Source organism: Streptomyces chryseus (assembly GCF_014650755.1).
GTDB classification, from domain to species: domain Bacteria; phylum Actinomycetota; class Actinomycetes; order Streptomycetales; family Streptomycetaceae; genus Streptomyces; species Streptomyces chryseus.
In genome coordinates this window covers 1-57671 of sequence record NZ_BMVO01000029.1, presented here as the reverse complement: position 1 = coordinate 57671, position 57671 = coordinate 1, and the positions used below count along the sequence as shown (strand labels likewise).

At 71.6% G+C, this 57671-nt stretch carries 50 protein-coding genes (1 of these 50 running past the window's edge); 33 read left to right on the top strand and 17 right to left on the bottom strand.

The window, feature by feature from the left end; all coding sequences use genetic code 11:
• A protein-coding gene (locus tag IE185_RS29040) for a formimidoylglutamate deiminase (RefSeq protein ID WP_138897176.1) crosses the window boundary here: on the top strand, positions 1–99 show its 3' end. It extends 1236 nt beyond the left edge of the window; the window shows 99 of its 1335 coding nt (coding positions 1237–1335); its start codon lies beyond the left edge, outside the window; the stop codon is at positions 97–99.
• 74 nt (positions 100–173) lie between these two features.
• Positions 174–1373: an imidazolonepropionase gene (gene hutI / locus IE185_RS29035; protein ID WP_189716310.1), complete on the top strand. Its 1200-nt coding sequence runs from the start codon at positions 174–176 to the stop codon at positions 1371–1373.
• 91 nt (positions 1374–1464) lie between these two features.
• Here hutI and IE185_RS29030 read toward each other — a convergent pair whose 3' ends face one another.
• Entirely contained in the window at positions 1465–2382 is a 918-nt protein-coding gene (locus tag IE185_RS29030; protein WP_373303772.1) for an RNA polymerase sigma factor SigF, read from the bottom strand.
• Between the two features lie 251 nt (positions 2383–2633).
• Between IE185_RS29030 and IE185_RS29025 the strand changes: the two genes are divergently transcribed.
• The 6 genes from IE185_RS29025 (at position 2634) to IE185_RS29000 (ending at position 7994) form a co-directional block, all read left to right on the top strand.
• Positions 2634–3002 carry an STAS domain-containing protein gene (locus IE185_RS29025; protein WP_138895829.1) on the top strand — a complete coding sequence of 123 codons (369 nt, stop codon included), beginning with the start codon at positions 2634–2636 and terminating at the stop codon, positions 3000–3002.
• 196 nt (positions 3003–3198) lie between these two features.
• Positions 3199–3690 carry an ATP-binding protein gene (locus IE185_RS29020; RefSeq protein WP_138895828.1) on the top strand — a complete coding sequence of 164 codons (492 nt, stop codon included), beginning with the start codon at positions 3199–3201 and terminating at the stop codon, positions 3688–3690.
• A 199-nt stretch (positions 3691–3889) separates the two neighbouring features.
• Positions 3890–4588, top strand: a complete 699-nt coding sequence (locus tag IE185_RS29015; protein ID WP_138895827.1) for an LPXTG cell wall anchor domain-containing protein — start codon at positions 3890–3892, stop codon at positions 4586–4588.
• A gap of 9 nt (positions 4589–4597) precedes the next feature.
• Positions 4598–5530, top strand: coding sequence for a COG1470 family protein (locus tag IE185_RS29010; RefSeq protein WP_138895826.1), 933 nt, complete (start codon positions 4598–4600; stop codon positions 5528–5530).
• Entirely contained in the window at positions 5527–6603 is a 1077-nt protein-coding gene (locus IE185_RS29005; RefSeq protein ID WP_189716306.1) for a hypothetical protein, read from the top strand. Before IE185_RS29010 ends, IE185_RS29005 begins: the two co-directional genes overlap by 4 nt.
• A gap of 14 nt (positions 6604–6617) precedes the next feature.
• Entirely contained in the window at positions 6618–7994 is a 1377-nt protein-coding gene (locus tag IE185_RS29000; protein ID WP_138895830.1) for a hypothetical protein, read from the top strand.
• A gap of 94 nt (positions 7995–8088) precedes the next feature.
• Here the strand turns inward: IE185_RS29000 and IE185_RS28995 are convergent, their stop codons facing one another.
• A complete protein-coding gene (locus IE185_RS28995) occupies positions 8089–9609 on the bottom strand; it encodes a peptide MFS transporter (RefSeq protein WP_138895824.1) in 1521 nt (506 codons plus the stop codon).
• A gap of 388 nt (positions 9610–9997) precedes the next feature.
• Here IE185_RS28995 and IE185_RS28990 point away from each other — a divergent pair, with 388 nt between their 5' ends.
• Both IE185_RS28990 and IE185_RS28985 read left to right on the top strand, forming a co-directional pair.
• Positions 9998–10675: a response regulator transcription factor gene (locus IE185_RS28990; protein WP_138895823.1), complete on the top strand. Its 678-nt coding sequence runs from the start codon at positions 9998–10000 to the stop codon at positions 10673–10675.
• Positions 10676–10690: 15 nt separating this feature from the next.
• Positions 10691–11959: a sensor histidine kinase gene (locus IE185_RS28985; protein WP_138895822.1), complete on the top strand. Its 1269-nt coding sequence runs from the start codon at positions 10691–10693 to the stop codon at positions 11957–11959.
• On the opposite strand, the gene IE185_RS28980 is transcribed toward IE185_RS28985, so the two are convergent.
• Positions 11952–12545, bottom strand: coding sequence for a GtrA family protein (locus tag IE185_RS28980; protein WP_138895821.1), 594 nt, complete (start codon positions 12543–12545; stop codon positions 11952–11954). The genes IE185_RS28985 and IE185_RS28980 overlap by 8 nt on opposite strands.
• A 281-nt stretch (positions 12546–12826) precedes the next feature.
• On the opposite strand from IE185_RS28980, the gene IE185_RS28975 reads away from it, so the two are divergent.
• The 4 genes from IE185_RS28975 (at position 12827) to IE185_RS28960 (ending at position 17208) form a co-directional block, all read left to right on the top strand.
• The gene (locus tag IE185_RS28975; protein WP_229843756.1) at positions 12827–13945 is read left to right on the top strand and encodes a 5-(carboxyamino)imidazole ribonucleotide synthase; all 1119 of its coding nucleotides are present in this window, start codon (positions 12827–12829) and stop codon (positions 13943–13945) included.
• Positions 13942–14478: a 5-(carboxyamino)imidazole ribonucleotide mutase gene (purE, locus tag IE185_RS28970; protein WP_138895819.1), complete on the top strand. Its 537-nt coding sequence runs from the start codon at positions 13942–13944 to the stop codon at positions 14476–14478. The genes IE185_RS28975 and purE overlap by 4 nt, the downstream gene beginning before the upstream one ends.
• The gene (locus IE185_RS28965) at positions 14475–15674 is read left to right on the top strand and encodes a dipeptidase (RefSeq protein ID WP_138895818.1); all 1200 of its coding nucleotides are present in this window, start codon (positions 14475–14477) and stop codon (positions 15672–15674) included. The genes purE and IE185_RS28965 overlap by 4 nt, the downstream gene beginning before the upstream one ends.
• 337 nt (positions 15675–16011) lie before the next feature.
• On the top strand, positions 16012–17208 hold the full coding sequence (locus IE185_RS28960; RefSeq protein WP_138899451.1) for a dipeptidase: 1197 nt from the start codon (positions 16012–16014) through the stop codon (positions 17206–17208).
• Between the two features lie 10 nt (positions 17209–17218).
• Here IE185_RS28960 and IE185_RS28955 read toward each other — a convergent pair whose 3' ends face one another.
• A complete protein-coding gene (locus tag IE185_RS28955; protein WP_189716303.1) occupies positions 17219–17590 on the bottom strand; it encodes a VOC family protein in 372 nt (123 codons plus the stop codon).
• 90 nt (positions 17591–17680) lie between these two features.
• Here IE185_RS28955 and IE185_RS28950 point away from each other — a divergent pair, with 90 nt between their 5' ends.
• The gene (locus IE185_RS28950) at positions 17681–18184 is read left to right on the top strand and encodes a CGNR zinc finger domain-containing protein (protein ID WP_138898359.1); all 504 of its coding nucleotides are present in this window, start codon (positions 17681–17683) and stop codon (positions 18182–18184) included.
• 1 nt (position 18185) lies between these two features.
• Here the strand turns inward: IE185_RS28950 and IE185_RS28945 are convergent, their stop codons facing one another.
• Positions 18186–19532, bottom strand: a complete 1347-nt coding sequence (locus IE185_RS28945) for a UDP-glucose dehydrogenase family protein (RefSeq protein WP_138898360.1) — start codon at positions 19530–19532, stop codon at positions 18186–18188.
• Positions 19533–19708: 176 nt separating this feature from the next.
• Between IE185_RS28945 and IE185_RS28940 the strand changes: the two genes are divergently transcribed.
• Positions 19709–20881 (top strand): acyl-CoA dehydrogenase family protein, encoded by a 1173-nt coding sequence (locus tag IE185_RS28940; RefSeq protein WP_138898358.1) that lies wholly within the window; start codon positions 19709–19711, stop codon positions 20879–20881.
• A gap of 56 nt (positions 20882–20937) precedes the next feature.
• On the opposite strand, the gene IE185_RS28935 is transcribed toward IE185_RS28940, so the two are convergent.
• Positions 20938–22206, bottom strand: coding sequence for an LCP family protein (locus tag IE185_RS28935; RefSeq protein WP_138898357.1), 1269 nt, complete (start codon positions 22204–22206; stop codon positions 20938–20940).
• Positions 22207–22314: 108 nt separating this feature from the next.
• Here IE185_RS28935 and IE185_RS28930 point away from each other — a divergent pair, with 108 nt between their 5' ends.
• Entirely contained in the window at positions 22315–22869 is a 555-nt protein-coding gene (locus tag IE185_RS28930) for an acyl-CoA thioesterase (protein WP_167518324.1), read from the top strand.
• Between the two features lie 9 nt (positions 22870–22878).
• Here the strand turns inward: IE185_RS28930 and IE185_RS28925 are convergent, their stop codons facing one another.
• The gene (locus IE185_RS28925; RefSeq protein ID WP_229843755.1) at positions 22879–24306 is read right to left on the bottom strand and encodes an LCP family protein; all 1428 of its coding nucleotides are present in this window, start codon (positions 24304–24306) and stop codon (positions 22879–22881) included.
• Between the two features lie 124 nt (positions 24307–24430).
• Here IE185_RS28925 and IE185_RS28920 point away from each other — a divergent pair, with 124 nt between their 5' ends.
• Positions 24431–25447, top strand: a complete 1017-nt coding sequence (locus tag IE185_RS28920) for a glycosyltransferase family 2 protein (protein WP_138896862.1) — start codon at positions 24431–24433, stop codon at positions 25445–25447.
• Positions 25448–25501: 54 nt separating this feature from the next.
• Here the strand turns inward: IE185_RS28920 and IE185_RS28915 are convergent, their stop codons facing one another.
• The 4 genes from IE185_RS28915 to IE185_RS28900 form a co-directional block, all read right to left on the bottom strand.
• Positions 25502–27097, bottom strand: coding sequence for an LCP family protein (locus tag IE185_RS28915; protein ID WP_229843754.1), 1596 nt, complete (start codon positions 27095–27097; stop codon positions 25502–25504).
• Positions 27098–27436: 339 nt separating this feature from the next.
• Positions 27437–29164 carry an LCP family protein gene (locus IE185_RS28910; RefSeq protein ID WP_138896860.1) on the bottom strand — a complete coding sequence of 576 codons (1728 nt, stop codon included), beginning with the start codon at positions 29162–29164 and terminating at the stop codon, positions 27437–27439.
• Between the two features lie 218 nt (positions 29165–29382).
• Positions 29383–30657 (bottom strand): LCP family protein, encoded by a 1275-nt coding sequence (locus IE185_RS28905; protein WP_373303771.1) that lies wholly within the window; start codon positions 30655–30657, stop codon positions 29383–29385.
• 163 nt (positions 30658–30820) lie between these two features.
• Positions 30821–31585 carry a TIGR03089 family protein gene (locus IE185_RS28900; protein WP_138896858.1) on the bottom strand — a complete coding sequence of 255 codons (765 nt, stop codon included), beginning with the start codon at positions 31583–31585 and terminating at the stop codon, positions 30821–30823.
• Positions 31586–31713: 128 nt separating this feature from the next.
• Between IE185_RS28900 and IE185_RS28895 the strand changes: the two genes are divergently transcribed.
• The 3 genes from IE185_RS28895 (at position 31714) to IE185_RS28885 (ending at position 35289) form a co-directional block, all read left to right on the top strand.
• A complete protein-coding gene (locus IE185_RS28895) occupies positions 31714–33084 on the top strand; it encodes a peptidoglycan recognition protein family protein (RefSeq protein ID WP_189716301.1) in 1371 nt (456 codons plus the stop codon).
• A gap of 77 nt (positions 33085–33161) precedes the next feature.
• The gene (gene manB / locus IE185_RS28890; protein WP_138899230.1) at positions 33162–34244 is read left to right on the top strand and encodes a mannose-1-phosphate guanylyltransferase; all 1083 of its coding nucleotides are present in this window, start codon (positions 33162–33164) and stop codon (positions 34242–34244) included.
• A gap of 40 nt (positions 34245–34284) precedes the next feature.
• A complete protein-coding gene (locus IE185_RS28885; protein WP_373303770.1) occupies positions 34285–35289 on the top strand; it encodes a DNA-3-methyladenine glycosylase family protein in 1005 nt (334 codons plus the stop codon).
• 150 nt (positions 35290–35439) lie between these two features.
• Here the strand turns inward: IE185_RS28885 and IE185_RS28880 are convergent, their stop codons facing one another.
• The 3 genes from IE185_RS28880 to IE185_RS28870 form a co-directional block, all read right to left on the bottom strand.
• Entirely contained in the window at positions 35440–36765 is a 1326-nt protein-coding gene (locus tag IE185_RS28880) for a coenzyme F420-0:L-glutamate ligase (protein WP_373303769.1), read from the bottom strand.
• 95 nt (positions 36766–36860) lie between these two features.
• Positions 36861–37817 carry a 2-phospho-L-lactate transferase gene (gene cofD / locus IE185_RS28875; protein ID WP_138896488.1) on the bottom strand — a complete coding sequence of 319 codons (957 nt, stop codon included), beginning with the start codon at positions 37815–37817 and terminating at the stop codon, positions 36861–36863.
• Positions 37818–37830: 13 nt separating this feature from the next.
• Positions 37831–38340, bottom strand: a complete 510-nt coding sequence (locus tag IE185_RS28870) for a cysteine dioxygenase (RefSeq protein ID WP_138896487.1) — start codon at positions 38338–38340, stop codon at positions 37831–37833.
• A 751-nt stretch (positions 38341–39091) separates the two neighbouring features.
• Between IE185_RS28870 and IE185_RS28865 the strand changes: the two genes are divergently transcribed.
• From IE185_RS28865 to IE185_RS28855, 3 genes are all read left to right on the top strand, one after another.
• Positions 39092–39355, top strand: coding sequence for a WhiB family transcriptional regulator (locus IE185_RS28865; RefSeq protein WP_028810740.1), 264 nt, complete (start codon positions 39092–39094; stop codon positions 39353–39355).
• Positions 39356–39613: 258 nt separating this feature from the next.
• Positions 39614–43411 (top strand): glycosyltransferase family 2 protein, encoded by a 3798-nt coding sequence (locus IE185_RS28860; protein WP_138896486.1) that lies wholly within the window; start codon positions 39614–39616, stop codon positions 43409–43411.
• Complete coding sequence (locus IE185_RS28855; protein ID WP_138896485.1) at positions 43408–44952, top strand: DUF5719 family protein; 1545 nt, start codon at positions 43408–43410, stop codon at positions 44950–44952. Before IE185_RS28860 ends, IE185_RS28855 begins: the two co-directional genes overlap by 4 nt.
• 60 nt (positions 44953–45012) lie before the next feature.
• Here IE185_RS28855 and IE185_RS28850 read toward each other — a convergent pair whose 3' ends face one another.
• Entirely contained in the window at positions 45013–45477 is a 465-nt protein-coding gene (locus tag IE185_RS28850) for a metallopeptidase family protein (protein WP_138896490.1), read from the bottom strand.
• A 321-nt stretch (positions 45478–45798) separates the two neighbouring features.
• Here IE185_RS28850 and IE185_RS28845 point away from each other — a divergent pair, with 321 nt between their 5' ends.
• From IE185_RS28845 to IE185_RS28820, 6 genes are all read left to right on the top strand, one after another.
• Positions 45799–46170: a DUF3499 domain-containing protein gene (locus IE185_RS28845; protein ID WP_189716300.1), complete on the top strand. Its 372-nt coding sequence runs from the start codon at positions 45799–45801 to the stop codon at positions 46168–46170.
• Between the two features lie 74 nt (positions 46171–46244).
• Positions 46245–47618: a phosphomannomutase/phosphoglucomutase gene (locus IE185_RS28840; protein WP_373303768.1), complete on the top strand. Its 1374-nt coding sequence runs from the start codon at positions 46245–46247 to the stop codon at positions 47616–47618.
• Positions 47619–47967: 349 nt separating this feature from the next.
• Positions 47968–48150, top strand: coding sequence for a Trm112 family protein (locus IE185_RS28835; RefSeq protein ID WP_189716318.1), 183 nt, complete (start codon positions 47968–47970; stop codon positions 48148–48150).
• Positions 48151–48260: 110 nt separating this feature from the next.
• Positions 48261–49394, top strand: coding sequence for an SIS domain-containing protein (locus IE185_RS28830; RefSeq protein WP_138899524.1), 1134 nt, complete (start codon positions 48261–48263; stop codon positions 49392–49394).
• A gap of 150 nt (positions 49395–49544) precedes the next feature.
• Positions 49545–50717 (top strand): mannose-6-phosphate isomerase, class I, encoded by a 1173-nt coding sequence (gene manA, locus IE185_RS28825; protein WP_189716298.1) that lies wholly within the window; start codon positions 49545–49547, stop codon positions 50715–50717.
• Positions 50718–50814: 97 nt separating this feature from the next.
• Positions 50815–51783 (top strand): cation diffusion facilitator family transporter, encoded by a 969-nt coding sequence (locus tag IE185_RS28820; RefSeq protein ID WP_138899252.1) that lies wholly within the window; start codon positions 50815–50817, stop codon positions 51781–51783.
• A gap of 74 nt (positions 51784–51857) precedes the next feature.
• Here the strand turns inward: IE185_RS28820 and lepB are convergent, their stop codons facing one another.
• Positions 51858–52556 (bottom strand): signal peptidase I, encoded by a 699-nt coding sequence (gene lepB, locus IE185_RS28815; RefSeq protein ID WP_189716296.1) that lies wholly within the window; start codon positions 52554–52556, stop codon positions 51858–51860.
• 362 nt (positions 52557–52918) lie between these two features.
• Here lepB and ahcY point away from each other — a divergent pair, with 362 nt between their 5' ends.
• Together ahcY and IE185_RS28805 are read left to right on the top strand one after the other, a co-directional pair.
• Positions 52919–54376 carry an adenosylhomocysteinase gene (ahcY, locus tag IE185_RS28810; protein WP_138899398.1) on the top strand — a complete coding sequence of 486 codons (1458 nt, stop codon included), beginning with the start codon at positions 52919–52921 and terminating at the stop codon, positions 54374–54376.
• Positions 54377–54471: 95 nt separating this feature from the next.
• Positions 54472–55086: a hypothetical protein gene (locus IE185_RS28805; protein WP_189716316.1), complete on the top strand. Its 615-nt coding sequence runs from the start codon at positions 54472–54474 to the stop codon at positions 55084–55086.
• Between the two features lie 88 nt (positions 55087–55174).
• Here IE185_RS28805 and IE185_RS28800 read toward each other — a convergent pair whose 3' ends face one another.
• The gene (locus IE185_RS28800; RefSeq protein ID WP_189716314.1) at positions 55175–56140 is read right to left on the bottom strand and encodes an RDD family protein; all 966 of its coding nucleotides are present in this window, start codon (positions 56138–56140) and stop codon (positions 55175–55177) included.
• Between the two features lie 141 nt (positions 56141–56281).
• Between IE185_RS28800 and IE185_RS28795 the strand changes: the two genes are divergently transcribed.
• Positions 56282–57289: a stage II sporulation protein M gene (locus IE185_RS28795; RefSeq protein WP_138899505.1), complete on the top strand. Its 1008-nt coding sequence runs from the start codon at positions 56282–56284 to the stop codon at positions 57287–57289.
• Positions 57290–57671 lie beyond the last annotated feature (382 nt).

Below are 57671 nucleotides of genomic sequence, written 5' to 3'. Positions count from 1 at the left end.
ATCGTCGCGGGCCGCCACATCGTCCGCGACGGCGTCCACACCTCGATCCCGGACGTCCCCGGGGCCATGGCCAAGGCGATCACAGCCGTCTACAAGTAACAGGGGGCGGGCGGCGCCTGCGGCGGGCCTTTCCCCACCCCGCCGCGCCCCGTACGCAACCGCGAGAGGACCCAGTGAGCAGCAGCACCACCACCCTCGTCACCAACATCGGCAGCCTCGTCACCAACGACACCGCCCACGCCGAGAGCCCCACGGACAACCTCGGGCTGATCCACGACGCCGCCGTCCTGATCGACGGCGACCGCATCGCCTGGGCCGGCCGGGCCGCCGCCGCGCCCCCCGCCGACACCGCGTACGACGCGAAGGGCCGGGCGGTGATCCCCGGCTTCGTCGACTCGCACTCCCACCTCGTCTTCGCCGGCGACCGCACCCAGGAGTTCAACGCCCGGATGTCGGGCCGCGCCTACTCCGCCGGCGGCATCCGCACCACCGTCGCCGCCACCCGCGCGGCGACCGACGAGGCGCTCGAAGCGAACGTCACCCGCTACCTCCGGGAGGCCCTGCGCCAGGGCACGACCACCTTCGAGACCAAGTCGGGCTACGGCCTGACCACCCACGACGAGGCCCGCGCCCTGCGCATCGCCTCGCGCCACACCGACGAGGTCACCTACCTCGGCGCGCACATCGTGTCGCCCGACTACGCAGACGACCCGGCCGCGTACGTCGCACTCGTCACCGGCGAGATGCTCGACGCGTGCGCTCCGCACGCCCGCTGGATCGACGTCTTCTGCGAGAAGGGGGCCTTCGACGGCGACCAGGCCCGCGCGATCCTCACCGCAGGCAAGGCCAGGGGCCTGCACCCCCGCATCCACGCCAACCAGCTCAGCCACGGTCCCGGCGTCCAGCTCGCCGCCGAACTCGACGCGGCCAGCGCCGACCACTGCACGCACCTCACGGACGCCGACGTGGACGCGCTCGCGAACAGCCGCACCGTCGCCACGCTCCTGCCCGGCGCCGAGTTCTCGACCCGCGCCGCCTGGCCGGACGCGCGCAGGCTCCTCGACGCGGGCGCGACCGTCGCGCTGTCCACGGACTGCAACCCGGGCTCGTCCTTCACCAGTTCGATGCCGTTCTGCATCGCTCTCGCCGTACGCGACATGGGGATGACCCCGGACGAGGCGATCTGGTCGGCCACGGCGGGCGGCGCGGCGGCTCTGCGCCGCACCGACATCGGCCGCGTCACTCCAGGAGCCCGCGCCGACCTGGTCCTCCTGGACGCCCCCTCCCACGTACACCTCGCCTACCGCCCCGGGGTCCCCCTCGTCTCGGAGGTCTGGCGCGGGGGTGTGCGTACGACGGGGCACGCCGGGTAGGGGACATGATGTGGAGGAGGGCCTGCCCCGGATAGCGCCTGGGGCAGACCCTCACTCACACTCCTCACACTCTTCACAGAGCGGCGAGGTGTTACTCCTCCACCGTCAGGCCCTTGCGCAGCTTGCCCAGCGTGCGCGACAGGAGACGGGAGACGTGCATCTGCGAGATACCGAGCTCTTCGCCGATCTCCGACTGCGTCATGTTGGCGACGAAGCGCAGGGAGAGGATCTGCCGGTCCCGCGCGGGGAGTTCGGCGATCAGCGGCTTGAGCGACTCGACGTACTCGATGCCTTCGAGGCCGTGGTCCTCGTAACCGATCCGGTCGGCCAGCGCGCCCTCGGAGTCGTCGTCCTCGGGCTGGGCGTCGAGCGAGCTCGCGGTGTACGCGTTGCTCGCGGCCATGCCCTCGACGACCTCTTCGTTGGTGAGGTCGAGGCGCTGCGCGAGTTCGCCCACGGTCGGGGCGCGGTCGAGCTGCTGGGCGAGCTCGTCGCCGGCCTTCGCGAGGTCCAGGCGCAGTTCCTGGAGGCGGCGCGGAACGCGCACCGACCAGGACGTGTCACGGAAGAACCGCTTGATCTCGCCGACGATCGTCGGCATCGCGAAGGTGGGGAACTCGACGCCTCTGCTGAGCTCGAAGCGGTCGATCGCCTTGATCAGGCCGATGGTGCCGACCTGGATGATGTCCTCCATCGGTTCGCTGCGGGAGCGGAACCGGGAGGCGGCGAACTTGACCAGGGCCAGGTTCAGTTCGACGAGCGTGTTGCGTACGTACGCGTACTCGTGCGTTCCCTCTTCGAGGTTTTCGAGGCGTCCGAAGAGCGTCTTCGACAGCGCCCTGGCGTCCAGCGGCGCCACCTCGTCGTACGGCGGGATCTCGGGGAGGCCCTCAAGGCCTTCGAACCCGGCGGGTGCGGACTCGATGTGCTCGGGCGGGGCGGGCGGGGTTGCCGACGGCGCGGTCTGCCGCACGGGGCGCGTTCGCGCTTCGTCGAGCCGGGGTGACATGGTCTCCTCCATCGTTCTCGGCATATGGCTGCCGATGCCGATACGTCTGCGTACGATGTGCGGCGCCTCCATAGCCGGTCGTGTTGGTTGTGTCCCTACTAGGCCTACCCGGTCTCGACCGGCGGTTGCAAGTCCCGTATGTCCGAATTGGCGGGTATTGAAGGGTTCTTCGGCTACCGATCGGCGTGGAGAAGGCGTAGGGTTCTGGCACGTCATTGACAGGTACGACTGCGAAGAGAGACGAGACGGGCATGGAGCGCGGGACGGTCGGCAGCGCGAACCGGGGTCGGCTCCGGGTCGCAGTTCGGACCGAGGGACAGAGCGAGATTGTCACGCCGGCGGGTGAGCTCGATCACCACACCGCCGAGCTGCTCCGTGAGCCTTTGGACCATGCACTCGAAGCAGGACGTACGCGGCTGGTCATCGACTGCTCGGCGCTGGAGTTCTGCGATTCCACCGGGCTCAACGTGCTGCTCGGTGCTCGCCTCAAGGCCGAGGCGGCCGGGGGAGGGGTTCACCTGGCCGGCATGCAGCCGGTGGTGGCGAGAGTCTTCGAGATCACCGGGGCCGAGGCCGTTTTCACCGTCCACGAGTCGCTCGATGACGCGTTGGACGAGTGATTTTCGTCCCAGTGGAACCTCCCGCTGACCGGTTTTGTTGACCGCGTCACGTGTCCGTACCGAAAAAGTGGGTGTTCTCACCGTTCGGTCGGGCAGGAGGTCTCTGACCCTGTCGGTCCCAGGGGGCTCAGGAAGCTCCCGATGTCCTTGCGGCGATGAATCTGATGAATTGGCGAATCGGTGAGGTGAAGCGCTGATGAGCACCACCCGGCAGCCTCGGTCGGGCGACTCCGGCCAGGAGTCGGCGAGCCACGGCCCGGCCTCCGCCGTGTCCGCCGTCGGCCAGGCGCGTTCTCTGGCGCTGAGCAGCGCCAGCGGCATCGTGCCGCTGGCTCGCGACTTCACCCGCCAGGCGCTGTACGACTGGGGCTGGCTCCCCGCCTCGTCCGCCGACCGGCGGGCCGCCGCCGAGGACGTCCTGCTGGTCGTCTCCGAGCTGGTCACCAACGCCTGCCTGCACGCCGAGGGGCCGGAAGAGCTGCGCGTCGCGTGCGACGGCAAGAAGCTGCGCCTCGAAGTCGTCGACCGCGGTACGGGCCAGCCCGCCCCGCGCACGCCGCACCGCGCGGGCCGGCCCGGCGGGCACGGCATGTTCATCGTGCAGCGCCTGTGCCTCGACTGGGGTGTCGAGCGGACCGGCGAGTCCAGCGGCAAGACGGTCTGGGCGGAACTCGCCGCTCCCGCGTAGTCCACCGACCGGTCTCCCCTCCCTCGCCGGCCGAAGCTTCGGCCCAGGCGCGACACGGGGTTACCGGCGGTCCGTGGTTCTTCTCGTGCACGCCGATCCGGCGTGCACTTTGTCTTCCCTCGGCAAGACCTCAGGCGTACCTTGACGCCCAATCTGATGTGTCGTCAGTAACTTGTCTTCCGGCATAAGGGGACTTGAGGTGTCGTACGAGAAGCGGACAACTCTCGCGCTGGCGGCGGCGGTTGCGGGCTCGGTGGTGCTGCTGGCCGCCCCCGCGGCCCATGCCGACGTCGTGGACGTCAACTACCAGTGCAAGACGCCGATCGGGGACAAGGCGGCCGTCTCCCCGATCGACATCAAGGGCATCAAGAGCGGCAGCACGTACAAGCTCACCATGTCGTTCCAGAAGGGCGTCTCGTCCAGCCCCGTGGAGCTGGGCAAGGGCGCGATGAAGCCGAGCGCCGTCATCAAGCTGGGCGGCGCGGAGAGCGGCTCGGTGCCGGTCTCGGGACCGCCGAACCCGGCCGCGATCCCCGCCAACACGCCCATCAGGATCACCGACCTGAGCGGCACGTACACACCCACCAAGAGCGGCAAGGTCACCTTCACGGCGTCCGTCCTGACGATCAAGGCGCTCGGTACGACCACCACCTGCACCCCCTCCAACAACCCGAAGCCGTCGCTGGAACTCGACGTCAAGGGCGCGGGCGGCGGCTCGACGGGCGGATCCTCGGGCGGTACGTCGCAGAACGCGTCCGGCGGCGGCTCCGGCGAGCTGCCGAAGACCGGCCCGACGGACTCCGCGCTGGCGCTCGGCACGCTCGGCGGCACGGTCCTGCTGACCGGGGCGGCCGGGGCGCTGTGGCTGACCCGGCGCGGCCAGCGGCCCACGGCCTGAAGACCGCCGGTGCACCCGCCGCGCCGTGCCCGTCACGCCGGCCGTCTCCTCGCCGCCGCCGCGGTGCTGCTGGGCGCCGCCGCGCCGGCCCCGGCCGCCGCCCCCTCGGCGCCGTTCGCCGCAGCGGCCGAGGACGCGCCGGGCTGGACGGCGGCCCCGAGCGGCGGGGGCAGACCGTACTTCTACCTTGAGGGCGTCGCCGGGACCGTCTTCGAGGACAGGCTGGCGTTGACCAACCCCGGCGGCGAGGCCCGCACGGTCCGGCTGCGCGGCACGGGCGACGACAGCGGGAGCTGGATCGCGCTCGCCGAGACCGAGGTGCGGATTCCGCCGCGCACCCGTGCGGAAGTGCCGTTCACGGTGACCGTGCCGGCCGGCGCGGCGCCCGGCGACCACCCCGGGGCGATCGCCGCCTCGGGCGCCGGCCGCTCGGCGGACGTACCGGTCCATCTGCGCGTCAGCGGTCCGACGCTGGCGGCGCTCACGGTCGAGGACGTCACGGTCGACGAGCGGGGTGACGGCGCCGTCATCCGGTACGCCCTGGTCAACCGGGGGAACACCGCACTCGTCCCCCGCCTGGCGGTCCGCGCCGAAGGGCTCCTCGGCGGCGAGGTCCTGCGCCGTGCGCCGCGCACGCTGCCACAGCGGCTCGCCCCCGGACAACGGGTGGAGCGCACCGAACCCTGGCCCGGCGCTCCGGTCCTCGACACGGTGGAGGTCCGCCTCACCGCGACCGCCGCCGGGGGCGCCCGCGGCGAGGCGACGGCGTCCGCGGCGTTCGTGCCCTGGACCGCGGTGACGGTCACGACGCTGCTGGTGCTGGGAGCCGCGGCAGGGGCGGTACGCCGCGTACGCCGCCGGAAACCACCGCAACCGGCGCCGGCTCCTCGGGAAGCCACCCCTCACGAACGGCCGCTGGCGCAGTCAGGAGCGACGACATGACCCCAGCCCGAGGCCCGTGGGCCGTCGTGTCGCTGTGCGCCCTGCTGGTGGCGCTGGGCCTCCTTCCCGCCGCCCCGGCGAGCGCGGAACCCGACCGGCCGCCCCGGGTCACGCTCTCCCGGCCGGAGGCGGGCAAGGGCGGCGACATCACCGTCAGCGGGACCGGCTGGCGCCCGGGGACGCTGCTGATGATGCTGATCTGCGGGCAGTCCGCGCCCGGCCGGGGCGTCATCGGCGGCACCAACTCCTGCGCGAACGCGGAGGGGCGCGCCGTCACCACCGACGCCGAGGGCGCCTTCCGCAAGAAGATGCCGGTGGCCGAGCCGCCGAGGCCGTGCCCGTGCGTCGTGCACGTCGCGACCGTCACCGGCGGGGAACCGGCCGCCGCCGACGCCGGGTTCGTGGTCGCCGGCCACCCCGTGGCGCCGCTCCCGCGGCCGGGCCGGGACGGAAGGCTCGCGGTGCTCGCGGCCGCCCGGCTCGACGGTTCCGGCTCCGTACTGACCTGGTTCGGCGCCCCGCAGGCCCGCAGACTCGTCGTCACCGTCGGCAACCTCGGCTCCGACCCGGTGAAGGACCCCGTCTTCGAGGTCGGCACCTCGCACGGCGTCTTCGCCCCGCAGTGGGAGGAACGCCAGTGGCGGGGCACGATCCGGCCCGGCGGCAAGGTGCGGGTCGCCCTGGACGTGCAGCTGCCGGCCGGCGCCCACGGCGACTACCTCGTCTCGCTCAAGTACGGGCGGAAGGTACTGGCCGAGCAGCCGTGGGGCGTGGGGCGTCCGTGGGGCGTCACGCTCTTCTGGGTCCTGCTGTGCGTGGTGGTGCCGGCCGGGGTCTTCCGTATCGGCATGGCGGTCGTCGACAAGGTCCGGCCGCCGCGCACACCGGGCCGCCACCGCCCGGCCCGCCTCCCCGCCCGCACCCGTACGCCGCGCGGACGGGCGGCTCCCGGCGCGACGGCGACCGGGGTCACGTGCCTGCCGTGGTTCACCCCGGACAACGCGCCGGGTCCGTCCACCCCGATCTCCGCACCGGTTCAGCAGAACAGTCCGACGACGAAGGGAAATTCGTGACCACGCAACGGAGGATGAGCGCGGCCGGCGTCGCGCTGATGCTCGGCGGTGCGGGCATCCTGCTCGCGGCGAGTCCCGCGCAAGCAGCCGAGGTCTCGTACAAGACCGAGTGCATACCCCCGCCCATCTCCGGCCTGCCGCCCGTGCAGGGCACCACGAAGGTGCTGATCACGGCGCCCGCCGAGGCCAAGGTGGGCGACGAGGTCGAGGTGGTGTGGAAGACGGTCGAGGCCGCTTCCAAGAACCCCGACGTCCTCGACCTGGACAAGGACACCGTCAAGCCGACCGGCACGGTGAAGGTGGGCGGCGCGGCGACCGGGGACCTGAAGCTGGAGGGGCCGCGGCAGAACCCGCCGATCCCCAAGAACAGCCCCATGGTGCTGCCGGACATGAAGGGCAAGCTGAAGCTGGAGAAGGCCGGCGAGATCACGCTCACTCCCGACGCGTACACCATCAACGTCAGCAAGCCGCTGTCCACGGACACCAAGTGCGCGCCGAAGGAGGCGGTCAAGGCCGCGGCGACCATCAAGGTCTCGGCGGCCGGCGGCACCACGGGCGGCACGACGACGTCCGGCGGCACGACGACGGGCGGCACGACCTCGTCGGGTGGGACGACGACCTCCGGCGGTACGACGACCTCGGGCGGTACGACGACGTCCGGCGGCACCACCACCTCCGGCGGCACCACCACCTCGGGCGGCGGTGGCGGCGACGGTCCGGGCGACTTCCCCGGCAAGGAGGTCACGGTCGCCTTCGCGTGCAAGTCCCCCGGCCCGGCGAGCATCAACTCCAAGGTGACGATCAACGCCAGGAAGAACGGCGGCGGTTACGACCTGGTCGTCAGGACGGCCAAGGGCGTCATGAACAGCCCCGCCGCCCTGCCCGCGGGGGCGCTCAAGCCCTCCATGGAGGTCCTGCTGGGCGGCGCGGACAAGGGCACCGTCCCCGTCACAGGGCCCCCGAACAAGGACCCGCTCGAACAGGGCAAGCCGGTGGACCTGCCGGACATGACGGGGACGTACAAACCCGGCGCGAGCGGCAAGTCCACGCTCAGCCCCGGCACGCTCACCATCGACGTGACCCTCGGCGGCCAAAAGATCACCATCCCCTGCACCGTCAAGGGCACGGCGGAGGCGTCCCTGGAACTCGACACCTCCGCCCAGCCGGGTGGCGCGTCGGGCGGCACGACGTCGGGCGGTACGACGTCGGGCGGTACGACGTCGGGCGGTACGACGTCGGGCGGTGCGGCGGCGGGCGGCGGCCTCGCCGACACCGGAGCCTCCGACCACGGCGGCCTGCGCGCCCTCGGCCTGGTCGCCGGCACGGTGATCCTGCTCGGTGGCGCGGTCTTCACCTTCACCCCGTGGAACCGCCTGCGCGGCCCGCGCTGACCTCGGCGCGGACGTACGGCCGTACGGACGAAGGCCGGCCCCGGTGCGCTCGCGCGCGCCGGGGCCGGCCTTCGTCATGCCGAGGGGCAAGGGGTCAGTGGACCTCGCCCATCATCGACTGGACCTTCTTGCGGTACATCCACACCGCGAGGCCGGCGACGACCGCCAGCGAGGCCTCCATGGCGATGATGCCCGTCCCGTTCAGGTCGACCCCCGCCAGCGACAGCAGGCCGGTGGTGCAGTCGCCCGCCGTGACGGCGAGGAACCAGACGCCCATCATCTGGGAGGCGTACTTGCGCGGGGCCATCTTCGTGGTGACGGACAGTCCGACCGGGGAGAGGCAGAGCTCGCCGATGGTCTGGATCATGTAGATCGACACCAGCCACATCGGGCTGACCTTCGTGCCGTCGGCCGCCATGCTCATCGGCACGACGAAGACGAAGAACGAGCCGCCGACCAGGACCAGGCCCATCGCGAACTTCACGATGGTGTTGGGCTCCTGGTTCTTACGGGCCAGCCACAGCCACAGCCAGGCGAAGACCGGGGCCAGCGCCATGACGAACAGCGGGTTCAGCGACTGGTACCAGGTGGCGGACGTGCTCAGGCCGAAGACGGTGGACGCGGTCTTCTCGTCGGCGAACAGCGACAGGGTCGAACCACCCTGGTCGTAGATCATCCAGAACACGGCGGCGGCCACGAAGAACCAGATGTAGCCGTTCATCTTGGACTGTTCGCCCGCGGAGAGCTCCTTGTCGCGCTTGATGCGGACCAGGACGGCGATCGGGATGATCAGACCGGCGAGGGTGAGCGGCACCAGCGCCCAGTTCAGCGTGAACGCGCCCAGGGCCACGACCGCGCCGTAGAAGACCGCGATCGCCAGGGTCGCGCCGACGACCTTGAGCAGGATGCCCTTGCGCTCCTCGGGGCTCAGCGGGTTCGGGACGACGTTGCTCTTCGGGCTCAGGTGGCGCGTACCGAGGAGGAACTGCACCAGGCCCAGGCCCATGCCGACCGCGGCGAGCGCGAAGCCGAGGTGCCAGTTGTTCTCCTTGCCGACCGTGCCGATGACGAACGGAGCGACGAAGGCGCCCAGGTTGATGCCGATGTAGAAGAGCGTGAAGCCACCGTCGCGGCGCGGGTCCTCGGGACCGTCGTAGAGGTGGCCGACCATCGTGGAGATGTTGGCCTTCAGCAGACCGGAACCGACGGCCACCAGGATCAGGCCGACGAAGAACATCGCCTGGCCCGGCAGGGCCAGCGACAGGTGGCCGAGCATGATGACGCTGCCCGCGATCGTGACCGTCTTGCGGGCGCCCCAGACGCGGTCGCCGAACCAGCCGCCCGGCATGGCCATCAGGTAGACCATGGAGACGTAGACGGAGTAGATGGCCGTGGCCGTGGCCGCGGTCATCGCCAGGCCGCCGCCCTGGCTGCCGGTCGCGGCGTCCGCGCCGCCGGAGACCAGGTAGTACACGAGAAGGGCACGCATGCCGTAGTAGCTGAAGCGCTCCCACATCTCGGTCATGAAGAGAGTGGCCAGGCCGCGGGGGTGGCCGAAGAAGGTCTTCTCGCCCGAGGGAGCCCCGGCGGTGTCCTTCGTCAGGCTGGACGCCATGGTCGATCCTTGCTTGCTCGGGACGCGTGTCCGCCTCGTGAGCGGGTGTGCGCCCGGTGGGGGCGGCCGGCGTCGCGCGAGGGTGGCCCGGCCCATGGTCAGTCACTGCGCGGAACGGCGATGCCAATCCCACACAGAAAAGAGCCCTTTGGTGCGTTTTGCTGCCTAAAGGCCCGAAAGGACTCAGAGTCCTGCTACAGACGACTCGCCACCATACGCCACGAACCCGGCGCATATGGAAGGACTTGAGAGATGGATCACAGGTGACGAAGGAACCGCTGGGCGCCTTTCCAAGGTCCACAACAGGATCGCATCCCACAGCCGCAGGGAAGAACGATCAAGCGTCGACCGGCCACGACCCGTGCGGCGCGCGGACTACCATCACCCCATGACCCGTGTACTGCTCGCCGAGGACGACGCATCCATCTCGGAGCCACTGGCCCGCGCCCTGCGTCGGGAGGGTTACGAGGTCGAGGTGCGCGAGGACGGCCCGTCCGCGCTCGACGCCGGCCTCAAGGGCGGCGTCGACCTGGTCGTGCTCGACCTGGGCCTGCCCGGCATGGACGGCCTCGAGGTCGCCCGCCGGCTGCGCGCCGAGGGCCACGCCATCCCGATCCTGGTGCTGACGGCCCGCGCCGACGAGGTCGACACCGTCGTCGGCCTCGACGCCGGCGCCGACGACTACGTCACCAAGCCGTTCCGCCTCGCCGAGCTCCTCGCCCGGGTACGGGCCCTCCTGCGGCGCGGCGCCAGCGAGCCCGCCCCCGCGCCCGCCACCCACGGCGTACGGATCGACGTCGAGTCGCACCGGGCCTGGATGGGCGAGGAGGAACTCCAGCTCACGGCGAAGGAGTTCGACCTGCTGCGCGTCCTCGTCCGGGACGCCGGCCGTGTCGTCACCCGCGACCAGCTCATGCGCGAGGTCTGGGACACCACCTGGTGGTCGTCGACCAAGACCCTCGACATGCACATCTCGTGGCTGCGCAAGAAGCTCGGCGACGACGCCGCCAACCCGCGGTACATCGCCACCGTGCGGGGCGTCGGCTTCCGCTTCGAGAAGAGCTGACGTACACACACAGCCATGCGCCGCCGCCTGATCAACTCCACGCTCGCCGTGGTGCTCGTCGTCATCGCCGTCTTCGGCGTCTCCCTCGTCATCGTCGAAACACGCACCATCAGCAACAGCGCCCAGGAGAGCGTCGACTCCGAGGCGCTGCGGCTGATCAGCGTCGTCGAGAGCCGCATCCTCGGTGAGGAGAGCATCAACCCCGGGGTCCTTGGCGACCAGATCCACCCCGAGCGGTACGCCCGCATCGAGATCCCGGGCCGCGCCCCCATCGAGATCGGCGAGCGCCCCGGCGGAAGCGTCATCACGGGCGTCGAGCGGGGCGACTTCGGCGAGGTCGTCACCGTGCAGGAATCCCGCTCCACCGTCACCGACGAAGTCGGCCGTACGCTCATGATCATCGGAGCGGTGGCGCTGCTCGCCGTCGTCGCCGCCGTCCTGCTCGCCGTACGCCAGGCCAACCGGCTCGCCTCCCCGCTCACCGACCTCGCCGAGACCGCCGAGCGGCTCGGCTCGGGCGACCAGCGGCCCCGCCACAAGCGGTACGGCGTACCCGAGCTCGACCGGGTCGCCGACGTGCTCGACTCCAGCGCCGAGCGCATCGGCCGGATGCTCACCGCCGAGCGCCGGCTGGCCGCCGACGCCTCCCACCAGCTGCGTACGCCGCTGACGGCGCTCTCCATGCGGCTGGAGGAGATCACCCTCACCGAGGACCTGGACACCGTGAAGGAGGAGGCGACGATCGCGCTGACGCAGGTCGAGCGGCTCACCGACGTCGTGCAGCGGCTGCTCACCAACTCCCGCGACCCGCGCACCGGCTCCGCCGTCGTCTTCGACCTCGACGAGGTCGTCAAGCAGCAGATCGAGGAGTGGCGCCCGGCCTACCGCAGCGCGGGCCGCGCCATCGTCCACTCGGGCAAGCACGGCATGCGGGCCGTCGGCACCCCCGGCGCGGTGGCCCAGGTGCTGGCCGCGCTGATCGAGAACTCCCTCATGCACGGTGGCGGTACGGTCGCTCTGCGTACCCGCGTCACCGGCAACCAGGCCGTCATCGAGGTGACCGACGAGGGCCCCGGCGTACCGGCCGATCTCGGCGCGCGGATCTTCGAGCGGAGCATCAGCGGGCGCAACTCCACCGGGATCGGTCTCGCCGTCGCGCGCGACCTCGCGGAGGCCGACGGCGGCCGCCTGGAGATGCTCCAGCAGCAGCCGCCGGTCTTCGCGCTCTTCCTCAGCCGCGTCGCGCGCCCCAAGGAGGAGCCGCGCGAGCCCACGGTCAGGTGACGCGGTCGCCGGGGGCGCTGTGGACGTTGGGGGCCCCGGGGGTGCTGTGGGATCCGTGGGTGCCGTGGGATCCGTGGGATCCGTGGGATCCGTTGATCACCCGCGGGTCGTCCGGGAACGGCTCGTGCGTCTCCTCGGCCCCGTGCGGCGGCAGCTTCTGGAAGACCCAGGTGCGGTAGGACCAGAACCGGAAGACGGTCGCGATCCCGATCCCGAGGAACTTGAAGGCGTTGCTCTGCAGCGGGCTGTCCCAGCCGAAGCCGGACGTCGCGACGTACAGCACACCGCTCTGGATCACCAGGCCGATCGCGCTGAACAGCAGGAACAGCGTGAGCTCGCGGCTGCGCCGGTTCTTGTCGCGCTCCCGGTACGTGAAGTAGCGAAAGCCCAGGTAGTTGAAGCCGATCGCGACGACCGTGGCGATGATGCCGCCCGGGACCACCGGCACGTCCATGAAGTGGCACAGCAGGTTGAAGACCCCGAGGTCCACCAGAAGCCCCACGCCGCCGACCGCCCCGAACTTCGCGAACTCGCGCGCGAGCCGCTCCAGGGGCCTGCGCCAGGGGCCGCCGTCCCGTCCACTCATGGTGTTCGCAAGCCCCGTTCCGGTCGGTGTCGTCGACGTTCGGTCGTGTCGTCAACCCAGCCATGCTAACCAGCGGCCTTCGCGGATGCGGGGCGCGAGGGGAGAGTCACGCGCCGGCCCGCCCCCGGGCCGGTCTCGTGCTCCCGGGGAGGCGGGTGCTGGTGGTGCGGGGAGGGTGTGCGGGGCCGAAAGCGGGCGCTCGCGCGGAGCGGGCGGACCACGCGGGCAGGGAGTGCCGGGCCTGCGGATACCCTGGAGGAGTGACGTTCCCCGTAGTCGGCATGGTCGGTGGCGGTCAGCTCGCCCGTATGACCCACGAGGCGGGCATCCCCCTCGGCATCAGATTCAAGCTCCTCAGTGACACCCCCCAGGACTCGGCGGCCCAGGTCGTCAGCGACGTCGTCATCGGCGACTACCGCGATCTGGACACGCTGCGCGCCTTCGCGCGCGGCTGCGACGTGATCACCTTCGATCACGAGCACGTCCCGACCGAGCACCTGCGGGCCCTGGAAGCGGACGGCATCCCCGTCCGCCCGGGGCCCGACGCACTGGTGCACGCCCAGGACAAGGGCGTCATGCGAGCGAAGCTCACGCAGATCGGAGCGCCTTGCCCGCGCCACCGCGTCGTGAGCGACCCGGCGGACGCGGCGGCCTTCGCCGCCGAGACCGGCGGCTTCCCGGTGATCCTCAAGACCGTGCGCGGCGGCTACGACGGCAAGGGCGTCTGGTTCGTACGCGACGAGAAGGACGCCGAGGAGCCCTTCAAGGCCGGCGTCCCGGTCCTCGCGGAGGAGAAGGTCGAATTCGTACGGGAGCTGGCGGCGAACATCGTCCGTTCCCCGCACGGCCAGGCCGTCGCCTACCCCGTCGTCGAGTCGCGGCAGGTCGACGGCGTCTGCGACACCGTGATCGCCCCGGCGCCCGGCCTCTCCGAGGAGCTCGCCGGCCAGGCGCAGGCGCTTGCGCTGCGCATCGCCAAGGAGCTCGGGGTCGTCGGACACCTCGCCGTCGAACTCTTCGAGACGGCCGACGGCCGCATCCTCGTCAACGAACTGGCGATGCGCCCGCACAACTCCGGGCACTGGACGCAGGACGGCGCCATCACCTCCCAGTTCGCCAACCACGTCCGGGCCGTACTGGACCTGCCGCTCGGCGACCCGCGCCCCCGCGAGCGGTGGACCGTCATGGCGAACGTCCTGGGCGGCGACTACCCGGACATGTACCAGGCGTACCTGCACTGCATGGCGCGCGACCCGCAGCTCAAGATCCACATGTACGGAAAGGACGTGAAGCCCGGCCGCAAGGTCGGCCACGTCAACACCTACGGCGACGACCTCGACGACGTGCTGGAGCGCGCCCGTCACGCCGCCGGCTACCTGCGAGGAACGATCACCGAATGACGACCCCTGCTGCAGCCCCCGTAGTCGGCATCGTGATGGGCTCCGACTCGGACTGGCCGGTCATGGAGGCCGCCGCGAAGGCCCTGGACGAGTTCTCGGTCCCGTACGAGGTCGACGTCGTCTCTGCGCACCGCATGCCGCGCGAGATGATCGCGTACGGCGAGGAGGCGGACGGCCGCGGCCTCAAGGTGATCATCGCGGGCGCGGGCGGGGCGGCGCACCTGCCCGGCATGCTGGCGTCGGTGACGCCGCTGCCGGTGATCGGTGTGCCGGTGCCGCTCAAGTACCTCGACGGGATGGACTCGCTGCTGTCCATCGTGCAGATGCCGGCCGGGGTGCCGGTCGCCACCGTGTCGGTCGCCGGCGCGCGCAACGCGGGCCTGCTGGCGACCCGCATGCTCGCGGCGCACGACCCCGAACTCCTCGCGCGCATGCGGGAGTTCCAGCAGGAGCTGAACGACCAGGCCACGGAGAAGGGCAAGCGGCTGCGGGCCAAGGCGCAGGGCGCGGACGCGTTCGGCTTCGGCAAGTGACGCCGGGGGAGCGCGACCGGCGGGTGGACCGGGCGCGCGAGCTGCTCGCGGCGCACCCGGTGGTCGACGGGCACAACGACCTGCCGTGGGCGCTGCGTGAGCAGGTCCGTTACGACCTGGACCGGCGCGACATCGCCGCCGACCAGTCGGCCTCCCTCCACACCGACATCCCCCGCCTGCGGGCGGGGGGCGTCGGGGCGCAGTTCTGGTCCGTGTACGTACGGTCCGACCTGGCGGGGGACGCGGCGGTCAGCGCGACGCTGGAGCAGATCGACGTCGTCGAACAGCTGCTGGCGCGCTACCCGGGCGACTTGGCGCGGGCGACGACGGCGGACGACATGGAGTCGGCTCGCGCCGAGGGGCGGATCGCCTCGCTGATGGGCGCCGAGGGCGGCCACTCCATCAATAACTCCCTCGCCACGTTGCGGGCGTTGCACGCGCTGGGCGTCCGGTACATGACCCTGACGCACAACGACAACATCGCGTGGGCGGACTCGGCGACGGACGCACCGGGGGTGGGCGGCCTTTCGCCGTTCGGCCGTGAGGTGGTCCGGGAGATGAACCGCGTCGGCATGCTGGTGGACCTGTCCCATGTGGCGGCCACGACGATGCGCGACGCGCTGGCGGTGTCCGAGGCACCGGTGATCTTCTCGCACTCGTCGGCGCGGGCGGTGTGCGACCACCCGCGCAACATTCCGGACGACGTACTGGCACTCCTCCCCGCCAACGGCGGAGTGGCCATGGCGACGTTCGTGCCGAAGTTCGTGCTGCCGGAGGCGGTGGAGTGGACACGGCGGGCCGACGAGAACATGCGGGCGCACGGGTTGCACCACCTGGACACGACGGCGGACGCGATGAAGGTCCACAGGGCGTTCGAGGAGGCGGATCCGCGGCCGGTCGCGACGGTGGCCACGGTCGCCGATCACCTGGACCACATGCGGGAGGTCGCGGGCGTGGACCACATCGGCATCGGCGGCGACTTCGACGGGACGGCGTTCACGCCGGCGGGCCTGGAGGACGTGGCCGGGTACCCGAACCTGATCGCGGAGCTGCTGGGGCGGGGGTGGTCGGAGCCGGACGTGGCGAAGCTGACCTGGCACAACGCGGTACGAGCCCTGCGCGACGCGGAGTCGGTGTCCGCCTCGCTGAGCCACGTTCCCCCGTCCAACGCGACACTGGCGGAACTGGACGGGTAGGGGGGGCGGGGCTTCGGTTCTGTGCCCAGCCGCGAGGCATGGGCTCGGTGGCTTCGGGGTCGGTGCCGCGCCGGGGCGTCTCCCCGGATTCTGAACGGGCCACCGCAGCGCCCGTCAGCGCCCACGCCCCGCTGAACGGACGGGCCCGGCGCGCAGCGCCGGGAGGTGGGTCGGGGCACCCGGAGCCCGCAGGGGCAAGGGCCGTACCCCGGCTACGGCGAGGGGCCCCGAGCCCAGGCGGCGCAGGGGGCGTACCCCGAACGCGCCGTCCGCCGCGAACCCTCGGAGCTCCCGTGACACCGTGGCCGTACTGCGTCCATGAATTCGGAGTCCCGTCATGGCAGATCTGCAGGACGACCCGCACACCTCGTCCACCACCGCGGTCGGCGAACTCGACCGAATGCTGGGCACGGCCGTTCCTGAGACACCGGAACCCGAGGCCCGGGCCGCGTCGCCCGACGAACTCGACGAGCTGGAAGAGCTCGTGTTCGACGGCGTCGCGGGGCAGGAGGGCGAGCCCGTGGCTCCGCCCCCCGCCCCCGAGGACAGCCTCGGCCGCGCCCGCGCGCTCCTCGTCGAGCACCCCGTCGCGGACGGGTTCAACCGTCTCGCGTCGATCCTCGGGCAGCGCCAGTGGCACGATCTCGAACTCGGTGAGAGCACCCTGGACACCGACATCCCCCGCCTGCGCGCCGGCGGCGTCGGCGCCCAGTTCTGGTCCCTGCTCGTCTCGGCGGAGTACGCCGGCGACCGGGCCATCAGCGCCACCCTCGAACAGATCGACCTCATCAAGAAGGTCGTGGCCGCGTACCCCGAGGGCCTGCGTCTGGCCCTCACCGCCGGCGACATGGCCGACGCCCGCAACTGCGGGCGCATCGCCTCCCTGCTCGGCCCCGTCTCGGGCCACGCCCTGGGCGAGTCGCTGGGCACGCTCCGCGCGTACCAGGCACTCGGCGTACGCAGCGTCACGTTCGCCGGCACCCGCTGGGCCGGTGCGAAGGGGGAGGGGCTGACCTCCTTCGGCCAGGACGTCGTACGGGAGATGAACCGCCTCGGCGTAGTCATCGACCTCACCGGCGTCCCGGTGGAATCCGTGCGCGGCGTCCTGTCCGTCAGCCGCGCCCCGGTCGTCCTCTCCCACTCCGGCGCCCGCACCCTGACCGACGCCCCGGCGAACGCCTGCGACGACGTACTGCGGGCCCTGACGCCGGACAAGGGCGTCTGCATGGTCGGCTTCGCCCCCGAGCAGACCGTGAGCCGGGTGGCCGACCACATCGACCACGTGCGCGCGGTGGCCGGGCGCGAATGCGTCGGGCTGAGCGGGATGTACGGGGCGGATGTGGCCGACGTGCCGCACGGGGACGATCTGCGGGACGTCTCGTGCTACCCGTATCTCCTCGCGGAGCTGATCGACCGCGGCTGGGACGAGGAGGACCTCGCCCTGCTGACGTGGGGCAACGCGGCACGGGTCGTACGGGACACGGAGTTCACCTCCCGCGCCGCCCGCCGCCGCCCCGCCCCCGTCGTCACCTGACGGAGCGCGGTCAGCAGGCGCAGAGGCAGAACGGGTGCCCGGCCGGGTCGGCGTAGACCCGCCACGACCTGTCCCGGCCGGCCGCGTCCAGCGGCTTCGCGCCGAGCGCGAGCACCCGTTCCTCCGCCGTGTCCAGATCGTCGACCGTCAGGTCGAGGTGGAACTGCTGCGAGCCGTCCGGCGCGGGCCACCGCGGCGGTACGAACCCGGGGGCTTCCTGGAAGGCCAGTGGCGTCCCCTCGTACCCGGCGAGGTCGACCCACCCCTCCTCCGCGGCCCGGGCCTCCCCGCCCAGCAGCTCGGCGTAGAAGCGGGCGAGAGCGGTGGGATCGGGACAGTCCAGTACGACGGTTCCCAGCTTGGCGATCGCTGTGCTGCTCATGCTGATCCTCCCTCGGGATGCGTTACCTGTTGACTCCATCAACCGGTAACCGTTACTGCATGCTCCCGCATAAGGGGTAACCTCGCAACCATGAATGACAGGGCACCCGCACCGGGAGAGCTCGCACTGGTGGAAGCCCTGGTGAACACGCTCGACGTGGAGAAGGGCGCCGACTCCCTGGACACGGAGGCCGGCCGCACGGCCTTCGGGCTCACCGAGGCCGGCGTCCCGGGGGCGCGCGAGCTCCGTGAGGCCCTGCGCGCCGCGTGCCTGGCCCATGCCGGCCGGGAGGTGTCCACCGCGTCCCTCGACCGGCTGCTGGCGGCGGCCCCGCTGCTCGTCACCGTGGACGGCGCGGGCGCGGCCGCCCTGCGCCCGGCGGACCCGGGCGCCCTGGCCTCCCGCGTCGCGGCGGCCATCGCGTCGGCCCACGCCGACGGCACCTGGCCGCGCCTCAAGGCGTGCGAGGCAGAGGACTGCCAGTGGGCGTACTACGACCGCAGCCCGGCGGGCCGCAGCCGCTGGTGCACCATGGCGGTCTGCGGCAGCCGGGCGAAGATGCGCAAGTACCGCGCCGGCCGCGCGAAGGGCTGACCTACGCCTTGGGGCGGCCCATCGCCCGGTACGTCCAGCCCGCCCCGCGCCACAGCTCCGGGTCCAGCGCGTTGCGGCCGTCCAGGATCAGCCGCTCGGAAGCCACCTCGCCCAGCACCGCCGGGTCCAGCTCCCGGAACTCGCGCCACTCCGTCAGGTGCAGCACCACGTCCGCGCCGCGCACCGCGTCGACGGCGGTCGGGGCGTACCCCAGGGTCGGGAAGAGACGCTGCGCGTTCTCCATGCCCTTCGGGTCGTAGACGGTGACCTGGCCGCCCTGGAGGTGGATCTGCCCGGCGACGTTGAGCGCCGGCGAGTCCCGTACGTCGTCCGAGTCCGGCTTGAACGTCGCACCCAGTACGGCGACCCGCTTGCCCAGGAAGCCGCCGGTGCCGCCGACCGCCTCGCGGGCCAGCTCCACCATGTGGCCCCGGCGCCGCATGTTGATCGAGTCGACCTCGCGCAGGAAGGTGAGCGCCTGGTCGGCGCCCAGCTCACCGGCGCGCGCCATGAACGCCCGGATGTCCTTCGGCAGACAGCCGCCGCCGAAGCCGATGCCCGCCCGCAGGAACTTCTTGCCGATCCGCTCGTCGTAACCGATGGCCTCGGCCAGCTTCACCACGTCGCCGTCGGCCGCCTCGCACACCTCGGCCATGGCGTTGATGAACGAGATCTTGGTCGCCAGGAACGAGTTCGCGGACGTCTTCACCAGTTCGGCGGTCGGGAAGTCGGTCACCACGAACGGCGAGCCCTCCCCGATCGGCCCGGCGTACACCTCGCGCAGCAGCTTCTCCGCGCCCGCGCTCGCCACACCGGCCACGATCCGGTCCGGGTGCAGCGTGTCCTGTACGGCGAACCCCTCGCGCAGGAACTCCGGGTTCCACGCGAGCTCCGCGTCCGCCCCCACCGGGGCCAGCTCCGCGAGCTTCGCCGCGAGCCGGGCGGCGCTGCCGACCGGGACGGTCGACTTGCCGACGACGAGGACGGGCCGGGTGAGCCGCGGCGCGAGCGAGGCGAAGGCGGATTCGACGTAACTCATGTCGCACGCGTACTCGCCGTGCTTCTGCGGTGTGTTCACGCACACGAAGTGGACGTCGCCGAACGCGCCGACCTCCTCCCACGAGGTGGTGAAGCGCAGCCGTCCGCTGGAGCCCTCGATGCCCGCGACGTGCTTGCGCAGCAGCTCCTCCAGCCCCGGTTCGTACATGGGGACCTTGCCGGCCGCCAGCATCTCGATCTTCTCGGGCACGACGTCGAGGCCCAGGACCTCGAAGCCCAGCTCAGCCATGGCCGCGGCGTGGGTCGCGCCGAGGTACCCGGTGCCGATCACAGTGATCTTGAGGGCCATGTGGTGCTCCAGAGAGGTGCGGGCAGACATTCGCCGACCGAGCATAGACCGGCCTGCCTGCGGGAACGTGTCTTCGTGCTGCCCCCTGTCGGCAAGCTCACGTATCCCTGTGGGCGGCCCGCCCCCTAAAATTGGGTTACTTAACGGTAGTTAGCATCCTTGGGGAGTGAGAGACCTTGGCAGGCTCGCCTGATTTCGACCTGTACCGCCCGTCCGAAGAGCACGACATGCTCCGTGACGCGGTCCGCTCGCTCGCCGAGGCGAAGATCGCGCCGTACGCCGCGGCGGTCGACGAGGAGGCCCGCTTCCCGCAGGAGGCGCTGGAGGCCCTGGTCGCCAACGACCTCCAGGCCATCCACGTGCCCGAGGCCTACGGCGGCGCGGGCGCGGACGCGCTGGCCACCGTGATCGTCATCGAGGAGGTCGCGCGCGTCTGCGCGTCCTCCTCCCTGATCCCGGCGGTCAACAAGCTCGGCTCGCTCCCGGTGATCCTCTCGGGCAGCGAGGACCTGAAGAAGAAGTACATGACGCCGCTCGCCAAGGGCGAGGGCATGTTCTCGTACTGCCTCTCCGAGCCGGACGCGGGCTCCGACGCGGCGGGCATGAAGACCAAGGCCGTCCGCGACGGCGACTACTGGGTCCTCAACGGCGTCAAGCGCTGGATCACCAACGCCGGCGTCAGCGAGTACTACACGGTGATGGCCGTCACCGACCCGGCCAAGCGCTCGAAGGGCATCAGCGCCTTCGTCGTCGAGAAGTCGGACGAGGGCGTCTCCTTCGGCGCGCCGGAGAAGAAGCTCGGCATCAAGGGCTCGCCGACCCGCGAGGTCTACCTCGACAACGTCCGCATCCCCGCCGACCGCATGATCGGCGAGGAGGGCACCGGCTTCGCCACGGCGATGAAGACCCTGGACCACACCCGCATCACGATCGCGGCCCAGGCGCTCGGCATCGCCCAGGGCGCCCTGGACTACGCCAAGGGTTACGTCCAGGAGCGCAAGCAGTTCGGCAAGCCGATCGGCGACTTCCAGGGCGTGCAGTTCATGCTCGCCGACATGGCCATGAAGCTGGAGGCCGCCCGCCAGCTGACGTACGCGGCCGCCGCCAAGTCCGAGCGCGTGTCCGCCGGAGGTGAACAGGAGGGCCTGACGTTCTTCGGCGCCGCGGCCAAGTGCTACGCCTCCGACGCCGCCATGGAGATCACCACGGACGCCGTCCAGCTCCTCGGCGGCTACGGCTACACCCGTGACTACCCGGTCGAGCGCATGATGCGCGACGCCAAGATCACGCAGATTTATGAAGGAACGAACCAGGTTCAGCGGATCGTGATGGCCCGCAACCTGCCGTAGGCGTACGACGAAGGGGCCCGGACGGTGATCCGTCCGGGCCCCTTCGGCAGGTCCGGTCAGTTGCCGGTGACCGTGACCTTCTCGTCGTTCTTCAGCTGCTCCACGAGCTGCGCGACCTTGGCCTTGTCCCAGACCAGGTTGCCGCCGTTGCTGCCCGAGATCGGGATGTTCATCGACGTACCGTCGCCGCCCGTGACGCCCTTCATCGCGAAGAACATCTGACCCAGCGACCACAGGCTCATGTCCTCGTCGACAATGAGCGTGTCGAGGCCGGCGCCCATCGTCGGGTAGAGCTTGAACGGGTTCAGGATCGTGCCCGGCGTCGCCGTCTGGCTCGCCAGCGCCGCGAGGAACTTCTGCTGGTTCTTCGTACGGTCCAGGTCGCTGCCCGCGAAGGCGTAGCGGGTGCGGACGAAGGCCAGGGACTGCTCGCCGTTCAGTGTCTGCTTGCCGGCCTGGAAGTCGGCGCCCGACTTCTTGTCCTTGAACGCCTTGGGGATGTCCATCTCCACCCCGCCGATCGCGTCCACGATGTTGGCGAAGCCGGCGAAGCCGATCTCGACGTAGTGGTCGATGCGCAGCTTGGTGTTGTGCTCGACGGTACGGACCAGCAGCTCGGGGCCGTCCTCGGCGTACGCCGCGTTCAGCTTCACGCGCCTGCCCTGGCCCGGGAACTTCTTGCCGGACTCCGAGCCGACGAAGGACGGGATCTCCACCTCGGAGTCGCGCGGCAGCGAGATGAGGGTCGGCCCGTTGGAACCGTCGTGCAGGATCATCATCGAGTCGGTGCGCTTGCCCTCGGCCGACCCGGTGTGCAGCTTCTTCTTGTCGTCGGCCGACATGCCCTCGCGGCTGTCGGAACCGACGATCAGGTAGTTGGTGCCGTCGCCGGCCTCCGGGCGCTCGATGACCTTCGACAGGTCGACCTCGCGCTTGAGCTTGCCGTCCGCCCAGAAGTACGTGCCGATGGAGACGGCGAGGAGCACGACGACCAGCGTCAGCGATCCCACCTTGATACGGCGTCTCCAGTCCGGCGCCGGACCGACCCGCGGCGCGCGCGGCGGACGGCCGCCGCGGCCACCGCCGCCGCCGTAGACCTGCCCGGTGTTGTAGCCGTCGCCGTGGGAGCCCTGGCCGTATCCGTCGTCGTAACCCTGCGGCTGCGCCGGCACCGGGCGGCGCACGGGCGGCACGGGGGCGGCCGGCGGCGGCACCTGGCCGCGCTGGACATGCCTCATCACCCGCGCGCCCTCGGGCTGCGCGCCGCCGCTGCCGCGACCGTGCGGGTCGCTGCGGTCGTTCCATCCGTCCGGCCAGTCGCTCATGCGGACCAGTGTGCAGGCAAGGGGCGGCCCGCTTACAGGGTGGGTGGGAAATCGGGTCAGGGCTGTTGCAGAGCTGATGCAATGCGCCCCGCGCATAAGGTGGAGGGCATGACAGATCAGCCCCAGAGCCCGGAAGATGACATTCCGGGCAAGCCCACCGCGGCGTCCCGCACCACGCTCAGCCACATCATGACCGGCAGCGACACCAACCTCCTCGGCACGGTGCACGGCGGCGTGATCATGAAACTGGTGGACGACGCGGCGGGCGCCGTCGCGGGACGGCACTCCGGCGGCCCGGCCGTCACCGCCTCCATGGACGAGATGGTCTTCCTGGAGCCGGTGCGCGTGGGGGACCTGGTCCATGTCAAGGCGCAGGTCAACTGGACGGGCCGGTCCTCGATGGAGGTCGGCGTACGGGTCCTGGCCGAGCGCTGGAACGAGTCGACCCCCGCCACCCAGGTCGGCAGCGCCTACCTGGTGTTCGCCGCCGTCGACGCCGACGGCAAGCCCCGCCGGGTGCCGCCCGTCGTACCCGAGACGGAGCGCGACCGCCGCCGCTACCAGGAGGCCCAGATCCGGCGCACGCACCGCCTCGCGCGGCGCCGCGCGATCAAGGAGCTGCGGGACAAGCGCGCCGCCGAGGGCCTGGACACGGAGGTCTGAGGCGACCGGTCACCGGCAGACGACCTGGTCGCCGGTGACCGTGCCGAACTCGCCCCGGTGCGGCTCGTCCGCCCGTACCGCCCGCACGCCCTTGAAGTCCGTACCGGCCATCACCTTCAGCAGGCCGCCCTGCCCGTCCACCGCCCGCAGCTCGCACCCGGGCAGCGCGGCCTGGAGCGACTTCGCCGAGCGGTCCCAGCGCGGGTCGTACGTGACGAGGGTGCGCTTCACGTCGTGCCGGTCCGCGTCCTCGGGGGACCGGGTGGTCCGGAAGCCGGTGGAGCGCAGCGCGTCGTCCACGCGCTTGCCGAGGCCCCGCGTGAGCGTCCCGTTGTAGACCTGTACGTCGATCTGCTGCGGCGCCACGTCGACGACCGCCGCCTTCGCCCTCGGCCGCAGCGGCGCGAGCGGCTTGTCGTCGCGCAGGTGCTGGAAGAGCCTCTTCGCCTTCGCCTCGTCCCACTTCACGGTCGAGCCGATGCCCGCCACGGACTGGTCGACGCCGGACACGGGCACGGACGTGAACTCCGACGACGCGGGCTTGAAGCCCCGCATCGCCCGCCCCAGGTCGAGCATCTCCCGCGTGCCGAATCCCTTGTCCGCCCGTACCGAGCCGAGCAGCGTCGTCGTCACCTGCCGGAACTTGACCGGATTCAGCAGGACGCCCGCCGTGCCGGCCTTGGCGACGAAGGCGGCGAGGAAGCGCTGCTGGCGCTGCATGCGGCCGAAGTCGGCGGCGCCGTCGATGTGCCGGGAGCGGACGTACTGGAGGGCCTGCCCGCCGTTCAGCCGGTGGGTGCCCACGGGCAGGTCGAGGCCGGTGTAGTGGTCCTTGAGCGGGCGGACCGTGCAGACCTCGACCCCGCCGATCACGTCCACCGTCCGCATGAAGCTGGTGAAGTCGACCTCCAGGTAATGGTCGATCTTCACCTTCGTCATGTGCTCGACGGTCCGTACGGTGAGCCCGGGGCCGCCCTCCGCGTACGCCGCGTTGATCTTCGCCGGATGGGCGTTGTGGTGCTTGCCGGTGGACTGGTCGGTGTGCGCGGGGACCTCCGCGTAGCTGTCGCGCGGCAGGCTCACGACGCTCGCGCGCTTCTTGTCGGCGGAGAGGTGCACCACCATGATCGTGTCGGTGCAGTGGCAGGGCTCGCCGCCGAGCCGGTACTTCCGCTTCTCCTCCGCGGTGATCCGCTCGCGGCCGTCGGTGCCGACGAGCAGGATGTTCGTCCCGTGGCCGGGCGCGGGGCGGTTCTTCATGTCCTTGAACGGGTCGACCCGTTCGATGCCGGTCTCCATCCCGGAGACCACGGCGTGACCGATGCCTCCCGCGCACAGCACCAGGACCGAGATCGTGGTGAACAGACGCATCGACCACTGCGGGCGCTCGTCCTGCCTTCGACTGCGGCCCTTCTGCGGACGGGGCGACTGGGGCACGTGGGGAACCTCCGCGAGGGCATGGGGGGATCAGCGGCAACGTAAGCCCATACGATCAACGACCCCCGGCAGCGACGCGGCCGCCGCGCGACCGTGTCCCCCGTTCGCGGTAACGTGACCCCCGATGAACGCCACACCCGCAGTCTCCGTGATCATGCCGGTCCTCAATGAGGAGCGGCATCTGCGCAACTCGGTCCGTCACATCCTGGAGCAGGAGTACGACGGCGAGATGGAGGTGGTGATCGCCATCGGCCCGTCCTCGGACCGGACCGAGGAGATCGCCGCCGAGCTGGTACGCGAGGATTCCCGCGTCCACACCGTCCCGAACCCGACGGGCCGCACCCCCGCAGCGCTGAACGCCGCCATCAAGGCCTCCCGGCACCCCGTCGTGGTGCGGGTCGACGGCCACGGCATGCTGTCGCCGAACTACATCGCGACCGCCGTGCGCCTCCTGGAGGAGACCGGCGCGCAGAACGTCGGCGGCATCATGCACGCCGAGGGCGAGAACGCCTGGGAGGACGCGGTCGCGGCCGCGATGACCTCGAAGATCGGCGTCGGCAACGCGGCGTTCCACACGGGCGGCGAGGCCGCTCCGGCGGAGACCGTGTACTTGGGCGTCTTCCGCCGCGAGGCCCTGGAACAGCAGGGCGGGTACAACGAGGAGTTCGTCCGCGCCCAGGACTGGGAGCTGAACTTCCGGATCCGCGAGGCGGGCGGCCTCATCTGGTTCTCGCCCGAACTGCGCGTCCAGTACCGCCCGAGGCCCTCCGTCAAGGCGCTGGCCAAGCAGTACAAGGACTACGGCCGCTGGCGGCACGTCGTCGCCCGCTACCACGCCGGTTCGATCAACCTGCGCTACCTCGCGCCGCCGACCGCCGTCTGCGCGATAGCCGCGGGCATCGTCGTCGGCGCCGCACTCACCCCGTGGGGCTTCCTGGTCCCGGCCGGGTACCTGGCCGCGATCACGGCGGGCTCGGTCCCGGCCGGCAAGGGGCTGTCGCTGAAGGCCCGGGCGCAGATCCCCCTCGCCCTGGCGACCATGCACATGTCCTGGGGCTACGGCTTCCTGACCAGCCCCCGCTCCCTCGCCAGGAAGGTCATCGCCAGCCGCCGCCCGGCGGTGCGGCCGACGACGGTCTGACGATGCCCCCGACGCGGCCGGCCCCCTGGTCCTGGGTGGGCCGGCGCGCGACGCTCAGGACCAGGCGAAGCCCTCCTGGACGTGCATGCAGTCGGTGGAGTCCGCGCCGTTGGAGAGACGTGCCGACTTGGGTGCCTTGTCGTCCTCGCTCGACTTCGGGTACGCGGTGCCCGTCCGCCAGTCGGCGCCGACGACCACGGTGACGCCCGTGACCTCTGTGGACCGCTTCACCGAACTCACCGGAACCCCAAGGGACTTGGCGACTGCCTGTGCGTCCCCCTGAAGGTCGACGCTCGGGTAGGTGACGGTCGTCGTCTCCTGCGGCATGAGCTGGTCGCCGGCCCGCGCCAGGGTGAAGCCCTGCGCGACGAGTGACGCGGTCACCGACGTGGAGCGGCCGTTCGTCGGCTGTCCGCCCACGCCTGTGCCGTTCTGCACGGTGACGGCGATCTCGCCCACCGGGGCGACGGGGTCCTTCGACACCGGCGGCTTGGGCTTGGCCTTGACGCCCTTGCCGTCCAGCGGGATGTCCTCGCGGACCAGGCGGAACAGCTTCTCCGCGTCACCGGGGGTGGGCTCGACCCTGTTCCTGTCGTACGTGTAGGGGATCGTCGGCATGGTGGTCATGGTGATCCGGCCGGTCGGGATCTTCTTGAACTCATCGGCCAGGTCGAGCAGATCGGTCACCGTGTCGATCCGGTCGTCGACGGTCAGGGCGTCGGTGGCCGCCTCGGCGAGCTTGCGCAGCTTGTTCGGGTTGGTGAGCTTCGCGTTCTCGCGGAGCTCACGGATCATCGAGTTCATGTACATGTGCTGGGCGCGGGTGCGGCCGAGGTCGGTGCCGTCCTCGAAGCCGTAGCGGGTCCTCAGCCACTGCAGGGCCTGCTCGCCCTTGATCGAGGTGGTGCCCTTGCGCAGCTTCAGGCCGGAGCCCTCGCCCTTGCTGTTGCGGGAGTGGACGTTGGCGTCGACGCAGACGGGGACGCCGCCGATCGCGTCGGCCATCGAGACCACTCCCGCGAAGTCGACCATCATGAAGTGGTCGATGGTGATGCCCGTGAGCTCGTGCCACGCGGCCACCGTGCAGCCGGGACCGCCGCGGTCCAGGCTGAGGTTGGTCTGCATCCTGCCGGTGGAGGCCGCGTACTCGGTCCCGTCCACGGCGGTGCACTTGGGCATCTTCACCATGGTGTCGCGCGGCATGGAGACGACCGACATGTTGGTGCGGTCCGCGGAGAGGTGCACCAGCATCTGCACGTCGGCCAGCGCCGGACCGTCGAAGTGGGCCCGTCCGCCGCCGAGCTTCTTGTTCGCGGCGGTGTCGCGGGCGTCCGACCCGATGAGCAGGATGTTCAGCGGGGTCTGCCCGGCGGCGTTGGCCTTGTGATCGGCCATCTTCCTGCCCCCGAGGTTGAGGGCCTCCCGCTTGATGCTGTCGTTCAGGTGCTCGTAGTAGAGGTAACCGGCGCCGCCGGTGCCGAGTATGAGAACCGAGACGGTCAGGGCGGTCCAGCGCAGTATCCGCCGCTTGCGCGGTTTCCCGCGGCCGGTTCGCCGGGCACCGCCTCGCGTGCCGCCGTCAGACGGCGCCGCGGCACCGCCGCCGGACCGGTCGCGCGGAACGCGTTCTCGCGTGTCGTCCCCTCGCACACTGCTCTGCCCCACAGTCCCCCCTGTCGATCAGGTACGCACAGGCCCGTGATCGGGCTTGTCCGCCGCCGGCCCGCCTTCGCGTGCCGTCATGAGCCGGAGCCCTCTTGAGGCCCGGCGCCTCCTTCGGCGGGCGATGGACGCGCCTGCCCCACTGAAGCCCGCCGCGCTGCAGTCCCCGTGACCCCGGTCCGCGCGACAGGACCCGGCGCCTTCCTCGAATCCGGCGGCCGTGTACCGCTCGCCGTCGCGGACGACCGGAAGCCCCCTCGCATCCGGCCCGCCCGCGTTGCTCTGTTCCGCTGTTGTTTCAGGCGCGCCGCGTCCAGTGACGCGGCGTCACTTGGCGCAGACCTTCTTGTCCGCTGCGACCTTGTCCACCTTCGGCGGCTTCACCGGACCGGAGATGGGCACCCCCTCGCCCTTGAAGTCGGCGCCGAGGGTCAGGACCATCGCCTGCGTCTCGCCGGCGTCCTCGCTGCCCTTCTTGAGCGCCGTGGCGGGCAGGCCCATCAGGTCCGCGAGCTTGCGCGCCTGGTCGGCCTGGTTCGGCGCGTACTCAAGGGTCGTCTTGTCGATCTTCTCAGGGGCGTTGCTCTTGTTCGTCGACTTGAGCACACCCTTCTGCACCTGCAGCCAGTTGAGGGTCTTCTGCGCGGCGCCGGCGGTGTCACTGCCGTTGTAGACGTCGACACGCACCTCGGAAGCCTCGGCGCGCGGGCCCTTGAGCAGCGCCGCCTGCTTGCTCTTGGCGGCCTTCTCCTTCTTCTTCACCTCGGTGAAGGAGGTGTCGGTCTGCAGCATGCTGAAGACCTGCGGGGCCTGGACCGGGTCCAGTACGACGGTCGCCCTGACCTTCTCGTTGGGGTTGTCGATCACGGGGACCGTCGTGAACGTGATGTTCTTGAGGTCGATCCGGCCGAGTTCCTGCGCGAGACCGGTCAGTTTCGGGATGTCACTGATCGCCTTGTCCACGGTGAGGGCCTTGGTGGCCGCGTCCGCGAGGGCGAGCATCCGCTTCGGGTTGCCCAGCGTCTCTTCCCTCATCTTGCGGATCATCGACGCGATGAACTGCTGCTGCATCTTGATCCGGTCGAGGTCGCTCTCGTTGCCGAGACCGTGCCGGTTGCGGAGGAACGCGAGCGCCTGCTCGCCCTGGAGGGTGTGGTCCCCGGCGCTCAGGTCGAGTTTGGAGTAGTCGTCGTCCTTGATGGGCTCGGTCAGGCAGACGTCCACGCCGTCCATCGCGGTGGTCAGCGTCTTCACCGCGTTGAAGTCGGCCATCATGAAGTGGTCGACCGGGACGCCGGTGATCTGCTTGACCGTGCGCATGGTGCAGCCCGGGTCACGGCCGGCCACGCCGAAGCTCTCGTTGAACTTCGTGTAGTCCTTGCCGGGAATGATCTTGGTCGAGCCGTCCGGCTGCTTGGTGGGGCAGTCGGGGATGTCGGTCTTCAGGTCCCGGGGGATGCTCAGGGCCGTCGCGTTCGTACGGTCCTCGGACACATGGAAGAGGAACGTCGTGTCGGCGTGACCCGTGGTGTTCTCCCGGTCTCCGTAGCTCTCGTTGCCCTCACCGGTGCGGATGTCCGTGCCGATGATCAGGATGTTGATCGGCCCGTCCTTGAGGGAACCGCCGTTGGCGGCGTCGCCCACGTCGATGGAGTTGATGTTCCCGTTCAGGCGGTCGTACAGCACGTATCCGCCGACCGAGACGCCCACCAGCACGAAACCCATGACGCCGCCGGTCCACAGCAGCGCCTTCTTCTTGCCCGAGTTCTTCGCCTTGCGCTTGCGGCGGCCCGCCTGCTGGTCGGGGCCGCCGGCGCCCTTGGCGTCGGCGCCGTTCGCGGCCCGGCGGCTGCGCTGGACCGGAACCTGGCGCCGCGGGGGGGCGGTCGCTTCCCGTACGGGACCTCTTCTGGAACGGGAGCCCCGGGCGGGGGATGCGGGCGACTGCCGTGCGGATTGGTCCAGTCGCAATTCGTAATCACCGGTGGCCGGGTTGAGCACCCACTGGTCTGCGGGGTCGATTTCGTCCGCCCGCCCACGGTTTTGCGCATCCACGGTTGCTTGAGTCCTCCGTCGGGTGCCACATGAGGCGCCTCCCCCAGGCCCTCTGGCGTTCTTTCCAGCAGTGCGACCTCAGGGCCGGAAGCACCGGATCGCGTCACACTATCTGCCCAGTTCAGCGCGGGGCGACGTCCGTGACAAATTCCACTCCCCTTACAACTGGGCAATACGCCCAATCCGCGTCAGTTGTCGGCCAGGCCTTGGTCATGGCTTTACTCGCACTCGTCCGTAGCGGCATTGCTGCCGGTGAATGTCGGCGTCGGCGCCGGACTCGTCGCGCCCGCGTCGTCCGGCTTCTCGTCGGCCTTGGACCCTCCGTCCTTGTCCGGCTCCTCGGACCCCGCCGGAACGACGGAGACCGGAGCGTCCTCGCGCAGTTGCTTGAACAGCCGGCCCGCGTCCGGCTCGACCAGCTCGTCGCGGTTCGGGTCCTGGGCGTACGGCTGACGGGGCACCGTCATGAACTGCACCTGCTCGGTGGGGATGTTCCGCATCCCGCGGACCAGGTTGTACAGGTCCTTGAGCGAGTCGAGCCCGGCATCGGTCGTCAGGGACTTCGTGGCCGCGTCCAGCACCGGGTACAGCCGCGTCGGGTTGAGCAGCACGCCGTTGCTCTGCACCTTGTTCACCAGCGCGCCGAGGAAGCGCTGCTGGCGTTCCATGCGCTCGGTGTCGCTGCCGTCGCCGATGGTCTTGCGGGCCCGTACGAAGCCGAGGGCCTGCTCGCCGTTCAGCTTCTGGCGGCCCTTGTCCAGCCGGAGCAGCGCGTCGTCGTCGTCGATCGGCTCCTTGAGACAGATCTCGACGCCGTCCACCGCGTCGACCATCCCCTTGAAGCCCGCGAAGTCGACCACCATGTGGTGGTCCACGCGGACGCCGGTGAGCTTCTCGACCGTACGGATGGTGCACGCCGTACCCCCGAACTCGAACGCCGAGTTGAACTGCGTGAACTGTTTCCTCGTACGCGAGCCGTCGGGCTTGCGGCAGCTGGGGATGTCCACCATCAGGTCGCGCGGCAGCGAGACGGCCGTCGCGCTCTTACGGTCCCCGGCCAGGTGCAGCAGGATCGTCGTGTCGCTGCGCTGGGTGCCCTTGTCCGGGCCGTACTTGTCGTTGCCCTTGCCGGAGCGGGTGTCGGACCCGATGAGCAGGATGTTCTGGGCGTCCAGCGCGATGGGCGTCGGACGCTCCTTCTCGTACGCGTGCAGCTCGGCGGCGGCGGTGGTGTCGGTGGTGATGTTGCCGTCGAGCTTCCGGTAGAGCCACCAGCCGACGCCGGCCGCGAGCAGGAGTGCGAAGGAGGCGCCGAGGGCGGTCCAACGCATCCAGCGCCGGGAGCCGTTGGATTCCTGCTCGGCGTCGGAGCCGGCCTCCTCGCCGTCGGCCTTCGCCGCCGGCTCGCCCGCTCCCTCCGTGGCCCGGCCCTTCGCCTCGTCCTCCTCGGCCGGCGTGTCCGGTCCGGAGGGCGTGCCAGCACTGTCGGTCACGTCTGCGTCCATCCTTCACGGAGTCGGCGGCGCGCTGGGCCGCCGGTCGCAGGGGTAGACGGCTGAACCGCGCGCTTGGTTGTGCGGTGCACCGCCGATCATCCACCGCCCTCCGGTCCTGCGGCCGCAGGGCTCGGCAGCCGGTGGGCCGGACGGGTGGCGCTCAGGGCGCTTGCGGTACCGCAGTGTTGGTGACCCGCTCGCTCTCGGTCCGCTGGGCGAGGCCGCCTTCGGACAGCTGGCCGAGATTCCGGCACAGCACCACGGACCCCCCGACGGCGAGCGGCGCGAAGAGACCCGAGGACAGCCCTTCCCACGTGTCGTACGCCGCCCCGGACAGCACCCGCGCCCCGGGCCCGAGCCCCAGCGTCCGCGCGTCCGCGCGCGCCCGCTCGACCAGCTCGGCGCCCGTGAGCCCGGTGCCGCCGACGCGCAGCGCGGGCGCGTCCGGGTCGACGGGCGCGTACGGCGCGAACCGGTCGCCCTGCCCCGGCACCTCGACGGCGTAGTCCGCGAAGCCGGCGGGCGGCTGCGGGAAGCGGCCGCCCAGGGGGCGCAGCGCGAGCGCCACGCGCTCCCCGCCGCAGGCCCGCGCCTGCTCCAGCGTGTCGGGCCCGCTGACCACCAGGTCGGCGTCGGCCGGGTCCCCGCCCACGTCGGCGACCACCCCGACGGACGAACAGGCGAGCAGCCAGACGGCGGTCTGCCAGTGCGCGGGGAGCAGCAGCGCGAGCCGGTCGCCCGGCGCGGCGCCGAGGTCGCCCTGGAGCAGGTTGGCGGTCTTGGCCACCCAATTGGCGAAGGTGGCGACGGACAGTTCCACGCGTTCGCCGGTGGCGTCGTCGTAGAAGGTGACCAGGGGCTGCGCCGGGTCCGCGGCGAGCGCGGATCGCAGCAGGTCGGCGGGGGTGCGATCGGTGGCGTTCACCCGCGCAAGGGTACGCCGCGCCGCCGGACGGGAGCCGTGCCGCCGGGGCTTCCCGTACACCGGTTCGGCCGACGAGCCGTCAATTCCCCAATGGACATATTTGTCTATTTATGTCCAAGATCTGCTGCATGCGTGAATTCCTTGCTTCCGCGATCGGAGTCGCGTGCACCGCCGCTCTGGTCCTGCCCACCGCCGCCGTCGCCGCCCCGGTCCCCGCCAGTACGGCGCCCCTGGGCTCCACCCAGTCGCTGCCGCTGCGGCCGCTCGCCCCGGACGGCCGAGCCGCCGGTACCGCCCCCCAGGGCCGGACCGAGGGCGAAACCAAGCCGTTCTCGCTGGTCGGGGTCGTCTGGGACGACGTCGAGGCCGAACTCCACGGCACGGCACAGGTCCGCACCCGCTCCAAGGAGACGGGCGCCTGGTCGGGCTGGCAGGCCCTGGAAACCCACAACCACGAGCACGCCGCCGACGCCGGCACGGTGGAGCGCGAGACGGGAAGGGTCCGCGGCTCGACCGCGCCCCTGTGGGTCGGCGCCAGTGACGGCGTAGAGGTACGGGTACGCCCCGAGGACCCCGCCGTACGCGGTGCGGCCCCCGCCCGCCTCCCGTCCGGCCTGCGCCTCGAACTGGTCGACCCGGGCGACGACCCGCCCGTCGGCACGACGACCACCGCCGACGCGGCGGCCGACACCGCCGAGGCCGGCGCCGACGACACGGCGGCGCAGACCGCGGCCGACGACGCGGACGACCCCCGGACCGCCCTCCTGACCGCGGAGGACGCCGCCGCCTCGGCGGTCAACGCCGATCTCGTCCCGCTCGGCGCCACCGAAGTACCGGCGCTGAGCAAGGCGGAGACGGAGGAACAGACCTTCTGGCTGGGCGGCGGAAAGCCGCTGATCGGTCCCCGCCCGCGCATCGTCACGCGCAAGGGCTGGGGCGCGAACGAGCAGCTCCGCGAGCGCAACTTCGTCTACACGAAGAGCGTCAAGGCCGCCTTCGTGCACCACAGCGCGACCGGCAACAACTACAGCTGCTCGCAGGCCGACTCCGTCCTGCGCAGTATCTACCGCTACCACGTCAAGAGCAGCGGCTGGCGCGACTTCGGCTACAACTTCGCCGTCGACAAGTGCGGAAACATCTACGAAGGCAGGGCAGGCGGTGTGGCCAAGCCGGTCCTGGGGGCGCACACTCGCGGTTTCAACAGCAACAGCACGGGCATCGCCGTCCTCGGCACCTACAGCAAGTCCAACCCACCCGCCGCCGTCGTCAACGCGGTCGCCCGCCTCACCGCCTGGAAGCTCGGCCTGTACGGCGCCGACCCGCGCGCCAAGACCACGCTCAAGTCCGGTGGCGGCAACCGCTACAAGAAGGGCACCATCGTCAAGCTCAACGTCATTTCCGGACACCGGGACGGATACGCCACCGACTGTCCGGGAGGCCGCCTCTACAGCAAGCTCGACGAGACCCGGGACGCCTCCGCCCGCCTACAGGGCCGCTGACCGGGGCTGATCGAACGGTCTGCATACACTGGCCTGCCCGTACCCGGCCGGCCCCAGCAGGAAGCAGAGACGACAAGGTGACTGAAGCGATCCTCCTGGTCGGCGGCAAGGGCACCCGGTTGCGCCCGCTCACCGTGCACACACCGAAGCCCATGGTCCCGGCGGCCGGTGTGCCCTTCCTCACCCACCAGCTGGCCCGCGCGCGGGCGGCCGGAGTCGAACACGTCGTCCTCGCGACGTCGTACCTCGCCGAGGTCTTCGAGCCGTACTTCGGCGACGGCTCCGCCCTCGGTCTGCACCTGGAGTACGTGACCGAGGAGGAGCCGCTCGGCACCGGCGGCGCCATCCGCAACGTCGCCTCACGCCTGCACTCGTCTCCCGACGACCCGGTCCTGATCTTCAACGGGGACATCCTCACCGGTCTCGACATCGGCGCCCTCGTCTCCACCCACACCACCTCGGGCGCCGACGTCTCCCTGCACCTCACCCGGGTCGAGGACCCCAGGGCCTTCGGCCTCGTTCCCACCGACCCCACGGGCCGGGTCACGGCGTTCCTCGAAAAGCCCCAGACCCCCGAGGAGATCGTCACCGACCAGATCAACGCGGGTGCGTACGTCTTCCGCCGCTCGGTCATAGACACGATCCCCGCGGGCCGCCCCGTCTCCGTGGAACGCGAGACCTTCCCCGACCTGCTGTCCTCGGGCGCGCACCTCCAGGGCATGGTCGACTCGACGTACTGGCTGGACCTGGGCACCCCCCAGGCGTTCGTCCGCGGCTCGGCGGACCTGGTCCTCGGCAGGGCGCCGTCCCCGGCGGTGCCGGGCCGCTGCGGCGACCGTCTGGTCCTGCCGACCGCGTCGGTCGCCACCGACGCGAAGCTGACCGGCGGCACGGTCGTCGGCGAGGGCGCGACGGTCGGCGAGGGTGCCCGCGTCGACGGCAGCGCGATCCTCGCCGGTGCCGTGATCGAGCCCGGCGCGGTGATCACCGACTCCCTCATCGGCGCGGGCGCGAGGATCGGCGCCCGCACCCTCGTGTCCGGCGCGGTCGTCGGCGACGGCGCCACGGTGGGCGCGGACAACGAGCTGCGCGAAGGCGTACGGGTGTGGTGCGGCGCGACGCTGCCCGACGCCTCGCTCCGCTTCTCGTCGGACCAGTAGGCTCGAAGCCCACGCACCTGTCGACCCAAGGACCGCACCCGTGTCAGGCCGCTTCGCGCCCCGCCCCGTCACCCGCACCACGGTGCGGGGCGGAGACACGGCGGCGACCGGGTCCGTCCCGCGCCAGAGCACACCGGCACCGTCGGCGCGCACCCGCACCTGGACCCCGCCGGGCCCCCTCGACCTCGCCCTGGCCCTGGGGCCGCTCCGCCGCGGCCCCGCCGACCCCACGTTCCGCGCGACCCCCGACGGCGCCTTCTGGCGCACCTGCCGCACACCCGCCGGCCCGGGCACCCTGCGCGTGTCCGCCGGCGCGGGCGTCGTGGAGGCGACGGCCTGGGGTGAGGGAGCCGACTGGCTCCTCGACGAACTGCCGCCGCTCCTCGGCTCCTTGGACGACCCGTCCGCCTTCGTACCGCGCCACCGCGTCGTCGCCGACACCTGGCGCCGCCGCCCGGGCCTGCGGCTGGGCCGCACGGGCCTGGTCCTCGAATCCCTGATCGCGTCCATCCTGGAACAGAAGGTCACCACCCACGAGGCGTACCGCGCCTGGCGCCTGCTGATCCGCACGTACGGCGACCCGGCCCCCGGCCCGGTGGACCTGCACATCACGCCCTCGCCCAGGACCTGGGCCCTCATCCCCTCCTGGGAGTGGCACCGCGCGGGCGTGGACAGCAAGCGTTCCGTGACGATCCTGCGAGCGGTACGGGTGGCGCGACGCCTGGAGGAGGCGGCCACGATGCCCCTGGAACAGGCCTCGGCCCGCCTGCAACTGATCCCGGGCATCGGCCCCTGGACCGCCGCGGAGACGCTGCAGCGCAGCAACGGGGCCCCCGACGCGGTGTCGGTCGGCGACTACCACCTGCCGAGCACGGTCGGCTACGCCCTGGCCGGCAACCGCGACGCGGACGACGACGCGATGCTGGAACTCCTGGCCCCGTACGCAGGCCAACGCCACCGCGCGGCCCGCCTGATCCTCCTCTCAGGCCGGACCCCGCCCCGCCACGCCCCGAGAATGACCCCGGGCAACATAGCGGCCCTGTAGCCCCCGACACACCCCGAACCGTGGCGATGCCACCTTGCACCTGTGACGGTGCCGGGGCGGCGGGCTCGGGCAACGCCACCTTTCACCTGTGACGGTGCCGACCCCGAAGCCTCCGGCCCCCAGAGCCCCCGCCCCCCGGACAAGGCCCCCTCAGCGCACCGAGACGTACGCCTCCGCATCCCGTGCCGCCCGTTCCTTCGGCGGCCCCGCCGCGTGACCCACCGCCACCGCCCCCATCGGGTCCCACCCCTCGGGCAGCCGCAGCACCTCCCGCACCACCTCACGGCAGAACATCGTCGACGAAACCCACGCCGACCCCAGCCGCTCCCCGGCCAACGCCACCAAGAAGTTCTGCACACCGGCCCCCGCCGCGACGACGAACATCTCCCGCTCCGCAGCGTCGCGACGCGGGTCTCCGTACGCGTGCGAGCCGTCCATCACCATGCACGGCACCACCAGGTAAGGAGCGTTCCGCAGCACGTCCCCCCGCCGGACGCGCTTCGCGATCGACTCCTCCGACTTCCCGTCGGCCCGCAGGTCCGCCACCCACGCGGCGCGCATCGCGTCGAGCAGCGCCTTCCGCGCCGCCTCCGACTCCACCAGGACGAAGCGCCACGGCGTCGTGTGATGGGGCGCGGGCGCGGTGACCGCCGCCGCGACAGCGCGCCGTACCGCCGCCGGATCCACCGGCTCGTCGGTGAACTCCCGCACGGTACGCCGCTGCGTCACCGCTTCCCGTACCGCCTCCGACGTCCCGAGCCGGAACATGTCGTCGGCCGCCGACCGGACCAGGTCACGCCCGCCTCCGTCGGCCCCCACCAGGTGCGAAAGCCCCCGCACCACGGCGACCGGCAGCCCCCCGGTCTTGCCCTTCACCAGATCACCGGCCGCGGCCAGCTCGTCCGCGACGGCGACGACCGTCACGTTCAGCGGATTGCCGTACGCATCGGTCCCGCCCCGCAGGTCTTCGAGGACCCGCACCCCCGCGGCGCCGATCGCCACGTCGGTCAGACCGTTGCGCCAGGGCCGTCCGAAGGTGTCCGTCACCACGACGCCCACGTCCACGCCGAGCGCGTCCCGCAACCCGTCCCGGATCTGCCGCGCCGCGGCATCGGGGTCGGCGGGCAGCAGGAGCACGGTCCCGGCCGCGGTGTTGGACGCGTCGACACCGGCCGCGGCCATGACGAGGCCGTGCCGGTTCTCGACGATACGAAGGGCTCCGCGCCGCGCGACCACGCGTATGGTCTCCGCGTCGATGGCTGCCTCACGGTCGGCCGCCGCCACGACGCGGCCCTCCGCCTTGCTGACGATCTTCGAAGTGACGAGCAGGATGTCGCCGTCGACGAGCCCGGGCCGGGATGCCGCGATCAACTGAGCGATGTCGTCCCCGCCGCGCACTTCGGGCATCCCGGGCACCGCCCACACCCGAACCACACCACCCGCACCAGACTCACGCACCGCACCCGAACCAGCCACCGCACCCGCACCAGAAGCCGGAACCAAGCCCCCCGAGCGCACCTCCGCCGAACTCACGCCCCCCGAGTCCACCCCCGCCGTGCTGCCCCCCGACCTCACGCCCGTACCTCCTCCGCCAGCGCCAGCGCCTCCCGGGCCATCGTGGCCGTGGCCTCCACGTCGGTCATCATCAGCGGAACCGCCCGGCACCGCACGCCCGCGCTCTCCACCTCGTCCACCGCCCCCGCGTCCACGGTGTCGACGAGCCACCCGTCGAGCAGCCCCGACCCGTAGTGCAGTGCGACGGCCGCGGCCGTGGACTCGACGCCCACGGCGGCCAGCACCTTGTCGGCCATGCCCCGCACGGGCGCGTCGCCGACGATGGGCGAAAGCCCCACCACCGGCACCCCCGCGTCGGCGATCGCCTCCCGGACACCGGGCACGGCGAGGATGGTCCCGACGCTCACCACCGGGTTGGACGGCGGGAACAGAATGACGTCGGCCGAACCGATGGCCTCCAGAACGCCCGGCGCCGGCTTCGCCTGCTCAGCGCCCACCGGCACGACGGCCTGGGCGTCCACCGACGCGCGCATCTTCACCCAGTACTCCTGGAAGTGGACGGCCTTGCGTTCCCCGTCCACGTCCACCGCGACATGCGTCTCGATGCGGTCGTCGGACATGGGCAGCAGCCGCACCCCCGGCTGCCACCGCTCGCACAGCGCCTCGGTGACCGCGCTCAGCGGATAACCCGCGCCGAGCATCTGCGTACGGACGATGTGCGTCGCGAAGTCGCGGTCGCCGAGCCCGAACCACTCCGGCCCCACGCCGTACGCCGCGAGCTCGCCCTTGACCTGGAAGGTCTCGTCCGCACGCCCCCAGCCCTGCTCCTCGTTGATGCCACCGCCGAGGGTGTACATCACGGTGTCGAGGTCGGGGCAGACCTTCAGCCCGAACAGATGAATGTCGTCACCGGTGTTGCCGATGACGGTGATGTCCGCGTCAGGCGCGGCCGACTTGAGGCCGCGGAGGAAGCGAGCGCCACCAATACCGCCTGCCAGAACCACAATGCGCATGCACAGCAGTCTGTCAGGCCGGTACGACATCCTGGGCGGCCGGGGACGCGCACCGCGCCGCGTGCATCGGCATCTCGGTGAGGCCCGGGAAGTAGACGTGCAGGCTGACGGCCGGCTCCAGCGCGTCGTTGACGACGTCGTGGGCGTAACCGGGCGCGAACACCCGCTGCGAGCCCGCCGCGAGCGTGCGCCGGACGCGCCCCTCACCCGTGTGCTCGGTCAACTCACCCGACAGGACGGTAAGTACACCGGAAGAACGCCCGTGATCATGCATGCCGCTGCCTTGACCGGGCACCCAGCTGAGCAGCCAGACCTCGTATCCGGGTCCGGTACGTAGCCGGTGGTACCAGCGGCTGGTGGCGTCGTACGAGACGAGGTGTTCCCACTGCGCGCGATCGGCGGCGATGGAACGGGCGAGGCCGGCGAACTCGGCGACGGTGGCCGGGTGCTCGCGGGCGGGCTGGAGGAGGTGCTGGACGGCGAGGATGTCGCCGGCGATCTGGAGGTCGCTGTCGCTGTTCATGGTGCGGGGGTTCCTCGGCATGAGTGCTGGGGTGTCGCAGGAAGAGTGGTCGCGAGACGCGAACGCAGAAGCGGGTGCGGCGGACACGGGCCGCTACGGAGCGTCAGCTGGAGCGCGAAGGCTTCAACAGCTGGAACAACAGCAACAGGAGCAGGAAGCGCCGAACCGGACCTGGGCAGCGCCACGGGACCCACGCGTGTGGGTGCGGGGGAGCGCTGCGGTCATCGGCATGCGTTCAAGGAGACCTGGTTGCTCACTCGCTGTCAACCTCGTGACCGTTTTGGCCGTAATGTTTCACCTCATCCGGTTAGTGGATCCGGAGAAAGGTTTGTGCAACAGAGAGTGCGGACACATGCCGCAGCAACCGCGCGAGCAAACGTCCTCAAGGTGTCGCGACCGGAGCAATCGGCGCAACCGGAGCAAACCGGCGCGACGGGGCCGATCCGCGCGACCCGGAGTGTGATCCGGATCGCTTCCGCGAGCCGGCCGCAACAAGATCAAACCCCGCCGCATCTCACTCTGATGAGGGCGAAGCGAGGGGGTCGTGGACGAGTCGGTGGCATGTGTCACAATTTTGGTGATTTGAACACTTTCCGCAAAGCTTTGGTTCCGCAGAGTGAATAACCGGCTCAATAGCAGATCTCGGCTTGACTGCCTCGGATCCGCACACTTGTAATTTCACTCGTGTCGTTCGGCCGAAAACGGCAACGACTACATCACGGGGACTGCAAAAGACAGACGAGGGGCGCACATGACCGAGCTGTTCCAGCAACTGCTGGTCGAGGACGCAGACGAGGAAATCGGCTGGCAGGAGCGCGCCCTGTGCGCACAGACCGACCCCGAGTCCTTCTTTCCCGAGAAGGGCGGATCGACCCGCGAGGCCAAGAAGGTCTGCCTCGCCTGTGAAGTCCGCTCGGAATGCCTTGAGTACGCGCTCTCCAACGACGAACGGTTCGGTATCTGGGGCGGTCTGTCCGAGCGCGAACGCCGGCGACTGAAAAAGGCGGCCGTCTGACTGCGAACCGTCAAACCCGGTCGCACCCCGACAGTCGCACTCGGCGCTTACCGATCAAATGGCACAAGCGTGCACGTATCAACCGGTCCGTCGCCCGGCCCCAGGCCGCAGGCGGCGGACCGTTGTGTTGCCCAGCCGTTAGTGTGGGGCGCTGTCCGAGACGCATCAACGCCCCCAAGGGTCGCGCGCGTCGACGCAGTCAGACAGCAGCCTTCCGGGGGGCGACCCCCGGACCCCGGCCGGAGGGCCCGTACCCCGATGTCCGTGCACAGCCAAACGTCGGCGCCGTACGCGGCGGCCGCTCCCGAGTTCCCCCGGCATGTCGTCACCGCCGTGCTCGTCTCCCACGACGGCGCGCGCTGGCTGCCCGACGCGCTCGCCGGGCTTCTGGGGCAGGAACGCCCCGTACAGACCGTCGTCGCCGCCGACACCGGCAGCGCGGACGAATCCGCCGAACTCGTCACCGAGGCCCTCGGAGCCGACCGCGTGCTGCACCTGGCACGCCGCTCCGGTTTCGGCACGGCCGTCGACGAGGCGGTCCGTACCGCCCAGGTCCTCACCCCCGAGGAACTCCCCTACCTCAAGCGCCCCAGCGGCTGGGACCCGGTGAGCAGGTCGTGGCGCGACGACGCGTACGACATGCCCGAACTCCCGCACGGCGAACCGGTGCAGTGGCTGTGGCTGCTGCACGACGACTGCGCCCCCGAGCCGGACGCCCTCGCCGAACTCCTGCGCGTCGCCGACTCCGACGAGCACGCCGCGATCGTCGGTCCCAAACTCCGTGGCTGGTACGACCGCAAGCAGCTGCTCGAAGTCGGCGTCTCCATCGCCAACAGCGGCCGCCGCTGGACCGGCCTCGACCGACGCGAGCAGGACCAGGGCCAGCACGACCAGGTCCGCTCCGTACTCTCCGTGTCGACCGCCGGCATGCTGATCCGCCGCGACGTCTGGGAAGAGCTCGGCGGCTTCGACCGCAGGCTGCCCCTCATGCGCGACGACGTCGACCTGTGCTGGCGCGCCCACGCCGCCGGCCACCGCGTCCTGGTCGCCCCCGACGCCGTACTGCGGCACGCCGAGGCGTCCGCCCGCGAGCGCCGGCCCATTGACTGCGCCGGCCGCTCCGTCGCCAACCCGCACCGCGTCGACAAGGCGGGCGCCGTCTACGCGATGCTCGTGAACGCGCGGGGCGCCGCCCTGCCGTACGTCATGCTGCGCCTCGTCCTCGGCACGCTGCTTCGCACGCTCGCCTACCTCCTCGGCAAGGTCCCCGGACAGGCGGTCGACGAGGTCACCGGCCTGATGGGCACCCTGCTGCGCCCCGGCAAGATCCTCGCGGCCAGGAAGCGGCGCGGAAAGGGCAAGGTCGAAGCGAGCGAACTGCGGCCGCTCTTCCCGCCGACCGGTGCGACCGTCAGAGCCACCGTCGAACAGATCGCGGCCGGCTTCGGCTCCCGCTCCGAGCCCGAATCGGCGGGCTCGCGGCACGGCGTCGTCGAGTCCGGCCCCGGTGGCGACGACGCCGACTACATGGAGATCGAGCAGTTCGCCCGGCTGAAGCGGATCGCCCGCAAGCCGGGCCCCGTGCTCTTCCTCCTGCTCCTCCTCGTGTCGCTCGTCGCCTGCCGCGGCCTGCTCGGCGGCGGCGCTCTCGCCGGCGGCGCGCTGCTGCCCGCGCCCGACGACGTGTCCGGCCTCTGGTCGCGGTACGCCGACGTCTGGCACCCCATCGGCACCGGCGGCACCCAGACGGCGCCGCCCTACCTCGCCGTGCTCGCCGCCCTGTCGGCCGTCTTCCTCGGCTCCACCGGGCTCGCCCTCACCGTGCTGCTGGTCTGCTCGGTGCCACTGGCCGGCCTCACCGCGTACTTCGTCTCGCGACCGCTCGTCGAGTCCCGGCTGCTGCGCGCCTGGGCGGCCGTCGCGTACGCCTTCCTGCCCGCCGCCACCGGGGCCCTCGCCACCGGGCGGCTCGGCACGGCGGTCCTCGCCGTCCTGCTGCCGCTCATCGCCCGGTGCGCCGTCTCCGCGAGCGGGCTGCGCGCCGGGGGCGGACGCTCCGGCTGGCGCGCCGTCTGGGCGTACGCGCTCCTGCTGACCGTCGCGACGGCGTTCACGCCCGTCGTGTGGCCGATCGCCCTGGTGCTCGGCATCGGCGTACTCGTGCTGCGGCGCGGCGACATCACGGCGTACGGACTGCGCTTCCTCGCCGCGCTCGGCACCCCCGTGCTGATGCTCGCCCCCTGGTCGCTCACGCTCCTCACCAGCCCCTCCGCCTTCTTCCGCGAGGCGGGCCTCGACTTCGGTACGGGCCCGGCCGGCGCACTCGACCTGCTCGGCACCAGCCCCGGCGGCCCCAAGGCGGCGGGCGGGCTGCTGCTCATCGGCATCGTCCTCACGGCGCTGGCGGCCCTGCTGCGCGGTGAGCGGACGTATCCCATCCGCACGGCGTGGGTGGTGGCGATCGTCTCCCTCCTCTTCGCCGTGTTCACCAACAGCACCGAAGGCGGCTGGGCCGGCCCCGCGACCCTCGTCTACGGCCTGGCGCTCATCGGCGCCACCGTTCTCGGCGCGGACGGCGCGCGCGAACGCGTCGCCACCCAGAGCTTCGGCTGGCGCCAGCCCGTCGCCGTCCTGATCGCCTTCGCCGCCGCGGCCGGACCGCTGCTCGCCGCCGCCGGCTGGATGATCGGCGGCGCCGCCGGACCGCTGGAGCGCCGCGACCCGGTGCAGGTACCGGCGTTCGTCGCGGAGGAGAGCGGCACCCGTGACCAGGCCCGGACCCTGGTCCTCGGCGGCACGTCGGCCGCGAAGGTCTCGTACACGCTCGTACGCGGCTCCGGTGCGCGCCTGGGCGACGGCGAGCTCGCCGAGGCGGGTGGCAGCAGCCCGCGGCTCGACAAGATCGTCTCCAACCTGGTCGCGGGCTCCGGCGCCGACCAGGCCGACCAGCTCGGCGGCTACGCCGTCCGGTACGTCCTCGTACGCGACGGGGCGCCGCGCTCCATGAGCCGCGTCCTCGACTCGACGCCCGGCCTGAGCCGGCTGAGCCAGCTCGACGGCAGCGCGCTGTGGCGCGTCGACCGCCAGGTCGCGCGGGCCACGATCGTCTCCGGCAAGGAGGGCGGCGAGCCGCTGTCCGTCGCGTCGAGCCCGGTCGAGGCGCACACGAGGATCCCCGCCGGCGAGGCGGGCCGCGTCCTGCGCATCGCGGACTCGGCGGCCGAGGGCTGGCAGGCCACGCTCGACGGCCGCGTGCTGGTGAAGAAGACCGTCGACGGCTGGGCGCAGGGCTTCGAACTGCCCACCGGCGGCGGCCGCCTCGACCTCACCTACGAGGCCCCCGTCACCCACACCGTGTGGATCTGGACCCAGGTGGGCCTCGCGCTGCTCCTCGTGGTGCTGGCCCTGCCGGGCCGCCGCCGGGAGGTCGACGACGACCTGCCTGAGGAGGAGTACGAGGTGCCCGCGCAGCCGGTCGCGGGCGAGGGCCGCAGGGCGCGCAGGCTGCGCGCGGCGGCGCAGGCGGACGCCCCCGGGGCGGACGCGCAGGAGGGGACCGGAGAGGGGCCCCCCGCCCCGCCGGTCGCGGCCGGCCCGTACGGCGAGCCGTCGGCGGAGCAGGACGAGACCGCCGTGTACGCCTCCGTGCCGCAGCAGCAGTACGGCGAGTGGGACGCGCAGTCGTACGCGGGCGCCGAGTACACACAGCAGCAGTACGGCGGCCACGAGGAGCAGCAGCAGGGCTACGGCGGCGAGCAGTACCAGGCCGATCCGTACCAGGCGGCCGGCCAGTACGGCGACGGTCAGTACGGCGACGGCGGGCAGTACCAGGGCGACCCGTACCAGGGCGACCCGTACCAGGGCGACCAGTACACGGAGGGCCAGTACACGGAGGGCCAGTACACGGAGGGCCAGTACACGGAGGGCCAGTACCAGGCGGCCGACCCGTACCAGGAGGGCGAGTACGACCCCTACGGCTACGGACAGCAGCCCCCCCAGCCCTACGCCGACGGCAACGAGCCCGAGCAGCGTCCCGACGGGAGCACCAACCGATGAACCGCACCACCCTCTCCCTGATCGCCGCCGCCACCGCCCTGGCCGCGGTCACCGGGTTCGCCGTGGTCTCCGCGCCGGACGGCGCCACGACCACGACCGCCGCCGACGCGCGGACCCCGGCGCGGATGCCCGTGGAGCGCTCCAGCCTGCTGTGCCCGGCGCCCAGTTCGTCCGACCTGGCGGAGACGGCCTACACGTCGTTCACCCCGGCGGGCAAGGGCGGCGCCGACGCGAAGGCGGGCTCGGCCGAACTCGTCCCCACCGACGCGACCTTGGCGGCCGCGGACGACGGCAAGGACAAGAAGAAGGACAAGGACAGGGCCGCCGGCAAGGGCGCGAGCAAGCCGGTCCTCTCCCTGAAGGAGCCGGGCAAGCCCGTGACGGCCGAGGCGAACACCGCCGAGGCGCCCGCCCTCGTCGGCTCGGCCGACGGGCTCCTGGCCCCCGGCTGGACCGCGCAGCAGAGCACCAAGGTCACCGCCGGCCAGGGCCGGGGCCTGCTCGGGGTCAGCTGCACGCCGCCCGACACCAGCTTCTGGTTCCCGGGCGCGAGCACCGCCGACGACCGGCTGGACTACGTGCACCTCACCAACCCCGACGACACCGCCGCCGTCGCGGACATCCAGCTGTACGGCAAGGACGGCGTCCTGGAGTCGGACGCGGGGGAGGGCATCACGGTCCCGGCCAGGTCCAGCGTGCCCGTACTGCTGTCGACGCTGAGCGCCGACCGCGCCGAGAACGTGACCGTCCACGTCACCACCCGCACCGGCCGCGTCGGCGCCGTCGTCCAGGCCGTCGACGAGGAGGGCGGCAGCGACTGGCTGCCCGCCTCCGCCGAGGCGTCCGGCAGCGCGGTGCTGCCCGGCATCCCGGCGGACGCGACGTCCGTACGCCTGGTGGTGTTCGCGCCGGGTGAGGAGGACGCCGACCTCAAGGTGCGCCTGGCCGGCCCGACCGGCACGATCACCCCCGCCGGACACGAGAACCTGCACGTCAAGGCGGGGATGTCGATGGCCGTCGACCTGGCGGACGTCACCAAGGGCGAGGCGGGCTCCCTGTTCCTGAGCCCGGCCGCCCAGGACAGCCCCACCCCGGTGGTCGCCGCGCTGCGCGTGGTGCGCGGCAAGGGCGCCGCCGAGGAGGTGGCGTACATCCCGGCGACCGGGCAGGTGGGCGACCGGGCCACGGTGGCGGACAACAGGGCGAAGGGCTCGGTGCTCTCGCTGACCGCGCCGGGCGAGGCGGCCGAGGTCAAGGTCACCGCCTCGGCGGGCAGCGGCGGCGGGGAGCCCGTGGTCAAGACGTACAAGGTCGCGGCGGGGACGACCCTCGCGGTGACGAAGCCGCCGGTGCCGTCGGGGCTCAAGGGCGCGTACGCGCTGACGGTCGAACCGCAGTCCGGCGGCCCGGTCCACGCGTCGCGCTCGCTCGAACTGCCCGAGGACGGCGTCCCGATGTTCACCGTGCAGACGATGCCGGACGACCGCGGGACGGTCTCGGTGCCGGAGGCGGAACAGGACCTGTCCGTACTGGACGACTGACCGGGCGGTACGGGCGCGCCCGCGCGGGCGCCACCCGTGCCCCGCAGGGGTGAACCGGCGTCAGCCGTCCGCCTCTCCGTCCCCGTACCGCGGATCGACGGACTCGGGTGCCAGGCCGAGCAGTTCCGCGACCTGTTCCACGACGATCTCGTGCACGAACATGGCACGCTCGTCCCGGCTCTTGGTCCGGATCTCGACGGGCCGCCGGTAGATGACGATCCGCGCCGGATGGGCGCTGGTCGCGGCGATCATCCCGCCGAGCGGGACGGACTCGGAGCCCCAGCCGTCGGAGTCGTCGCCGCCCGCGGGCGGCACGTCGAGTACGAGGAAATCGACCTCGGCGAGCTGCGGCCACCGCCGTTCCAGGCGCTCGACCGAGTCCTGCACGAGGTCGCCGAAGGCCGCGGCCCTGCTGGTCGAGAGGGGCACCTGCGGCGGTGCCACCGGCCCGCGCATGCCGCGGCCGTGCCGGTCGCGGCGCCGCGGCCCCGGGCCGGTGGGGAGGGGAGGTACGGGACTGTCCATCACTGACGCAGGGTAGCCCTCATCGAGGCGGCGGTACGGCGCCGGAGGGACGGCGAGCGGCATGTCGCATATTGAGCATTCCAGCCAAGGTTGGGCTCGAATTCACGCCGGTACGCGACCGTCGATCTCGCATCGCTTGACGGCATTTGCCCCAAGTGGCGACTGGTGGCGGGCCGGTGACGGACGGTGTCCGCCGGTCTCCGCGCAGGTCAGGCCAGTTGCGCACGGGGCCGCAGGGACGAGGTGAGACGCGCGACACGGTGGAGTGACGTGGGGGAGAGTCGTCGCGGCCCGCTCAAGAGTGCGGTACCGTCCAACCTCGTGAGCCCTGTACGTCGCTGTTCGCGCACCGCGTGCGGCCGCCCTGCCGTCGCGACACTGACGTACGTCTACGCGGACTCGACCGCAGTCCTCGGCCCGCTCGCCACCTATGCCGAGCCCCACTGTTACGACCTGTGCGCCGAGCACTCGGATCGGCTGACCGCGCCGCGCGGCTGGGAGGTCCTGCGGCTCGTCGACGGCTCCGCGCCCTCCCACCCCAGCGGTGATGATCTCGAAGCCTTGGCCAACGCTGTGCGTGAGGCCGCCAGGCCGCACGAGCGCGCTGCGGAAGCCGGCGGCGGGGCACGCGCCGCGGACCCGATGGAGGTCGCGCGCCGCGGTCATCTGCGTGTCCTGCGCTCCCCGGACTGAAAGCCCCAGAAGGCACCTCTGGTCCGTGCGGGTAGCCTCAGGGCCGACCAACAGGACTTCAGGAGGGGCTGGCCGTGGCTGCTGAGCGGGCTGATCTGTCGCAGATCGTCAAGGCGTACGACGTGCGCGGAGTGGTCCCCGACCAGTGGGACGAGTCGCTGGCCGAGCTGTTCGGAGCCGCCTTCGCCCAGGTGACGGGGGCCGACGCGATCGTCACCGGGCACGACATGCGCCCCTCGTCGCCCGGGCTCTCCCGGGCGTTCGCCCGCGGGGCGGCGGCGCGCGGGGTGGACGTGACGGAGATCGGCCTCTGCTCGACCGACCAGCTGTACTTCGCCTCCGGGCACCTGGGGCTGCCGGGCGCGATGTTCACGGCGTCGCACAACCCCGCGCAGTACAACGGCATCAAGATGTGCCGGGCGGGAGCGGCCCCGGTGGGGCAGGACACCGGCCTCGCGGAGATCCGCGCCCTGGTGGAGGAGTGGTCGACGACGCCGGCCGCACCCACGACGGGCCGGACCGGAACCCTCACGCGGCGTGACACGTTGAAGGACTACGCGGCCCATCTGCTGTCCCTGGTCGACCTCTCCGCGATGCGCCCCCTCAAGGTCGTGGTCGACGCGGGCAACGGCATGGGCGGCCACACGGTCCCCACGGTCTTCGCACCCCTGCCGCTGACCGTGGTGCCCCTCTACTTCGAGCTGGACGGCACCTTCCCGAACCACGAGGCCAACCCGCTCGACCCGAAGAACCTCGTCGACCTCCAGGCGAAGGTCCTCGAGACCGGAGCCGACCTCGGCCTGGCCTTCGACGGCGACGCGGACCGCTGCTTCGTCGTGGACGAGCGCGGCGAGGGCATCTCCCCGTCCGCGATCACGGCCCTCGTCGCCGCGCGCGAACTGGCCCGCAACGGGGGTGAGGGCGCGGTCATCCACAACCTGATCACGTCGTGGTCGGTCCCCGAGGTCGTACGGGAACACGGCGGCACGCCGGTCCGCACCCGCGTCGGCCACTCCTTCATCAAGGAGGAGATGGCCCGTACCGGCGCGATCTTCGGCGGCGAGCACTCGGCGCACTACTACTTCCGGGACTTCTGGAACGCGGACACCGGCATGCTCGCCGCCCTCCACGTCCTCGCGGCCCTGGGCGGCCAGGACGGCACCCTGTCGGGCCTCGTCGCGGAGTACGACCGCTACGCGGGCTCCGGCGAGATCAACTCCACGGTGGACGACCAGGCGGGCCGCATGGCGGCGGTCAAGGCGGCGTACGCCGGCCGCGACGGCATCACGATCGACGAACTGGACGGCTTGACGGTCACCGCGGCGGACTGGTGGTTCAACCTCCGCCCGTCGAACACGGAACCCCTGCTGCGCCTGAACGTAGAGGCGAGGGACGAGCCCACGATGACGAGAACCCGAGACGAGGCCCTGGCCCTGATCCGCGCCTGACACACGGGCCGAGGCGCCGAAGCCCCGAGCACGCGACGCCTGTGGCCCGCCGCCAGTTCTGGGAAGGGGCGGGTGGGGGAAATGCCTCGCGCAGCGGCCCCCGCCCCACCCCCTCGCCCGGAGTGCGCCGCCGCACCGCGGCCACCGGGCACCTCAGGTGACAGCTCAGAGGCGCAGGACCGGCAAGAGGGGCGCAGGCACTGCGCACGCTCGCCCCACACCCGCGCCCCCCCCGAGACGGCCCCCGACGAACACCCGCGCCCTGCCACCCCGCGCCGCCCCCCGCCCGGCGGTAGGCTGACCTGGCCCAATCCGTACCCGTATCCGCATGCTCGAAGGGACCCACCCCATGCCGCTCGAAGCCGGCCTTCTGGAGATCCTCGCCTGCCCCGCCTGCCACGCGCCCCTCAACGACGCGTCCACCGCGGACACCCCCGAGCTGATCTGCACCAGCAAGGACTGCGGCCTGGCCTACCCCGTCCGGGACGGCATCCCGGTGCTCCTCGTCGACGAGGCCCGTCGACCCGCCTGACGGACCGCACGGCGCCGCCCGGACACGCCCGCCCTGCCTGCACGCCCCACCCCACCACCCGCGCAGCGCCCCACCACGGGCCACGCGCTTGGCGATCGGAGGCTCGCACCATGCTCGACGAGTCGTTGCTCGACGACCCGGAGTCCCTGGCCCGCGCCGACCGCCGCGGCCTGCTGCGCGGCGCCGCCGAGGCAGGCGCCCGGGTACGGACCGCCGCCCGGCACGCCACGGAGGCCGGCCTCGCCGAGATGAAGCCGGAGGGCCGCCCCCGCGCCGTACTGATCGCGGGCCCCGGCACCGCCGCGAACGGCGTGGCCGACCTGCTGGCCACCCTGGCCGGCGCCGCCTGCCCCGTCACCCGTCTGCACTCCACCGGCGTCGCCCCCGCGGCCGGCGCCCTGCGCTGGGCGCTCCCGGGCTGGGCGGGCTCGGTCGACCTGCTGCTCCTCGTCACCCCGGACGGCGCCGAACCCGGCCTCGCCGTCCTGGCGGAACAGGCGTACCGCCGCGGCTGCACCGTCGTCGCCGTGGCCCCGCAGCGTTCCCCTCTGAGCGAGTCCGTCAACGGCGTGCACGGCCTGGTCGTGCCGATGGCGACCGCTCCGTACGAGGAGTACGACGAGGGCACGGCCACCGGCCCCGGCGCGCTCTGGGCGCTGCTCACCCCCCTCCTCGTCCTCTTCGACCGCGTCGGCCTGATCACCGCGCCGCCGGACACCCTCCGGCTCGTCGCCGACCGCCTCGACCGCACGGCGGAACGCTGCGGTCCGGCGATCGCGACGTACAGCAACCCGGCCAAGACACTCGCGTCCGATCTCGCCGACTCGCTCCCGCTCATCTGGACGGAGGGCGCGTACGCCGGCCCGGTCGGCCGCCGCTTCTCCGCCGTACTGGCCGAACTGGCCGGCCGCCCCGCGCTCTCCGCGGAGCTCCCCGAGGCGCTGCCCGCCCACGGAGTGCTGCTGTCGGGAGCCTTCGCCGCCGGCGCCGACCCCGACGACTTCTTCCGCGACCGCGTCAACGAGGCCCAGGCGCTGCACGCGCGCGTGGTGCTCCTGCGGGACCGCCCCACGGGCGGCATGACCGCCGCCCCCGCCGCCCGCGAACTCGCGCTGAGCCACGACACGGCCATCAGCGAGATCGAGCCCGAAGACGCCAGCGAGCTGGAGAACGTCGCGGAGATGCTCGCCATCACGGATTTCGCCGCCGTTTACCTGGCGCTCGCTTCCGCAGGCGGATCATGAGCACGAGCACCTGACAGCGGCATCACCACCGGCACCACCAGCGCTACCAACCCCACCAGCGCCACCGAGGCCGAACCAGCCCACCACCGCCGAAGGCCACACCGCCAAGGGTCACCACACGCAGCAGTCACCACACCCAGGGGAAGCCCCATGGACCGCCTCTCGAACACCGTGCGCCCTTACGCCTGGGGCTCCACGACCGCCATCCCGGCCCTCCTCGGCACCGCCCCCACCGGCGAACCCCAGGCCGAGATGTGGATGGGCGCCCACCCCGGCGCCCCGTCCCGCGTCGACCGCGGAGACGGCACGGGCGAACAGCCCCTGTCGGCGGTCATCGACGCGGCCCCCGAAGCCGAACTGGGCGAGGCCGCGGCACGGAAGTTCGGCCCCCGCCTCCCCTTCCTCCTCAAGATCCTCGCGGCCGGCGCCCCCCTCTCCCTTCAGGTCCACCCGAACCTCGCCCAGGCGCGGGAGGGGTACGCCGCCGAGGAGAGCGCCGGGGTCCCGATCGACGCCCCGCACCGCAACTACCGGGACGCGAACCACAAGCCCGAACTGATCTGTGCCCTGACCCCCTTCGAGGGCTTCTGCGGTTTCCGCGCCCCCGCCGAGTCGGCCGACGTACTCGCGGCGCTCGACGTCGACTCCCTCAAGCCGTACGTCGACCTCCTGCACGCCCACCCCGAGGAGGCCGCTCTCCGCGAGGTGCTCACGGCCGTACTGTCGGCGGACCGCGCCGAGATGGCGGAGACCGTCACCTCCGCCGCGGCCGCCGCCGACCGCCTGGGCGGCGCGTACGCCCCGTACGCCACCCTCGCGCACCACTTCCCGGGCGACCCGGGCGTGATCGCCGCCATGCTGCTGAACCACGTCCGGCTCCAGCCCGGCGAGGCGCTCTTCCTCGGCGCCGGCGTCCCGCACGCGTACCTCGGCGGCCTCGGCGTCGAGATCATGGCGAACTCCGACAACGTCCTGCGCTGCGGCCTCACCCCCAAGCACGTCGACGTCCCCGAGCTTCTGCGCATCGTCCGCTTCGAGGCGGGCGACCCCGCCGTCCTGCGCCCCGAGGCGTCGTCCTCGACCGGCGAGGAGCTGTACGACACCCCGATCGAGGAGTTCCGCCTCTCGCGCCACGTCCTCGCGCCCGGCGCCGCGCCCCGCACCCTCCCGCCGGACACCCCGCAGATCCTGCTCTGCACGGCGGGCGAGGTCCGCGCCGGGGAACTGACGCTCGCCCCCGGCCAGTCGGCCTTCGTACCGGCGGGCGAAACGGTGCGATTGTCCGGTTCGGGCACCCTCTTCCGCGCAACCGTGGTCGCCTGACGTACCGTCCGCACACACGGCCACGACAAGCTGCAACAATGTGCGGCCGTACGGCGGCGCCAGGGCCGCGGCACCAAGGAAGGGACATCCGGCACCCATGAGTGCGTCAGGCGGAACCAAGGCGATCGTGGCGGCACTCGTCGCCAACCTCGCGATCGCAGTAGCCAAGTTTGTGGCGTTCCTCTTCAGTGGCTCGTCCTCGATGCTCGCGGAGAGCGTTCACTCGCTCGCCGACTCGGGCAACCAGGGCCTGCTGCTGCTCGGCGGCAAGAAGGCCAAGCGTGAGGCGACTCCCCAGCACCCCTTCGGCTACGGCCGCGAGCGTTACATCTATGCCTTCCTGGTCTCCATCGTGCTCTTCTCCGTCGGTGGCATGTTCGCCATCTACGAGGGCTACGAGAAGATCAAGCACCCGCACGAGATCGAGGCCTGGTACTGGCCGGTCGGCGTCCTCGTGTTCGCGATCATCGCGGAGTCCTTCTCCTTCCGTACGGCGATCGTCGAGTCCAACCAGACGCGCGGCAATCTGTCCTGGAAGGACTTCATCCGCCGCGCCAAGGCCCCCGAGCTGCCGGTCGTCCTGCTGGAGGACCTCGGCGCGCTGGTCGGTCTGATCCTGGCCCTCGCCGGTGTCAGCCTCGCGATCGCCACCGGCGACGGCATCTGGGACGGCATCGGCACCCTCTGCATCGGCGTCCTGCTGATCATCATCGCGATCGTCCTGGCCGCCGAGACCAAGTCGCTCCTCCTCGGCGAGGCGGCGGGCACGGAGGACGTCGACAAGATCCAGGCCGCGCTCGTCGACGGCGACACGGTCACCCGCGTCATCCACATGCGCACGCTGCACCTCGGCCCGGAGGAGCTGCTGGTCGCCGCCAAGATCGCGGTCCGGCACGACGAGACCGCCACCGATGTCGCCCACGCGATCAACGCCGCGGAGGACCGCATCCGCGCGGCCGTCCCGATCGCCCGGGTGATCTACCTGGAGCCGGACATCTACAGCGAGGCGGCGGCAGCGGCGGGCGAGAACCCGGCCACCACGCCGGGCGGCCCGTCCGCGCACTGACGCCCGCCCCGTACGCCCGTACGGCGCGACGAAGGCCCCCGCCGGTCCGGCGGGGGCCTTCGCGATGTCTCACATCACCTCACCGGCGGTGGCGGCATCGCCGCCCAGTCCGGCGCCGGAACAGCCTTCCGACGGCCCACCACCAGCGACGCCACCCCGAGCCCCCCACCGACCAGGAACAGCACGACGCCGGCGAACCCGCCCGCGACGAGCAGGACCGGAACCGTCCAGTCGTCGAGGACCCGGGCGCGCACGGCGCCGACGGCGACCGTGCCGGACTGCTCGGACAGGAAGTACCGGGAGTCGCGCGAGTTCCCCCGGTTGTCCCCGAGCAGGAACATCCGGCCCTCGGGTACCGTCACGTCGAACGACGTCATGCCGTCGCCCGGCTCACCGCCCCTGACGTACGGCTCGTCGAGCGGCCGCCCGTTCAGCATCAACGCGTCGTCCCCGGGCCGATGAGCCACCCGGTCGCCGCCCAGCGCCACAACCCGCTGCAACGCGAGCCCCTCGGGCACCCGCTCAGGAATCGAGGAGAGGACCACGTCGCCGCGCCGGATGTCATCGCCGTCGACTTCCTCGGTGACGATCCTGTCGCCCTGCCGGTACGTCGGGTCCATACTCCCGCTGCCCACCTCGGACGCCTGGTGCCCGCCCCGGCCCACGACAAGCCCGACCGTCACGAGCACGGCCCCGGCCAGCAGCAGCACGACCGCCGTGACCCCAAGCCCTCTCCCCGGACGCCGCCCGCCCGCCACTGCCGCCCGTCGCATGCTGCCCCCGCCCTCGCGCCCGAATGTGCCCGCACATGCTAGGACCGCGCCCCATCGACCGGGCAGGAGGCCCCGTACAAGAAGGCCGCCCTCTCGTCGCCCGGTCACCCCACGTCCGGAACCGGCGTCACCCGGCTTCCGGCCACATCCTGACCAGGGCGGCTGGGGACCACTGGGCCGATCGGTGTAGATTCGTGACCTAGCCAGACGTCGCTGCTGATGGCGGTCGGGCGGTCCGGTGGGCCGACCGAGGGAGAGAGGGCCTCCGACGGACTGCGCTGCGAGCGCCCGGGCACTCGTATGCCCGCCGCCGCAGAGTCAGCCGTACCCGCCTCGACCCACATTCACGAGGAGCAGCCCGCATGACGACTGTCGCAACCGGCCAGGACTTCAAGGTCGCCGACCTCTCCCTCGCGGCCTTCGGCCGCAAGGAGATCACTCTCGCCGAGCACGAGATGCCCGGTCTGATGTCGATCCGCGAGGAGTACGCCGCCGCCCAGCCCCTGGCCGGCGCCCGCATCACCGGCTCCCTGCACATGACCGTGCAGACGGCCGTCCTCATCGAGACGCTGGTCGCCCTGGGCGCCGAGGTCCGCTGGGCGTCCTGCAACATCTTCTCGACCCAGGACCACGCCGCCGCCGCGATCGCCGTCGGCCCCCACGGCACCCCCGACGCCCCGGCCGGCGTCCCGGTCTTCGCCTGGAAGGGCGAGACCCTCGAGGAGTACTGGTGGTGCACGGAGCAGGCGCTGACCTGGCCCAACACGCCCACCGGCGGCCCGAACATGATCCTCGACGACGGTGGCGACGCCACCCTCCTCGTCCACAAGGGCGTCGAGTTCGAGAAGGCCGGCGCCGCTCCGGACCCGTCCACCGCGGACAGTGAGGAGTACGCCCACATCCTCACGCTCCTCAACCGCACCCTCGGTGAGAGCCCGCAGAAGTGGACCCAGCTGGCCTCCGAGATCCGCGGTGTCACCGAGGAGACCACGACCGGTGTCCACCGTCTGTACGAGATGCACCGTGACGGCACCCTCCTCTTCCCGGCGATCAACGTGAACGACGCCGTGACGAAGTCGAAGTTCGACAACAAGTACGGCTGCCGCCACTCCCTCATCGACGGCATCAACCGCGCCACCGACGTACTGATCGGCGGCAAGGTCGCCGTCGTCTGCGGCTACGGCGACGTGGGCAAGGGCTGCGCGGAATCCCTGCGCGGCCAGGGCGCCCGCGTGATCATCACGGAGATCGACCCGATCTGCGCACTGCAGGCGGCGATGGACGGCTACCAGGTGACGACGCTCGACGACGTCGTCGAGACCGCCGACATCTTCATCACCACGACCGGCAACAAGGACATCATCATGGCCGCGGACATGGCCAAGATGAAGCACCAGGCGATCGTCGGCAACATCGGCCACTTCGACAACGAGATCGACATGGCCGGCCTCGCCGCCGTCCCCGGCATCGTCAAGGACGAGGTCAAGCCGCAGGTCCACACCTGGAAGTTCCCCGACGGCAAGGTCATCATCGTCCTGTCCGAGGGCCGCCTGCTGAACCTGGGCAACGCCACCGGCCACCCCTCGTTCGTGATGTCCAACTCCTTCGCGGACCAGACGCTGGCCCAGATCGAGCTGTTCACCAAGCCCGAGGAGTACCCGACCGACGTCTACGTGCTGCCCAAGCACCTCGACGAGAAGGTCGCCCGCCTCCACCTCGACGCCCTCGGCGTCAAGCTCACGACGCTCCGCCCCGAGCAGGCCGCCTACATCGGCGTCAAGGTCGAGGGCCCGTTCAAGTCCGACCACTACCGCTACTGAGCCACACGCCCAGCAGCAGTAGCTTTCAGGCAGGCCCCCGCACCCCCGTGCCGGGGGCCTGCCCCATGTCGGACCCCGAAGGACCCGAGGACCCCATGCCCCGCGGCCGTTATTCGCTCCACGACCCCCACGACCACACCCCCCTCGGCGAAGAACACTTCCACTGCGCCCCCGGCCCCTCCGGCTGGCGTTACGTCTCGCAGATCACCGCCCCCTCCGGCGACCACGCGGGCTCCGTCGACCTGGCCATCGACGAACTCGGCCGCCCCATCCGTCTCGAACTGCACGCCGCGAGCTGGCAGGTCCGCGGCGCCGCCATCGACGGCGTCACCTGGGTCCGCACCGACCCGACCGGCACTCACGCCACCGAAGGCAACGTCCCCGCCCACGCCTTCACCGGCACATCCCCCGCCTTCCTCATCGCCACCACCCGTCTGCTGCGCCTCACCCCCGGTTCCCCCGCCACCCGTGTCCGCCTGGTCGCCTTCACCGACCCGGTCCTGGCCCCGCGCACGATCGACCAGTCCTGGGCCTTGCTGAAGAGTGAAGCGCATGCCACTGACAACGGCCCTCTGATGGTGGACGAATACCAGGTCAACGCCCTGGACACCGGCGAACAGCACCACATCCACATCGCCGGCGACGTGGTCCTGGCAGCCCCCGGCCTGGAACTGGAACAGCTGGAAACCCCACCCTCCACGTTCCCCTGACTCCCCCGGGGACGCCGGCGTCACCCCCCAGCGGTCGACTCCCCATCTGCCAGGAACAGGCGGGGCAGGGCCATCAACCCAGCAGCCCTCAAGCCGGCGGCGCGAACCCGGTCCCGCGTGCGGATCCCCCCACCTCCGGCGCACCAGCGCCCCCCACACCACCCGAACCCGAGCCCGGCACCACTCCACCACCAGCACCGGAAGCCCCAACCGAACCCACCTCGGCGGAACCCGTCCCGGCGGAACCCGCACCGGCCCAACCCGCCCCGGGCGCACGTACCCCGGGCGCACCCACCCCCACGCTCTCCCGGCCGCGAACCCGCCGCGCATCCCGCGCCTGCCGCTCGTTCACCACGGCCGCCAGATACGCCGCTGGCGGTACCTCCCGCGGCGCCGGGGTCCCCGTACACGCCGCCAGATCCCCGGCCAGCCGCTCGGCCATCGCCCAGCTCACCTGCGGATCCAACTGCCCCATCCGCGTCAGGTACTGCCGGACAGCGAGCCACAGCCCATCCGGCACCGCGGACAGATCAAGCCCGGCGAACCGCCCCACCAGCCACGGTGGCGGAGGAGGCACCGCGGCCACGCGCCCCGCCGACACCCGTTCCCGTACGACGAGAGTCCCTGCGAACACGTCCCCGACCCGCCGCCCCCGCTCCGAGACGAGCGAGGCGATGCACGCGACGACCCCGAAAGTCATCAAGATCTCGACGACCCCCACCGCGCCCCGGACCAACGCGTGCCGGAACCGGATCGGCCCCCCGTCGTCCCGCACCACGCGCAGCCCGCACGCCATCTTTCCCAGCGACCGCCCGTGCGTGAGTGTCTCCACCGCGATCGGCGCCCCGACCAGCACGAGCAGAAACGACGCCACGGCGATCGCCATACCGGCAGCCTCGTCGAGCGAGGCGGTGGCTATCGCCAAGCCCACCGACACAGTCAGGTAGACCGTCCACACCACCGCCATGTCGATCGCCAGAGCGAGCGCCCGGCTGGGCAGCCTCGCCGGCCGCAGCCCCAGCACCACCGCGTCGCCCGTAACAAGCTCACTCACCGGAAACCCGCCCTCCGCCGCCCGTGGCAGCACTTCCCCGCCCCATCCCTGCCCCCTGAATCCCCAGTCTGCCAAGCTGGCCGGCAACGCGCGCCGCGCAGTACGGACCGTACGGACCCAGTCCTGGAGCAGCAGCCGATCATGGACCTCGACGTCTTCGTCACCGCACACCACGCAGAGTGGGACCGACTCGACCACCTCCTGCGCCGCGGCCGCCGCCTCACCGGTGCGGAAGCCGACGAACTGGTCGCCCTCTACCAGCGCGCGGCCACCCACCTCTCCCTCGTCCAGTCGACCGCCCCGGACCCCACCCTCACCGCGCGTCTCACCCACCTCGTGGCCCGAGCCCGCGCCACCGTGACCGGCACCCGCCGGGCCTCCTGGCGCGACGCGACCCGCTTCCTCACCGCCGGCTTTCCCGCCGCGATCTACCGCACCCGCCACTGGTGGGTCCCCACGGCCGTACTCTCCATCGCCGTGGCGGCCCTGATCGGCTGGTGGATCGGCAGCCACCCCGAGGTCCAGTCGGCGATCGCGGCTCCGGCCGAACTGCGCGACATGACCCGCCCGGGCGGCCAGTACGAGACGTACTACTCCAGCCACCCCGCCGCGTCCTTCGCCGCCCAGGTCTGGACGAACAACGCGCAGGCGGCAGCCATGTGCCTGGTTCTGGGCGCCTTCCTCTGCTTCCCGGTCCTCTGGATCCTCTTCCTGAACATGCTGAACCTGGGCGTCGCCATCGGCCTGATGTCCTCCGCGGGTCGCCTCGATGTCTTCCTCGGCCTCGTCATTCCGCACGGCCTGCTCGAACTCACCGCGGTCTTCGTCGCCGCCGGCACCGGCCTGCGCCTCGGCTGGACCCTCATCGACCCGGGCCCCCGCACCCGCCGTGCGGCCCTGGCCGAGGAAGGGCGTGCCGCCCTGGGCATGGCGATCGGGCTGGCCCTGGTTCTCTTCGTCTCCGGCCTGATCGAAGGCTTCGTTACTCCGTCGGGCCTGCCCACCTGGGCACGCATCGCGATCGGAGTCGCCGCCGAGCTGGCGTTCCTCGCGTACGTCTACATCCTGGGCGGCCGGGCGGCCCGAGCCGGCGACCGAGGCGACGTCGAGGAGTCCGACCGCAGCGCGGAGCTCCCCACCGCCGCGTGATGTGCGTACGGCCCCGCTGAGCTGGTACTGTCCTGTCCACCCCACAAACGCCGTTGACACGGCTGGCGTGGGGAGGTAGATTTAAACGGTTGCAACGGGTGGACATGCCCACTGGCAACGGTTAATGTCTGTCTCGCTCTCCGGCGAGATTGCTTCGCGGAGAGCCTCTCGATTCTTAATTCGAATCACGAAGCCGATTAGGTCGGCCGAAATGCTTCTGATAAAGTCGGGGACAAGCCGAAAGGCAAAAGGCCACTCCAACGGCCACCAGAAACAAACGCCGAAACCGGAAACGGAACGGAAAGCGGATCTGGTAAGGTTGGAAACACGAAATGCCGAACGAAAGCCCGGAGGAAAGCCCGAGAGGGTGAGTACAAAGGAA

Coding starts and splice junctions, on each gene's coding strand:
- IE185_RS29030 (WP_373303772.1), bottom strand. CDS start 2,382: ATGTCACCCCGGCTCGACGAAGCGCGAACGCGCCCCGTGCGGCAGACC.
- IE185_RS29025 (WP_138895829.1), top strand. CDS start 2,634: ATGGAGCGCGGGACGGTCGGCAGCGCGAACCGGGGTCGGCTCCGGGTC.
- IE185_RS29020 (WP_138895828.1), top strand. CDS start 3,199: ATGAGCACCACCCGGCAGCCTCGGTCGGGCGACTCCGGCCAGGAGTCG.
- IE185_RS29005 (WP_189716306.1), top strand. CDS start 5,527: ATGACCCCAGCCCGAGGCCCGTGGGCCGTCGTGTCGCTGTGCGCCCTG.
- IE185_RS29000 (WP_138895830.1), top strand. CDS start 6,618: ATGAGCGCGGCCGGCGTCGCGCTGATGCTCGGCGGTGCGGGCATCCTG.
- IE185_RS28995 (WP_138895824.1), bottom strand. CDS start 9,609: ATGGCGTCCAGCCTGACGAAGGACACCGCCGGGGCTCCCTCGGGCGAG.
- IE185_RS28990 (WP_138895823.1), top strand. CDS start 9,998: ATGACCCGTGTACTGCTCGCCGAGGACGACGCATCCATCTCGGAGCCA.
- IE185_RS28985 (WP_138895822.1), top strand. CDS start 10,691: ATGCGCCGCCGCCTGATCAACTCCACGCTCGCCGTGGTGCTCGTCGTC.
- IE185_RS28980 (WP_138895821.1), bottom strand. CDS start 12,545: ATGAGTGGACGGGACGGCGGCCCCTGGCGCAGGCCCCTGGAGCGGCTC.
- IE185_RS28975 (WP_229843756.1), top strand. CDS start 12,827: ATGGTCGGTGGCGGTCAGCTCGCCCGTATGACCCACGAGGCGGGCATC.
- purE (WP_138895819.1), top strand. CDS start 13,942: ATGACGACCCCTGCTGCAGCCCCCGTAGTCGGCATCGTGATGGGCTCC.
- IE185_RS28960 (WP_138899451.1), top strand. CDS start 16,012: ATGGCAGATCTGCAGGACGACCCGCACACCTCGTCCACCACCGCGGTC.
- IE185_RS28955 (WP_189716303.1), bottom strand. CDS start 17,590: ATGAGCAGCACAGCGATCGCCAAGCTGGGAACCGTCGTACTGGACTGT.
- IE185_RS28950 (WP_138898359.1), top strand. CDS start 17,681: ATGAATGACAGGGCACCCGCACCGGGAGAGCTCGCACTGGTGGAAGCC.
- IE185_RS28945 (WP_138898360.1), bottom strand. CDS start 19,532: ATGGCCCTCAAGATCACTGTGATCGGCACCGGGTACCTCGGCGCGACC.
- IE185_RS28935 (WP_138898357.1), bottom strand. CDS start 22,206: ATGAGCGACTGGCCGGACGGATGGAACGACCGCAGCGACCCGCACGGT.
- IE185_RS28930 (WP_167518324.1), top strand. CDS start 22,315: ATGACAGATCAGCCCCAGAGCCCGGAAGATGACATTCCGGGCAAGCCC.
- IE185_RS28920 (WP_138896862.1), top strand. CDS start 24,431: ATGAACGCCACACCCGCAGTCTCCGTGATCATGCCGGTCCTCAATGAG.
- IE185_RS28895 (WP_189716301.1), top strand. CDS start 31,714: ATGCGTGAATTCCTTGCTTCCGCGATCGGAGTCGCGTGCACCGCCGCT.
- cofD (WP_138896488.1), bottom strand. CDS start 37,817: ATGCGCATTGTGGTTCTGGCAGGCGGTATTGGTGGCGCTCGCTTCCTC.
- IE185_RS28870 (WP_138896487.1), bottom strand. CDS start 38,340: ATGAACAGCGACAGCGACCTCCAGATCGCCGGCGACATCCTCGCCGTC.
- IE185_RS28865 (WP_028810740.1), top strand. CDS start 39,092: ATGACCGAGCTGTTCCAGCAACTGCTGGTCGAGGACGCAGACGAGGAA.
- IE185_RS28860 (WP_138896486.1), top strand. CDS start 39,614: ATGTCCGTGCACAGCCAAACGTCGGCGCCGTACGCGGCGGCCGCTCCC.
- IE185_RS28855 (WP_138896485.1), top strand. CDS start 43,408: ATGAACCGCACCACCCTCTCCCTGATCGCCGCCGCCACCGCCCTGGCC.
- IE185_RS28850 (WP_138896490.1), bottom strand. CDS start 45,477: ATGGACAGTCCCGTACCTCCCCTCCCCACCGGCCCGGGGCCGCGGCGC.
- IE185_RS28835 (WP_189716318.1), top strand. CDS start 47,968: ATGCCGCTCGAAGCCGGCCTTCTGGAGATCCTCGCCTGCCCCGCCTGC.
- IE185_RS28830 (WP_138899524.1), top strand. CDS start 48,261: ATGCTCGACGAGTCGTTGCTCGACGACCCGGAGTCCCTGGCCCGCGCC.
- manA (WP_189716298.1), top strand. CDS start 49,545: ATGGACCGCCTCTCGAACACCGTGCGCCCTTACGCCTGGGGCTCCACG.
- IE185_RS28820 (WP_138899252.1), top strand. CDS start 50,815: ATGAGTGCGTCAGGCGGAACCAAGGCGATCGTGGCGGCACTCGTCGCC.
- lepB (WP_189716296.1), bottom strand. CDS start 52,556: ATGCGACGGGCGGCAGTGGCGGGCGGGCGGCGTCCGGGGAGAGGGCTT.
- ahcY (WP_138899398.1), top strand. CDS start 52,919: ATGACGACTGTCGCAACCGGCCAGGACTTCAAGGTCGCCGACCTCTCC.
- IE185_RS28805 (WP_189716316.1), top strand. CDS start 54,472: ATGCCCCGCGGCCGTTATTCGCTCCACGACCCCCACGACCACACCCCC.
- IE185_RS28795 (WP_138899505.1), top strand. CDS start 56,282: ATGGACCTCGACGTCTTCGTCACCGCACACCACGCAGAGTGGGACCGA.